We start from the raw sequence: 57,526 nt of genomic DNA on the forward strand, positions 1-57,526 counted from the left end.
CGTCAGCCTCCTTTCTATTCGTATTTGATTCGAGGATCTACATACGTGTAAACAATGTCAACAATCAAGTTCACCACAACAAAAAGTGTGGCGACGAGTAATACCGAACCTTGAACAAGCGGAAAATCTCGCATAGCGATGGCATCAATCATTAATCGACCTACACCATTAATCGCAAATACTTTTTCTGTAATAATCGTCCCACCTAGTAAGAATCCAAAATTCAATCCAATGACTGTGATGACAGGAATCATGGCATTTTTCAGTGTATGGACCCAAATGACCTTAGTCTCTTTTACACCCTTCGCGCGGGCCGTTCGAACATAATCTGCACGAACTACTTCTAACATAGAGGACCTGGTCATTCGAGCAATCATGGCCGCTGAACCCGTTCCTAAGGTGATGGCTGGTAAAATCAGTTGTTTAAACCCTTCAGCTGTATAGAATGGTTCACTTAACCCTCCGACCGGCAACCATTGTAAATTTACCGCAAACACTAAAATTAATAGAGCGCCTAACCAAAAGTTCGGAATTGATATACCGGCTAGTGCAAATGTAGTCGATGTGAAGTCTAGCCATGAGTTGTGCCGCAGGGCCGATATAAGTCCTGCAACGAGACCAATCACAACAGCAACCACCATACTAGCAATGGCTAACTTTAATGTGTTCGGAAAGCGAACGGCTATGGCATCCGCTACCGACTGTTTGGTTTGATAGGAGTATCCAAAGTCTCCTTGTACGGCATTTCCTAAATACCGGCCATATTGGACCAAGAAAGGATCATTCAACCCCAAATTTTCTCGTATGTTTTCTAAATCAGCTTCTGTGGCCGTCGGACCTCCAATCATGCTAGCCGGGTCCCCTGGAGCAATATACATGGAACCAAATACTAGAAACGAAATCCCGAGTAGTAGAAGAAGCAATTCTCCTACACGACGAACGATTAATGTGATCATTCCGTACCCCCTTATACATTTGTTAATCAATAATTATGTTTAAATTAACAAAAGTTAATTATTTATTGTTTTTGAGTATAAAACAGATAATTCTAAAAATCTACACTATTTTTCAAATAAATTTGAATTTACACATTTATTTAAATTAACATCGTATGATTTGTTCATTTAGTTACGTTTTGTTATTAATTCTAAATTTTTCAGATACAAACGTAAGTAACAAACTATTCATTATAAAAACTTAATCTATACAACTTGTTTTTATAAAAATCTAAAAAATGGTAAATAAAAAACCCCTGACAATTAGTCGGGAGCCATGTAAATCAAAATTATTAAAGTTTTAGACCGGAGCGACTTTTGAATCTTCGAAGTAAAATATGGCTTTCTACACGTGTAATCCCTTCAAAAGCATATAACTCTTCATTAATGAATTTTTCCAAACTTTGAAAGTCATCAACGAGGACGTGCATATGTAGAGTGGAAGGCCCTGTCATTTGATAACAACTAGCCACACTTGCGTTTTCTGCTAAATTTTCGGCAACCTCGACAAGTGATTTTGGTTCACAATCTACTTCAAAGAAAGCAGACACACTCTTTCCTACTTTTTCTGAATTGACAACTACCGTAAAGCGCTCAATAACGCCACGTTCCTGTAAATCATGTACACGTTCACGAACCGCTACACGTGATAAGTTTAATTCTTTTCCAATATCCACATATGACATACGCCCGTTTTGAATGAGTAGTTCAAGTATGCGCTTATCTGTCTGATCAATTTGTACAGTCATTCTATCTTCCCTCTTTAAAGAATACATTTTGTTTAAAATATACCCTATTTTAAAACATATTGAAACCACAAAAATATCATTTCGTTCATTTCGAAGGAGATGTTTGTCGATATTTCCCGGGAAATAGTGAACCTTGTCAGTTTTTGCAAATGAAGCGAACCACATTTATTTCTTTATCGATGCCTTTAATTTCCGCTGTAACATGCTCAATCCTAATGCCATCGAGAAGAGGCGAGTTGCTTGAGATTTCTTCGAACACATCTTTTGTCATCACGATATCATGCCCGTCACTCAACTGCTGCATGCGGGCTGCGATATTGATTGTCCGGCCAAAGTAATCGAGTAAGTCATTGGCATTGACGGCAATTGCCGGTCCGTAATCTCTTCATCTGACCAAGCCTTCTTATAAATACGGTTGCTGCCAGGGGCGTCAAAGACATCCGCTATGGCTATAATCCGTCCAAAGATATGAATTTCTTCACCTTTTAACCCTTGTGGGTAGCCCCTGCCATTCCATCGTTCGTGCTGCTGATGGGCAATGAATGCCGCCGCTTTTAACAGGTCCCGATTGGAATGTTTAAATACGTCATAACCAATCGTCGAATGCTCTTTCATCACATGATATTCTTCATCTTCCTTGTCTCTTGGTGGGGCGGATTTGCTTTGTCACCTCTTGCTATAGGAATTGTGTTCATTTCCCACATCCTGTTAGACCGACGCGATTTTATCCAGTGGTGGAACCGAGTCATCATGCGCAATAACGAACTATCTTGGTTATCGATTGTCTCGGACCAAATTTTCCATATTCTTATCCTCGCAGTCATTTTACATTACGAGCTTTAACCTAGTGAAACTTTCCCACACTCCTCACGTAGGTAACGTAAGGAGTGATTTTTATGTGGAAACAAAATCAACCACACGTTGAACTTGAGGCTACGTTCGTAGAGCGGGTATTCGTTTTTTTGAGTATAGGAATTTATAGTGTTTGGGTAGGTTGGCTTGCCTTAATATGGGGAGATATCCCCGCTGAGGTTCCGGGTCACTTTGGAATCAATGGAGAAGTGACGCGATGGGGATCCAAATTTGAAGTACTCACGCTGCCTATCATTGCAGGAGCACTTGGGGCCTTCATGCTTTGGCTTCGGAAACACCCGGAGTGGCATAACTTTCCCGTCAACATCACAGAAGAAAACGCCCCTTTCTATTACCGACTCTCACGGATGATGCTAACAATGACGTCATTCGTCATTGTTGCAGCATTTGCTTCGATCAATTGGAACATCATTCAGGTCGCGAATGGAGTAAAATCATTTTTGGATGCATGGTTTTTCCCTGTCTTTTTAGTAGCGGTGTTTGCACCCATCCTTTATTTCTTCTATCAAATGTTCCGCTATCAATCGAAAAATAAAGCGTAAAGGAGCTCATCTCGTTGGAAAAAGTAGCTAAGAAATCATCAAAGAAAAAAATAAACTGGTTGAGTCAGATTGCGCAATTTCTTATAGGTGGGGTACTGGGCATCCTGATTGTGAGCTATTTCTTTCGCCATGACGTTCAAATCACGCTTTGGAGTGTTTTGCTTGTCATGGGAGTAGCAGCACTAAGTTTTATTGTGGGAATCATTCTTCACGAAACAGGTCATGCAATTGCAGGAAAACTGAGTGGGATGGAAATCATGAATTTATCGTACGGACCCTTTATTTTTGCTAAAACCAATGGGCAGAACCGCTTCTTTGTAAAGCTTCCGGCAATGGGCTACATCGGACGGGCTATGCTCCGGTTTCCGCGTGCTATACCGGAAGAAGACATGCGAAAAAAGATGATTCGTTTTATTTACGGGGGGCCGGTTAGTAACTTGGTCGTTGCTATTCCGTTGCTTGCCCTTAGCTTTATCTATGGCTGGAGCGGCTGGTTTGTCTTTGCGCTTGTTAATATCTTCTTGGGCTTATCCAATCTCGGGAACGTGGAAAGCAAAGGTGCACAAACGGATGGCCGTGTTCTTTCCATGATAAAGGGGAAACAACCGGGTGCTGACCTTATTCTGGTCAGTTATCAGATATTGCAGGAAGACCCTCAAGGTAGAGGAAATTGGTCAAAGGCGACTGCGGAAAAAGCGAAAGCTGTCATTGAGCGGTATGAAGGATGGCCTCTTGCCGCTTCTCTTCTTTCAACAGTCGGTCCTTATTATTATCACACAAATCCGGAAGCCTATCTTGCGCTGGCGGAGGGGCGGTCGTTCTTACCTCGTGACAAACAGGCAGGGATTTTGCAAGACTTAACGGACATTTCTGTTGCTACTGGCTATTTTTATGCCGGCCGCCTTTTGACCGAGCCAGATATGAAAAACAAACTCCAACTGATCGACGACCAAGAACCTGTCACGCGTCACATGCGTGACACGTACATGGCCATGATCAATTGCGATAAAAACACCGCCCTCACTTCTATCTACGCAGCTGAGCAAGCTCTCGGTGAGTGGCATCCTCTTTATTTAGAAGGGACATCGCTTAAAGCAGTGTTGCAGGACTTACTTGATGGGGTAAAGAGTAGGTGACCTGTTAAAGATGGCGTGTTGGAATGAACTCTAATACTTAAACCCCTGGGGTCACACAAATACTAATCCATCCTAAAAATCTAGCATAAAGAATAAGATAAACTGCACTGAACAAGCAGAAAAGCCAGGCGCCCCAATAAGTGGGCGTCTGGCATTTCAATATGAAGTATACTTGGATTGTGGAACAACCCCTGGGGTTGAACTTGAACTCAATGAGCCGCCGAAGCAGCAGCCGCTTCGTCAGCTTTCACGCAGTCGATGGCGACGACAAGCGCAATCATGATTTCTTCCATTGCTTCTCTATGAACGGTGACTTGATAACTGTCTCCCCAAGTAAACCATTCTTTCGTGACACTGCCGATGACCTCCCCGTGCTGAAGAACATCAAAGTTCATGTCCCACCAGTTGCCTTGCACTTCAATGCCAGCCGCATCAATCGTATACTTGGCTTTGAAGAACGAGAATTCTTTGCGAATCGTCAAGACCTGTTGGCCATTCACATCTACAAAGAATTGCGGCAAGAAGCTGAACGTTTTCTTGGTGATCAACGCCACTTCATTTCTTTTCGTATCAAAAACGCTAAATGTCTTCGGTATCTTTAGAAAGCTTCCTTCGATGTAGTAGGCATCTTGCTGTGTCTCATCTTTTACTGTGAATTGGCCATTCAAACTAAATACCTTTTGCTTAATATATAGTTGCCTCATATCTCTTACCCCTCCCGATGTAACTCTTACTCACTTCTACGAATCAAATAGTCAAAAGATTCAATGCATGGCATACTAAATTGGAAAGGACGGGATGAAATGAATCCACAAGCAAAAGCATACTGGGATACATATTGGGCAAGCCAAAAACAAGAAGCACCAACTAAAGTGACAGCCTGGAAATTTGGTGGTCAGCCTGATTATTTAGCAGAACGGGTAGTAAAAGGCTTGAAAACGGCTACATGTTCCGGACGTATCGTTTATGACCTGGAGAACGAGCCACTTCCGGAAGTGAACGACTATAGTGTGGTACTCAACAGCAAAGACGAGCCTGTTGCCATCATTAGGACGTCTGATGTGACAATTCAACCTATGAATGAAGTTCCCGAATCACACGCTCGTGCGGAAGGCGAAGGAGATCTATCTTACGAGTATTGGTACCGTGTACACGTAGAATTCTTCACGAATGAACTTGAGAAGTATGGAATGACGTTCAAAGACGACATGCTCCTTGTTTGTGAACGATTTGAGCTCGTAGATGTGAACTAAAACGTGTCGGAAGTTGGTACGCCGAACGCCGAGCATAACTTTCGGACAGGCGTTGCCTCCTTCACGGATTCGATTGGTAACCTTTCGATTTCCGACTTGGTCGTTTTGGTCAATTGTGGAGATAGTTCCACATAAAAGCGTCCGAGCAAAAAGAGGACTTCTTGATAGATGACCGGAAACTCCTCCCTAAACGCTTCGTGCCTACTGACAAAGCGGGTGGTAAATTCTTCTAAACGTTTTTCTTCGAACGGGACGGTCGAATGTACCCACCCACCTCCAAGGTAAAGGCAAAACGCGATGAACGCGTATTTCCTTGTCGCCCTATCTTCATGGAGGAGATATTCTTCATAGGGAAAGGGCCGAAATCCTTGAAACAGATGATAATATCGGAAACCAAAATCATTTAGGCCATCTTTTACATACTGAATCATTTGAGTAGCTGACATTTTCTCACCTCTCTAACCCCCTCGACTTGACCTCTTACCAATTTAACCGTTTTGTTTAACACTAAACAAGGATTGTATGGATTTATTTTAAGTTCTTCAAACGTTAATGTCATCACTCTTTCATTGGGCCTCTCTATTTTCTCTATAGGTACTTCGACAAAACTAGTTGTCTACCTTCAAAATGCTAAATGAAGAAGGCAACGTCCTCTGTATAAATTCTTGTTATACTAAACCAAATAAGGACCGAGGTGATTTTCATGTGCGGACGTTTCACACTCTTTGCGACCTATGCGGATTTGCTGGACTATCTGGAAGCGGAACAGGCGATTCCTGAAAATGAATACGCGCCACATTATAATATTGCACCGACTCAATCCATCCTTGCAGTGATCAACGATGGGTCTAAGAATCGTTTGGGCTATTTGAAATGGGGGCTTATTCCGGAATGGGCGAGAGATGATCAAATGGCAGCGAAGCTCATGAATGCACGTGCGGAAACGATTCACGAAAAACCGAGCTTCAAAGATTCCTTTCGCACGAAACGCTGCCTCATTCCGATGAACGGCTATTATGAATGGACACAAGCCTATGGTGAAAAAGCGCCTGTTTATGTTCTATCTGAGCAGCACCAGATTTTGCTCGCAGCGGGTATCTGGGCAAGCTGGACTTCTCCAGAAGGTAAGAAAGTCTTCACATGCAGTATTCTTACACAACAAGCATCTGCCGAGGTATCTTCCATCCATCACCGGATGCCTGTGTTTGTATCTAAACAGCATATGCAAGACTGGCTCAATCCAACAGTGACTTCGGTTTCTCACCTCCGCGAAATACTCAATCAATCCTTGACAAGCGGTCTACATTTTCACCGTGTCGGTACCGATGTCAATTCACCAAAACATGATCATCCTCACCTCATCAAACAGATAGAAGCGTCTTGAATCCACTAGACGCTTTTTTAATCTTTGGCAAAACACTACCAATCACCTTCTATTTTTGATATACTAGACGGCATGTCCGGAGGCACCCCAGGTTAACCCCTGCAGAAATGCATAGATTATCTAAATAAAATCCATAATAAGGTAAGTAGAAAGTCTTATAGCATTTCTAAGCAAAAAGGTTTACGCAAGATGCACGCACGGGTATTAAAACTATGGATTTACTTCAGCATTCCCTCTGTTTTTTCTCTACATAGTCTCCACTTGGAAATGATAATGCTTGTTCATGGAAGTAAGCCCCACTGCGAAAAAATCAAAGATGGGAGAACGTAAATGAAAAATGCAACAGGTGTATTCTACATTTCAGTGGCCGTACTCATCGGCCTTGTTTTATTAGGAGTCTTTATTCCAGAAAGATTAGAAGAAATGACCGGAAAAGGACAAGGATTTATGACCGATTCATTCGGTTGGTACTACCTCTCGATTGTCACGCTCTTCCTCGTAACATGTATTTACTTACTCTTTAGTCCTGTCGGCCGAATCAAACTCGGAAAAGTAACCGACAAACCAGAATTCACTCGTCCTACTTGGATTGCCATGCTTTTCAGTGCAGGTCTTGGAATTGGTCTATTATTCTACGGCGTACACGAACCGCTAAGTCACTACATTATTTCTTCACCAACTGGACAGGAAGGTACAGATCAAGGCGTAAAAGATGCCATGCGGTATACATTCTTCCATTATGGCTTATCTGCTTGGGCAATTTATGGAATTATCGGTATGATTCTTGCTTACTTCACATTCCGCAAAGGTGAACTGAGCCTCGTGAGCAAGACACTTCGCCCCCTCATCGGGAAACACGCAGATGGAACAACTGGGAAAGTAATCGATATTATTTCGGTTATCGCAACGGTCATGGGTGTTGCCACGTCTCTTGGATTTGGCGCCATGCAAATTAACGGCGGACTCACCTATCTATTTGATATCCCTTCCAACATTCTTGTTCAAGGAATAATCATCTTAGTCATCACCATCTTATTCTTAATTTCAGCAACCACAGGAATTTCTAAAGGGATTAAGATTTTAAGTAATTTAAACATGGGTATGGCCTGCGTTTTGTTCTTATTTGTCTTTATCTTTGGTCCTACGCTCTTCATTTTGAATCTATTTGTGGATACAATCGGACTGTATTTACAGAACATAGTTCAAATGAGTTTGCGTATTTCCCCTTTGAATGAAGACACGCGTAGCTGGATCAACGGCTGGACGATTTTCTACTGGGCATGGTGGATTGCTTGGTCTCCATTTGTCGGGGTATTTATTGCCCGCATCTCACGTGGACGTTCCATTCGTGAGTTTGTCGTAGCCGTATTATTTATTCCATCTCTCATCGGATTCCTATGGTTCACAACATTTGGTAGTGCAGGAATCATGACGGAAATGGCAGGAAATATTTCTATCTCTGCACTTGCTCCAGAAACCGCATTGTTTGGTGTACTTGGTGAACTGCCACTTCCACTCATTACGTCGTTGTTTACAATTGCCCTCATCGCAACGTTCTTTATTACATCAGCTGACTCGGGAACATTTGTACTTGGAATGCTCACATCAAATGGCTCCCAAAACCCCACTGCACAAATCAAACTGGTATGGGGAGTTATGATGTCAGCTATCGCTATTGTTCTTATCTACTCGGGCGGTCTACAAGGCCTGCAAAACACGATGATTTTAGCTGCATTCCCATTCTCCATCATTCTGTTGATGATGCTGCTCAGTTTTATCAAAGCTTTACGTAAGGAAGCCAAAGAACTGGGTATCGGTAAACTCCCTGTTGTTAAGAAAAAGCTTCCGAAATCTTAGTAAGAGAGCCTCTATTCGCTGAGAATAGAGGCCTTTTTTCATTTTAGAAATTCATCTAGCAAACTTAAATTTTGTTCTAAGAAGGCACGATTTTTTTCCACACCTCGGCGTTCACACCACCCGATGCTGTTGAATGCATCCGTAAAGCGGTAGAACGGTAAGACAGCTTGTAAATCTATAAGTGGTCGAATACTCTTGTAACCTTGTTGATAGGCCTTGAAAAGCGCTGAGTCTTTTTGCAGATAATCACGGTAGAGCTTTGTAAAATCCATTTCCGTCACACCAAAACGCACACTTTCAAAATCGATGGATCCCGTAACGGTTTCATTGTGAACAAGGATATTCGCCGGCCTGAAGTCCATATGTAAAAAGGCGGGACCGTCCAAAGGTGGCATCTCATTTTTCATGGTCTCATATTTCATTAAGGCAGCATCTAATTTTTTCGCAGAAATCTGTTTCTTCGTATCTTCGGCAAAACTATAAAACATGCGGTCCACAAATTCTCGCCAATTCGGAAATTCATTGTCGATACTCGTCTCCATTCCTTCTTCCGGTCGAATCTCATGTAGCTGCGCATGATAGACGCCCACGTGAAAGGCTTCTTTTTCAGTGCTTAGCTTCCCGAGCGTCTCTCCTTTTAATTCCGATAACAATAAGGCACCAACCGTTTGTTCGTCTCCTTCCCATACATCAAGCAGGTCCGGAACGGCTACCTTTCCTTTCAATTGTGCGTAAGCATCCACTTCTCTTTGAAACTTGAGTTTTGTATAAGGCACTTTTATGTAGATGTGTTCTCCACTTACTAGTTCACATCGATACACTGTTGAACTGAACGACTCCGGAACGTCAGTCACACTTCGGATATGTAAGTTAAAATGCTTTGCTAACTGTTGAATATGCATGGTGTCCCACCTACTAATTTGATATTTGGTAGTGTAACTTATTTCCAACCCTTTCCGTCTTATGCGCAAAGGAGTTGGGATTTGTGAAAAAATATATGTGGCTTATTATCATACTACTATTTGGAAATTTCTTCATCCTTAAAGTTGTACCGCCTGCTAATTAACTAACATGAAAACACCTCTTACTCATCTTGAGCAGGAGGTGTTTGTGTTAGCGTCTCACCAACACTTGGTACGATGCATAGTAGACCAAAAGTCCGACAACCGGAATGGAGGCAGTGACTGCCATTGGATACCACATATAGTCGAGGAAATATTCGGGGATATAGATGTACGACGACAGCGCCAAAAATGAATAAACTAAAATAGCGACGAATGCAAATTTCACAGACCGTCCTGTAATGTCGCGAGCTCGTTCATCGGATACATCATATTCCGGTAGCAAATAGTCTTCGATACGAATGGCTTTCTTTTTTCTTATTTTCCAGATTTGCACGAGATTTAAGGCAATCAAAGTAAAGACAGTTATCAAAAAGAGCGTCCCATAAATCAGCGGACCGATTGCGACATCAAACCCATCTTCATAGCCTCTTTCCATTAACATTACTTTTTGTCGAAGCGTCACCATATAGGAAACCATAGTTGCCATGACCACAAATAACAGTACGCGTAAAATCGTTGTTAGTGTTACTTTCATTCCTCTTCCCCTTCTTTCTTAAAAATCTGCTCAATCGGTTCTTGAAACACTTCCGCAATATTCATTGCGAGCAATAGAGACGGCGTGTAGCTCCCTTTTTCCATCGAGACGATGGTTTGGCGCGTGACACCAATTCGTTTGGCGAGATCTCCTTGCGTCATGCTGTGCTTCGCTCGCAGTTCTTTGACACGGTTTGTGATCACATGCATCTCTCCTCTTTCACCTTAATGTAAAGTGAACTATACATTAATAGTAAAGTAAACCATACAAATTGTAAAGTTTATTTTACAATTTATTTGGTAAACATGTGATTGTGAGTCAGTGATTAGCAAATGTCTCGAATCTGTCTTCCTTTGTCTCGTATACCACTACAAATGCCTCGCAACGCACCCGAAAATGCCTCGCAATCCCCAAAACTCTCTAACCACATAAAAAATGCCATGAGCTCAAGACTCATGACATTCCCATTTAACTATCTCCCACCACTGAGAGACACTATTCCTATAATATTCGCGTCCCATTGGGAACCGATTGATCCGGTTGCAACAAGACGACGTCTCCCTCTTCAGGGACACCACCAAGTACAAACACTTCTGACTTAAATCCTGCGATTCGCCTAGGTGGAAAATTTACCACAGCTGTGACTTGGCGACCTATCAACTGTTCACATGTATACCTCTTAGTAATTTGAGCAGAAGAGGGCTTAATGCCAAGCTCTTTTCCAAAATCAATGCGCAATTTAATAGCTGGTATCCGTGCTACCGGAAAAGGAACAGCTTCTACAATCGTCCCGATCCGAATATCGAGCTTTGTAAAATCACTATATTCCGCCATGATCTTCACTCCTTAAAAGATAAACTGTATAAGTCCCATGTAAAACAGCGTCCCACCGGCAATCGACAACAACATATTGCGTTTCCACGTATGTAATAGAACAATCAATAGAATGCCGAGGAGTTCTGGAATCCCATAAAGTCCACCGGTCCATTCCACATCTTTCACACTATAAATCACAAGTAGTCCGAGAACGGCTGGCGGTAACAATCTTCCAAGGAACAGCACATAGCCCGGAGTTGGTTTGTCCGCTGGAAAAATCCAAAATGGCAAGAATCTGGTGAGCATCGTTCCCACAACCACGACGGCAATCGTAATGATTTGCTGCGTCAGTGTCATAATGGCTTCACTTCCCTTCGTTCAAGCGGTCTGCGGAAAGCGATCAAAATTAGAAGGATACCGACCATTGCCGGGATGACGAATTGATTTGCACCGAACACCATCAAGGCGAGTACGGATACCACAAGACCAATAAGGGCACTCGTATGGCGCTTTTCCTGCAACCAGTTTTCCAAGAAGATCACCACAAACAGGGCCGTCATTACAAACAATAGCCCATCAGTATTAAACGTAATGAACTGTCCGAGTAAAGCACCAAGTGTAGAGCCGCCCACCCAGTAGATATGGTTATAGAGGGTGACGAAAAACATAAACCAGCCTTTATCGATGGTTGGGTCCGGTTTCGCTGTGTAATTGATCGAAAACGACTCGTCGCACATACCAAAAATCAAATACAATTTCTTTTTCCCGACAGAATGATACTTATCTAGCATCGACAGGCCATAAAACAAATGCCGTGCATTCACCATGATGGCGAGCAGAAATGCTTGGAAAGGAGCAAATGCCATCAATAGAAGATTGGCCGTAATAAATTCAATCGATCCTGCAAAAATAAAAAGGCTCATCAAGATCGGAAAGATTGGATGAAATCCAAGAGACGTCATATAAATTCCATAGGCGGCTCCTAAAAATGTAAATCCGGCGAGGATTGGAATAGTTGCCGGAAATGCGGCGCGCGCGGCGTCTTTCACCATGCCACATCAGCCTCCTTTTCTCTACCTCAGTTTTACCACACTTTACTTGCTTGAAGTAAGACCATTTTCACAACTTTGGAATATTTACATTTCTCCTTTGACTTTCTTGTCCACTTCCTGTAAATTACTCAATGTACGAACATTAATTATATTTTTAACTAAATTATTCGCTTTTAGGGGATGAATGAAATGGAAAACGTATTTGATTATGAAGATATTCAGCTAATACCTAATAAATGTATCGTAGAAAGTCGCTCAGAATGTGACACGTCTGTGCAATTTGGAAAGCATACCTTCCGACTTCCGGTCGTGCCTGCGAACATGCAGACGATCATTGACGAGAACATCGCGACGTACCTTGCGGAAAACAATTATTTCTACATCATGCACCGTTTCCAGCCGGAAGCACGCAAAGCGTTTATTCAGAAGATGCAGGAAAAAGGACTTGTGGCATCCATCAGTGTGGGGGTTAAGGCAGAAGAATACACGTTTGTCGAAGAGTTGAAAGAAGAGAATTTAGTGCCGGACTACATCACAATCGATATTGCACACGGGCACTCCAACGCGGTCATTCGTATGATTCAGCATATCAAAACGCACTTACCAGAAACATTCGTCATTGCCGGAAATGTCGGGACACCGGAAGCTGTGCGCGAACTGGAGAACGCAGGAGCTGACGCGACGAAAGTGGGCATCGGGCCTGGGAAAGTATGTATCACGAAAATCAAAACTGGTTTTGGAACAGGTGGCTGGCAGCTCGCGGCGCTTCGTCTCTGCGGAAAAGCAGCGACCAAGCCAATCATCGCAGATGGCGGCATTCGCACACATGGCGACATTGCAAAATCTGTCCGCTTCGGCGCCTCCATGGTAATGATCGGTTCTCTGTTCGCTGGGCATGAAGAATCTCCTGGGGATACAAAAGAAGTAGAAGGCAAACTTGTGAAAGAATACTTTGGTTCCGCTTCCGAGTTCCAAAAAGGCGAACGCAAGAACGTCGAAGGCAAGAAGATGTTTGTTGAGCATAAAGGAAAACTTCAAGATACGCTTACGGAAATGGAGCAGGACTTACAGTCTTCCATTTCGTACGCAGGTGGCGACTCTCTTGAAGCCTTAAAGCATGTAGACTATGTCATTGTGAAAAATTCCATCTTTAATGGTGATAAGGTGTACTAATAGTAAGACCACCCGAGCCCAGTGGCTCGGGTGGTCTTTTTTTGACTAGGAAGATCAAATGGATCCTTATGTAAAATTTGGCTTGATGATTCTTACATCAACGGTCGTTATGTACGCTCTTATGTATTTCAATACGTATGAACTCGGGCACGTGATATTTAGCGAAACCCGCGTCTATATGGCCATCATGTTGGGTGGAATTATGTTACTTTTTCATGCTCAATATGTATAAGAAAAAAGCCCTAAACCTTGCTATTCTTGGTGGAAGCGTCGTAGTCATTGCGCTCTCCCTCTACTTAGTACGTAGCCAAACAACAGTGGTAGAAACGAGTTGGATGAAAGCCGTGATTCCTCACCACTCCATTGCAATTCTCACAAGTGAGCGAGCCAATGAAATTATCGAAGCCCAAAGAAAAGAGATTGATGAGATGAAGAGGTTGATCGAAGAATTGCAGTCACAAGAATAAACATTCCGAAAAGAGCAGGTCTGCAAAAAGCGGAGCTGCTCTTATTTCCATTTATACCCGATTCCCCATACCGTCAGTATGTATTGATCCACTGGAAAATGAGCTTTTCTCAGTTTGTCACGCAGGTTCCGGATGTGTGAATCAACCGTGCGCGGGTCAGTGTACGTATTGTACTCCCAAGCAAGGGACAATAACTGCTCTCGTTCATAGGTACGTTTCGGGTGCTTCATCAAGGCTTCCACGATACAAAACTCTTTCATTGTCAAACTTACTTCATGCCCTGGCCACTTTAAGGAATACGCTTCGGTATCTAATGTGAAGCCATCGACATGTATGCCTCCACCTTCCGGTTCAGGAGCCCGGCGAAGAAGAGCTTCGACACGGGCCACCAGTTCATTCTCATCAAAAGGTTTGGTGACGTAATCATCGGCACCGAGCTGTAACCCTTTCACCACTTCCTGCTTGCCTTCTCGGGCGGTCAACATCAAGATAGGTACGTCCGAAAACGTACGAATCTCTTGACATGTTTCCCATCCGTTCATTCCTGGCATCATGATGTCTAAAATCACTAAATGAACGACTTCCGTTTTTAGCAACTTCAGTGCTTCTTCGCCGGTGTATGCCGATCTGACATTGAAACCATGCGGCTTTAAGAAGAGCGCTATCAGTTCCACCATACGCTCCTCGTCATCGACCACTAAAATCTTCTTCATCGTTTTCACCTCATTTACTCAGGGTTACTGTAAATGTACTGCCTTTTCCAGGCTCACTTTGCACATGAATCGTTCCTCCGTGCGCTTCGACAAGTTCTTTGACAATCGAGAGGCCAAGTCCAGAACCGCCATGTTTGCGTGAACGCGACTTCTCTGTGCGATACAAGCGGTCAAAAATCGCTTCCTGTTCTTCTTTGCTAACGCCCACTCCTTCGTCTACAATCTGAATCACGACCGTGTGTTTCTTAGCGTACGCCCGGATCTGTGTCGTTGTGCCAGTCGGCGAATAGTGCATCGCATTATCTAATAGGTTAACGACCACCTGTTCTAAGCGGACCGGATCTGCTTCCACGACGAGAGGACTTTCACACGTCAGGTCTAACTGTTGCCCTTTTTCTTTAAAGGATGGCGAAACGCGCTCATGAATATGCTGAAGCAATTCTGCCACATCTACGTGTTCTTTTACGATTCGGAATCCCGGATCGTCGAGCTGCGCGAGCTCAAACAAGTCCTCGACAAGCAACGTCAGACGATCTGCTTCTTCTTCGATGATCTGCAGATAGCGGACTCGTTCTTCCTCACTGGTTTCAACCCTCTGCACGACACGAGAGTATCCTCTTACATACGTCAGAGGTGTTCGAAGTTCATGGGACACGGACGAGAGAAAATCGGTTCGAGTTTTCTTGATGACCTGCAAATCTTTCGAGAGTTTTTGAATCGATGTGGACAGTTGCCCAATCTCATCGTCACGCCCAGCAGGTAGGGTCACATCAAATTGGCCAACACTCAATTTTTCTGTTGCCTGTTTCATTCGTTGAAGCGGCAGCGTTAAATACCGTGTTAAAAATACATAGATCAACGCTAAGATGAGCACACTTCCGATTCCCGCCAACAAGAAATGAAAATTAAGCCGGTCCATAAGAGCGTGAATTCCCGCGGTACTCTGTAACTGGACAATGGCACCTTCCCCTTCTTGAAAAGGATGTACACTGATGAGATAGGGTTCTCGCTTCCAGTCCCCTTGCACAAGGGTATCTTGCGAATACGCGGATACATCTAAGCGTTCAGTCAAGCTGTCCCACTGAATGGACTGCTGTTCGGAATGCGCCACCAGTTGGTTTTCTGCATTCACAATCGCCACACCCTGACCTTCGCCTGATTCCATTAGTAAAATATGGCGGATGGTTTCTTCTGTAGTGTGGTCGACTAAGACATCCCGGTGCTTCGCCCCAGCTTCCATCAGACGGGTATACTCCTCTTGCACGCGTGCATTGCCTATACTAGGGTGCAAATACATCATTAATAACCCTTCTAGCACGACAATGGCCAGAAGAAATACTGCTGCCAATTTGGTTGACAACTTTTTCATGTGCTTCCCCCTTTGCACCTGTTCAAAAAAGAGCCTTCCCTTCGGAAGACTCTTCACGCTTATTCGACAGTTGAAAGTTCGCTCTCCGTCACCCATTTGTGATTGGTGACCTCGTCCCCTGTCACTTTATCTGTATAGTTTACCATATACACGGTTGTTTCTTCTGCGGAATCAATAGTTGCTGTTGCTCCGTCCATACCTTCCATATGATCGGCATCGAGAATCACTTCCGTTCCGGGCTCAAGAGGTGCTTGTCCTACATCTTCCACTTCCTCGTGAACGACCCACTTATGGTCCTCTACTGGATCGCCACCTGTCGTCGGTGTATACGATACGGTATAGACGGTTGTTGCGAAAGCGCCAACTACCTCTGCTTCCACACCTTCCATGCCTTCCATATGCGCATTCGTGATCATGGCTGTATCGCCTACAGCAAACGTTGGATCCTGTGCTTCCTCAAGACCTTCTGGTATCGAACCGTCCGTAGAGTGGTCCATGTTCCCGTGGTCCATATCTCCATGATCCATCTCACCGTGATCACCCATGTTTTCTCCATCCATCATAATGTCGTCATCTGTATCGCCACAAGCAGCTAACAATAGGGTAGCCGTTAACGTCATTGCTGCTAATTTTTTCATATTCATTCCTCCTGAACTCTAGCTTACTTCTTTCACAGAGTACCCAATAAATATGAAAAAATTATGCAGATGTCTACGTAGGATTTAAATTGCAACTAATTTCCTACTGTGGTGCATGGCAAGCCTGCTGATAAAGAAGGACCATTTCGTCATCGGTTGTCGTGCCATGACGATAGATTTCTTTGTAAGGCTCCACCCCTCGACCGGTGATAATGATCCAGTCGCCAGAAGAGGCATGATGGAGCGCCGCGTGAATGGCTTCCGTTCGATCAGGGATGACCGTGCCGCTATAATCAAGCTCGTCATACTCCGCTAAAAGCTCCTCAACAGATAGGCCATTTAAATCATCCACGGTCAAAATCACTACATCACTCAAGCGCGTCGACACATCCAACATCTTTTGACGTTTCGTCCGGTCCCTATTCCCCCGGAAACCAAAGACGTGGAAAATACGACGCGCACCCTCTTCTTTCGCAGTCTGCAACAGAAATTCGAATGCTTCCGCCGTATGCGCATAATCAATGACAACTGTAGCACCTGTCGTAAGCGGATAGAGCTGAAATCTTCCAGGTACCCCTTTAAACGAATGAAGGCCTTGAATAAGGAGCTGTCGCGTACACATCATGTCTTCCGCAACGACCCATGCCATAGCGGCATTGAAGCGGTTATGCATGCCTTTTATTGTTGGGAAAGTGGTTTTTGCTCTCTCTTCTAAAAGGTTGGCATGTGGAACGTTTACTATCTCAATTCCCTGTGCCTCCAGTCGCTCAGCAAGCTGGGCTCCCCATGAGTTCTGCGTATTAATGACCGCTTTCCCACTTGGCTTTAATTGGGTGAACAGACGAGCCTTCACTTCAAAATACGCTTCCATCGTCTCATGATAATCCAGATGGTCGTGATCAAGATTCGTGAAGAGCGCATAGTCAAATTCAAGTCCTTCAATCCGCCGTTGGTCGATGCCGTGAGAGGACACTTCCATAATCACTACGTCATCTTGACTTTTATGGATGTACTGTTGAAGCTGAAGGCTGTCAGGCGTCGTGTTCAGTGATGCAAACTCTTCCCCATTGATTTCGTATTTGACGGTACCAAATAATGAACAACGTAGACCGGAAGCTTCCAGCATCTCTTTCAGCATAAAGGACGTAGTGGTCTTGCCATTTGTCCCTGTAATGCCAATCATGCACTTACTTGCGGACGGATTCTGATAAAAGCGTTTCGCTACATGGGCAAGTACATAGCGAATATCCTCGACGACAAGGTAGGGAACAGTTGTCTCGACCTCCGTACGGGTGCCAATAACTGCGACTGCTCCAGCCTCAACGGCTTGTGCGATGTAAGCATGCCCATCCGCATGATGCCCTTCTATGGCAAAGAACAGAAACCCATCTTTGATGCGGGATGAAGTGGTCTCAAGTCCTGTGATTTCGCAATTTGGAATCGATTGGGTGGTGAAATCTCTTAACAGTTCTTGCAGATTCATGGCGGGAACTCCTCATTTATGTGATTCTGGTTGTGTCGTGACCCACTTGGTTTGTAAGAAGTGGGCGGCAAACAAGATTAGGCCTGTGTAAATCACCAATAGACTTATACTTTGCCACGTGTAAGCCGATACTTGATGACCAGCATATGTATAGATGAAAATAAGGGGCAACTTGCCCAAACAAGTAGCCCATACAAACGTGAAGGATGTGACATTTGCAAGGCTACTGACGATGTTAACACCTACCGATGGCACGACAGGAATTAATCGCCCCAGTAGAATAAAGAAAAATCCTCGCTTTTCTACGAGCTTCAAGAATCGCTTCGCCTTTGGGTGACGATGCAAATAATTCATTCCTTGTACCGTAAAGACTTTGCGAACAAGCCAAAAGACGACAAACGCCCCTGTGACGGAAGCGATTAGGTTCAAAGGGAAAGCGACCCAAAAGCCAAATGTATAGCCCATCGCAGCAAATATCACGGGCATCGGAACAAACGGGACAAAGGACAAGATAATCAAAAGGAAAAATCCAATGACCGCGGTGGATAGGCTAGGTTGCTCTATCCAGTTGAGAAATACATCTTCGATCATCACACATGGCATCCTTCCTTTATTGATTTTGTCTTCAAAGTATATAGGGTATACATTCTATCTGAAAGAAATGTCCGGTATCTTCACAAAAAATGAATCAATAGACACGTCTTTACATACCCCCTATCAGTATAATACCATAGATTATAGTCGGATATAAAAGAAAGTGGGACGGGTATGAAGAAAAAATTTGCAATCAATGGCGGAATTTCGTTCGGTTCTAAATTGAACGCACGGCAATTATTGACCATTGCGGAGTATTTAGAGGAGAACCAAGAACTTGAACTTACTACGTTTCAACAACTCTATGTTGAACTACGTGAAGATCAGGAAGAGAAAGCATTACAAGCCTTCAAAGAAGCAGGGCTCTCTGTCTATCCCGTCGGAAATTTTGTGAAAAGCTTGCGGACATGCAATTTCTGCAAAGGGTCGGAAGAAGAAGGAATGCCTGTTGCCAAAGAAATCAATGCCCGGATTGCGGGACGACCGGTACCCTTCACTGTACGCGCAGCCTATACAGGATGTGCTGTGGGGTGCGGGGAGCCACTTGCGAACGATATAGGTATTATGAAAATCAAAGATACGTACAATCTTTATGTAGGCGGAAAAGCGAAAGGCATTGACGCACAGCTCGGCACGCTGGTCCTTGAAAAAGCGCAGCCAGATCAACTTTACCAAGCCATTGACCGTGTCATTGACCTATATGCCGAAGAAGGTAAAAAACGTGAACCTCTCGCCAAATTTGTGCACCGATATGGAATTGAGGAGTTGCAGGGGTTGTTTAGGTAAGACCTGTTCTGAGAATGGATTTTTAGAACTGTCCTGCCAAGGAATTTCGAGAATTATTCTGCTTGCACACGCTTACAAAACAGTGTACGATTATGTTCCTGCCTACAATTAGGCATATAGGGAACTCCAACCAGTTCATTTTTCTTGAGAGGAATGATTGTATGAATAGAGAACAACTTGTTGAACGCGCTCGCGAGATCAAAGTACGTTCGTACTCACCATACTCCAAGTTTCCAGTAGGTGCGGCGATACTTATGAAAGACGGCCGTGTGTTTACAGGCGTCAATGTGGAAAATGTATCGTTTGGTGCAACGAACTGTGCCGAGCGTACAGCGATTTTCACTGCGATCACAGAAGGCTACAAAAAAGGGGACTTCGTTGAAATCGCCGTGAACGGAAACACGGAAGACTTCTTGCCGCCCTGCAGCATCTGTCGCCAAGTCATGGCTGAATTTTTCGAACCAGACCTACCGGTTCACTTAACAAACGATAAAAACGAGATTCACACACTGGCTTTAAAGGAATTATTGCCGTTTGCGTTTACTGATTTAGAGATGTAATGGAACATGCCGCCTCGCAATTTTGCGAAGCGGCATTTTTAATGAACTTACCAGTATCGTCAGTCTTCTATATATACAGACTCTGGACGGAAGATCATATTTTCCTTTAACTGTTCCACCATATGCGCCGTCCATCCTACAGTCCGTGCCACGCTGAATGTTGGTGTAAAGAGCTCTGGTGACATATCGATTGATTTCATGATGGCTGCCGCGTAGTACTCGACGTTCGTATATAAACGACGACCCGGTTTGTACTGATCTAGTAAGCGGATAATTTCTGCTTCTGCCTTTACGGCCAACGCAAGCCATGCTTCTTCAGCACCCAGACGTTCACACGCATACCGCAACACCAGTGAGCGCGGGTCTTCAGTTTTGTAAACACGATGACCAAATCCCATGATACGTTCTCCTGTTTCTAGCTTCTTTTGAATCACTGCTTCTACTGATCCCACCTCTTGAATCTCGTCTAGCAGTGCCAACACGCCGGAAGGGGCTCCTCCATGAAGCGGTCCTTTCATCGTCCCTAAAGCTGATACCAGTCCTGACGGAAGATCAGATTCACTGGAAACCGTGACACGCGCCGCAAACGTTGATGCGTTCATTCCGTGTTCCATCGTTGTGATCAAGTAAGTCTCTAGAGCTTTCGCCGATGTTTCCGTAGGTTTCTTGCCAGTAATCATGTAAAGGTAGTTCGCTACGTACGGAAGCTCAGGGTCAGGAGCTACCGGCGCTCTCCCTTTTGTCATGCGGTAGGCTGCTGCTGTTATGACCGGTATAGCACCTGTGAGCAACATGGCCTGTTCAGCAAGTGACTTTTGCAAAAACGTAGGCGTCCCCAGTGTAGACATGACCGTCCGCACTTGGTCCATAAGGGATACCTCTCTCGGTACCTGACGGAGAAAATCGATTCGTGCCGTACCAAGCTGTCGTCCTTCCCTTAATGAGAATTCTACGTCTTCCTTCTCGACACCCCACAAGAAAGCAGCGACCGACTCAAAAGTTCCTCCGTGAACTACCTCTTCAATCGTCTTTCCGCGGTAGCGAAGAACGCCGTTCTCTCCGTCTACAGATGAAATCCGTGTCTCGACTGCGACCACACCTTTTAGTCCTCTTGTATACATCTAAACACCCTCCTTTACTTACTTGTACTATACCTCTTTCCTATGATTACAAAAATTAAATGATTATAATTAAGTCAATTACATTTATTAATTGAAAGGAGGGCATTCCGTGGAGATTCCGTGGATGAAAACGTTTTGTATATGTGCCGAGACATTGAATTTCCGCAAGGCATCCGAGATTTTGCATATGTCTCAGCCGAATGTGACGGTACACATTCACCGCTTAGAACAGTCGCTTGGTGTAGCTCTCTTTGTTCGCCAACAGAACCGAGTTCACCTGACACCAGAAGGGCAATTGTTTTACGCGCGAAGCAAACATCTGCTAGAAGAGCTCACGCAGTCTGTCCAGGACGTGCGCGCCTTAGCTCAGGGATATACGCGTAAATGGATACTGGCTATCTCACCCTTACTCGCGGAAACCATTTTACCAAGCGTCATTCGCCGGTTCACTCAAGCCCATCCGACCATTGAGCTGCAAATCCGCATCGAGGAATCTCTTGTGATTCAAGATCTGGTTTCTCACCAGGAAGTCGATTTCGGCATTTCCGCCTTGGCCCCTACCGATAATAAATTGATTCAGCACACCTTATTTACAGAAGCGATTCATCTTGTGAAAGCGCCGGACCCGTACGACGATGAATCCGGCCCTGCGCTTGACGCTCTAGAAATCTTGCAGTCAGCTCCTCTGTTCACCCATCATCATCCCGTGATTTGGGATGAACTATTGACGAGGCTCACACATCAAGTGTCCGGCGTTCGGTCCATGAAGGTGTCGCAGGCTTCTGTGACCAAACGGCTCATTCAAGAAGGACTCGGCGTGTCCTTCCTCCCTCATTCCATCGTACGGAGGGAATTGTTGGAGGGACGGCTGACAAGTGTGCCTTTTCCGTTGTTTGACCTGCCGCAAGTCAGCACGTATGGTGTAATGAAGCATGAAGGGGAACTAGAACTGGCCTTCTTAGAGGCAATCAAAGGCAGTTATTTCGGGTAAAGAAGAGACATAGAGGAGGAAATGACATGACACAAACCATTGTACTGACAGGAGCAAGTGACGGCATCGGCGCAGCGGCCGCAAGACAGCTGACCAAAAAAGGATATCAGGTCGTTCTTGTCGGACGCTCCAAAGAGAAGACTCAAAAACTCGCGGCTGAATTAAAGGCGCCTTATCATTTAGTGGATTTTACACGACTTAACGATGTTCGCAGACTTGCTGAAGAGCTGGAGCAGTACCCGCGAATCGACGTTCTCGCCAACAATGCGGGCGGCATTATGGGCAATCGGGAAGTGACGGCGGACGGTTTTGAGAAAACGTTCCAGGTGAATCATTTAGGTCCTTTTCTGCTCACGAAACTACTATTGCCTAAACTCCTAGCGAACCGGGCGAAAGTCATTCAGACGTCAAGTGAAGCATCCAATTTATTTGGAAAGACATTTGATATAACCGACCTGAACAATGAGAAAAATTATTCCGCAACGAATGCCTACGGGAACGGCAAACTTGCGAACATCTACTTCACGCGCGAACTGCAAGCTCGTTACGGGGACCAAGGAATCTCTGCAGTTGCGTTTCATCCAGGCGTGGTACGCACGAGCTTTGCTTCTGAAACCAACCACTTCATGAAGTTCATGTACCATACACCACTCAAATACTTGATCACGATTTCTCCGGAGAAAAGTGCAGAGGCTTTCGTGAAGTTAGTTGAAGGCACACCGGGCGTGGACTGGGAACCAGGTGGCGTGTACTCGAAAGGCAAGCCGATGTGTGTGAATGCGTTCGATGACGGGACGATTGCGAAGCTATTATGGGAGAAGAGCGAGGATATGGTGGCTTCATTTTCATAAATAAAAGACGTAGGGATAATTCCTACGTCTTTTCTATGGGGTTGATCAGGCATTCACTGTATTGATCAACTTCTCATTCCGCACGTCAACAAAGTAGGTGTCATGCACGAACGCCTTTCCTCCCTGTTTCGTGTACCAGTCATTCACGCGTGCGACATGCGCCTCATCTGCACGAGCCGCTTCTTCAATTTCTATGTACGCTTCGTAACTCTCATATTCCCAAATCGCAAAAACTTCGGTGACATCTTCATTTACTGGCACCATCCAACGGCCCACAAGACGTGCCCCATGTTTGAGTTGATTCGGTAAATTAATGGTGTTGAACAGCTCGTTGAATGCTTCCACGATCTCATTTCGTACATGATAAAACTTCCGACGATAAAACATCGACTACCCCCTTTGTCTGCCTTATACGAGTATACTCCACATGCTATACTTACGGAAAAGGAGACGTGAAAAAATGGAAAATGTTGCAGGACTAGAAATCAGTCTTCGCCCTCTTACGATGAATGACTTTCCGGAAGTGGCGAAGTGGAGCCAAGACCATCTCTTTTGTCAGGCAAATGAGTGGACAACCAACCGGGATGCAAACGAGCTACTTGCTTGGTGGGAGCGATGTGTGGAAAATGATTCTCCTACATTTTTACGATTAGGTATCGAATATAGTGGGCGTCTCATTGGTTATATCGACCTCGCTGATCAAACAGACACCTCGACTGAACTCGGAATTGCCATCGGAGAATCCTCTTTATGGCAGCAAGGAATAGGTACAAAAGCAGCTCAGCTTGCGATAACGTATGCATCTAAACGTTTTAGGATTCACCACGTGACAGCGGAGACGAACTTAGAAAATCTTCGTGCCCAAAAGATGCTTGAAAAGTTAGGGTTTGAAATCGTAAGTCAAAATGGTTCTACTTTATTTTTTAGGAAGACTATTGTTTGAAATTATTTGAGAGGAGAAACTACCTTGAGTACTTTCACTTTAGAAGAACTCGAAGAATCAAAAAAGCAAATCAAATCACTCGTACATAAGCTCAGAGAAACAGTCACCACTCTCCAGCAAAAAGAGAATCCACAGCGTTACAAATCTCAAATCACATTAGCTGAACGACGGATACGAGCGTTTGAGATTTCGTTGGAGTTGATCGAGCGGGAAATCATAAAAGAAAGAGATGCCCAAAACTGAGCATCTCTGAAAGCTTTATTTGGTTGGAATTGGTTGAAAATACGAGTCCATCAATTCTTGAAACAACTCATACCTGGGCAGCATATTCTTCGTCAGAAGACCTGCTCTCCCCATTTCGAAGAACTCTTCTTTTGTCACCAGCTTGGCGTCAACGACTTCACCTTCCTGGAAAGAGAGCTCTTCAATAAAAATCATTTGAGGAAACCGCGTAACATAGACGTCAAGTAAGTAATCATTGCGGATGATTTCCCCCGCCAATACCAAGTCATCAGGGTTCAGTTGTAAACCAATCTCTTCTTCTACTTCTCGAACGGCTCCCATCAAACTGGTTTCTCCAGTAAGGATAGAACCACCTGTGCCTTCCCATAACAAGCCACTTGGTTTTAGAGGATCTCGCTGGCTCAAGAGTAGTCGTCCGTCAGGTAGGAAGGTCCATACGTCAATGACAATGTGATAATCACCTTCTATCATTCGGTCTACACTTCCACGCACATGTGTGCGCCCCGTCTTCTCTCGCGTTTTCGTATACACATCCCATAATTCCATATCTGTACCCTCCATCCGGTCATTCATAGGAGTTTTACTATAGGCGAAAATGAAAGAGATGTCTAATTTAAAACAACGCAACCCCAGGGGTTATTCCATAAGCCAAGTTAACTTGGTTGCGGTACAACCCCTGGGGTTACTGGGGTTAAATATTTGCCCTATGCCACATCACGCTTCTGGAACGTGCCAAATGCGACGGCAATAAAGATGACGAGGTAAACGATGAGTACGGTGACCGAGAAGACAAGTGTCATGCCTTCAATCATCGGCGTATTGCCGTTAAAGTACTGGGCCAAGTTCGTATTCGCAAATAAAATGAATTTTGCCCACTCGTAGCGAGACAAGAACCCCACGATCGCACCACCAGCCATGAGTAAGAAAATCGACAAGCCGATAGCCATAGCACTACTCCGGAAGAGTGTAGAGACCATGAACGCAAATGTCGTCATGACGATGAGGGACACAAGTCCAAAGCCGTAATCACGCAAGATCGCTTGCGGAATGTTTTGTTCCGCAAAACCGTTCATCGTCTGCATGACCATGTTTGGAGACAGACCGTTCAGGCCGAATAAAATTCCTCCAACGAGCATGGACGAGATTAACAGGACGACGACAAGTAATGCGACAAACACAAATACGGAAACATATTTTGAAAGCAAGATCTTCCAGCGGGAAATCGGACGAATCAATAATAGCTTAATTGTTCCCCATTTAAACTCATTCGAGACAATGCTCGCTGCCGTGATGATCGCAAACAAACTGATCAGTGTCATGAAGAGCGTGTTGTCAAATGTAAATTGCCATGCGTCATAAGACAGCGGGCGGATGTTTTCTTCTAAATGATAGGTATTGCGCTCGACGTCGAGTTGGTAATACATGCCACCGAACTCTTCTTCCGACATCTCCGCCTGATATTTCTCATTCTCTGCGGTCAACTCTTCTCGCCAATTATCTCCGTATTCTTTATTGACAACATCTCCGCTAAAGAAATACGTCAGGAGACCCGCCCCAATCACGAGTACCACAAGCATTCCCACCATTACCCACGTCGACTTCTTCGCGAATAACTTGATCTGCTCGTTCCAGACGAGCTTCAAAAAATTAGCCAATGGTATTCTCTCCAATCAAATCGAAGAACTTGTCTTCGAGGGATGTGTGCTGTTGATGGATGCTATAGATTGCCACATCTTTCATCGCCAGTGCTTTGACAACGGCCGGAATGGTTTCTCGTGTCATCGAGAACGTCAGAACATTCTCTTCCACGACCACATCGTCCATGACGTGCCCTTTGACAATCTGCAGGGCCCCTTCAATTGGCTCCGCTTCGAGACGGACAATCACAACAGACGTATCTTCCGATTTTGCCTGTACGGGTTCAATCGCCACCATCTTGCCGTTTTTGATGATTCCGATGCGGTCACACATCAGCTCGATTTCACTTAACATATGACTCGATACTATGACCGCGACATTTTCTTCTGCCGCCAGTTTCCGTAAGTACATTCGAATCTCTCGGATGCCGGAAGGGTCCAGACCATTTGTCGGTTCGTCTAAAATCAAAATAGACGGGTTATGTAAAAGGGCTTGCGCGATACCTAACCGTTGACGCATCCCGAGCGAGTAACGTCCGGCCTTCTCATGAATCGCCTTCTCTAGCCCCACAAGTGCCACTACTTCTCGAATTCGTTCATCCGTCACGCCGTCTACCATGCGCGCAAACTGCTGCAAATTCTTCCAGCCACTGAGGAACGGATACATTTCCGGATTCTCTACAATTGCCCCTACGTGCTGAACAGCTGCCTGATAATCGGACTTAATGCTCTTACCTTCAATGCGGACGTCTCCTGCTGTGATCCCCATGAGACCGACCATCATTCGGATGGTGGTGGTCTTTCCTGCCCCGTTCGGCCCTAGAAAACCAAACACTTCTCCTCGCTGAATCTGAAAGCTGATGCCTTTGATGATTTCTTTCTTGCCTATCGTCTTCTTCAAATCGATGATGTCCATCACTACGTGATTTTCCTCCACATCCTCACTCCTTCATTCTATCTTCTTCCTCTAGTACGCTTATTTTGGAAAAAAGTTTCAAACATATATCCAACCCCAGGGGTTATTCTAAAAGCCAAGTTAACTTGACAACGAAATAACCCCTGGGGTTAAAAAATACAAGCAACCATTTATTACGGCATGCGAAATTGTCAGAAAAGCGTGTATTCTTTTGAAATAGGCATATTCACTGGCTTTTTTTTGACTTATACTAGGTAAAACAAGTATCATCAAAAAATATGAATATTAGCATATTTTTACAAGTTTATAGTAAGAAGGTGACCTATGAAAATATACAACTTAGTGGACGACCATCTCGCCTCCATGTATGACGTGGAAGATTTTACGCGCATCCTTGAAAACTTTCCAGAACCTGTCTGTCTCTTTGCTATGCCCAACCATACGCGCCCGGAGCAACTCCTATACGTCAATCAAAAAACGACGGAACTTCTTCATATGACAAAAGAGCAATTAATGAGCTATTCTTGGAAGGAATTATTTGAAATCCCACTCGACAAAGACATTGAAGAATTAAGAAGTGAGACGCAGAAGATTGCGTTTGATTTGAAAGAAAGTCCTCTGAAGAAAAACTTATCGGGAGCTACCCTTAAAGTGGAACCTCATCCTGTTCGACTGGGATCAGGCGAAACTGTGATGGTGGTCACCATCATCAATATCACGGAACACTACGAAACCCGGCAGCAACTGAAACAGTCTGAACAAGAGTTCAGTTCTCTCTTTACCTATAACCCCGATATCGCATTTACAATTCATATGAACGGACAAATTGCGAGTATAAACAACAACGGACTTCTCGCTTTGGGCTACGGACCAGACGAAATTCTCCAAAAGAATGCATTAGAACTTCTTGTGAGCGAGGATTTAAACTGGTTGAGAGAGCATTTTCATGAAGTCCTCCGCGGAAACACCGCTCGCTTTTCTGCAAAAGTGAAAAGACAAGATGGCGTGGTGCTCGATGTGGATATTACTGCCATCCCGATTATCATTGAAGAGAAAATCTCAGGTCTCATCGGGATTGCACAGGACATCACAGAGAAGCGCGTCCTGGAAAACCTATTAAAAGAAAATGAACAATATTACCGGGCACTTTTTGATTACAACATCAATCCAGTCCTAACATTTGATTTAGAGGGTCGCTTCCTCCGAATTAACGACGCAGCCACTCGGATGATTAATTTTGCACAAGAAGACTTACTAGGCAAGTCATTTTTAAAAGTAATCCCACCCGACCGAAGAATAGAGGCGTATCAAAATTTTCAAATGGTACTGGATGGTCAACCACGTCAGTATGAAACGATAATCATCGGACACGACCAAAAACAGCATCAACTCCATGTTATGTTGATCCCTGTAAAAATCGAGGGAAAGCTGACGGCGATTCACTGCCTCTGCAAAGATATTACGGAGAGCCGGAAAAACGAAGACTTAGCCAATTACATGGCTTACCATGACGTCCTGACTTCTCTTGGTAATCAACGTCTATTCCAAGATGAGCTGACGCTTCTGACTGGAGAACCACATGCGGAAGAGGAAGTATCTGCCGTCCTTCTCGTTGACCTGGACCGCTTCAAATTTATCAATGACCATTTAGGTCATGCAGCAGGGGACACGGTTCTTCAGGAAGCAGCAGACCGTCTACTAAGTGTCGTGGGTGAAAAGGGTGCTGTCTTCCGGTATGCGGGGGATGAATTTACGGTCATCTTGCGAAAAGTTTCAGAAGCTACTGTCAAACACGTGGCTGAACTCATCGTGGCTGAACTGCGAAGACCTCTTTATTTGAACGGGTTGGAAACCGTTTTGACAGCGAGCATCGGGATCGGCTTATACCCAAAAGATGCACAAGATGTGAAAGGGATCATGAACTCTTCGGATCTTGCGATGTATCACGCGAAGCGCATCGGCCGAAACAACTATCAGTTTTATAGTCACCAAATCGGGGAGACGACGAAGAACACCTTACAAATTAATTCATACCTCCATAAAGCGCTGGAGTTCAATGAATTTTCACTGCACTATCAGCCGCAGTACTGTGCACGAAAAGAAAACCTATGCGGATTCGAAGCCTTGCTCAGGTGGGAATGCCCTCAACTTGGCAACGTGTCACCCGCAGACTTCATTCCGCTTGCCGAAGAAAATGGATTGATCCTTCCAATCGGAGAGTGGGTGTTGCGGGAAGCCTGCCGGACGAATAAATACTGGCAAGAGAAGTTTGGCATGTTCGTGCCCGTGTCCGTGAATCTTTCCCTTCGACAGTTCTATCAACAGGACCTAGTCGAGCAAGTCCGGCAGATACTGGAGGAGACCGAGCTTGCGCCTGAGTATCTGACGCTTGAAATCACGGAATCGATTGCGATGCAAGAGGAAATGGCTGCACACATTTTATATGCCCTTCGCGACCTTGGTGTTCAAATTGCCATGGATGACTTTGGAACAGGGTACAGTTCTTTTAAGCAACTGCGTTACTTCCCGATTCATCATTTAAAAATCGATCAGGCTTTCATTGCCGACTTACATGAAGAGAACGGGGAAGCGATTGTGGGCGCCATCATTTCACTTGGTCACAACCTCCGGACAAAGATTGTCGCAGAGGGTGTGGAGACTTCTGAACAGGCTCACATATTGAAGGAACTGGGATGTGATACGATGCAAGGTTATTACTATGCACGCCCACAACCTGACAAACAAATCGAAGAGATGTTGGCAGATTACCAACCAAATACTTAGTAGAGGCCGACATCGCGTCGGCTTTTTTCTTTATTCCACATAAAAAAGGAGGAAATTAGGGTTTTTATACGTCAAATAGTCTAGAAAAAAAGAAAAGTATCCACTTTTTTCTTCTGAAATTTGGTATAGTTGTAAAACAAAGACCGATGAAACGAGCTGGTAATGATGAACACGTTAACCCATTTCTATGATTGGCCCCTCATTCTACTTTCTATTAGTGTGGCAATTTTCTCATCATTCATTGCGCTGGATATAAGTAGTCGATTAGCGCTCTCAACAGCAAAGTCACGCCATCGATGGATTGGAGCTGGGGCCATCGTTTTAGGCCTCGGAATTTGGTCAATGCACTTTATGGCCATGCTCGCTTTCCACTTACCAACCGAAGTCTCTTACGAAGTCCCACTCGTGATAATTTCCATCTTACCTGCTCTTATCGCCTCGGGGATTGCCTTTTCGATCATTCATCGCCCGAGCTATTCTCTTGTTCGTTTCCTGGTTGGGGCATTGTTCATCGCCGCTGGAATTGTTTCCATGCACTATATCGGCATGGAAGCGATGAACATGTCTCTACGGATTGTCTACGATCCTTTTCTAGTGGCCCTATCCGTTTTAGTCGCCTATACAGCTTCACTCGCAGCCCTCTTTCTTTTGTTCCGCTCGCAGCATCAAGCCGGATTTCACTGGCGGAAACTGGGAAGTGCAGTCATTCTAGGGGCCGCCATTTCTGGGATGCACTATACGGGAATGGCAGCTGCCACATATGTCTCTGACTCTCATGCGATGCATCCTCATGTACCTTCCGTTACTAACTCTTTACTCGGTTATGCGGTAGCCTTTGGAATGCTTGTCATCTTAGGTTTTACATATCTCAATTTACGCTATGAACGAAGAATCTTTGCTCAAAAAAGAGCGTCGAACGATAAATTTGAATCCGTTATCGAGTCTGCCAAAGAGGCGATTATCGTGACAACGGATGAAGGACTCATCACGCATTGGAACCGGGGGGCAGAAACCATCTTCGGGTATGCCAAGAAAGAAATGATCGGCAAGCACTCGTCCCTCTTGATCCCTGCTGAGTCAGGTGAGCAATTTGACCAAATTAGGAGGCAGTATCTACCGCATGCTCCAGGAAGTCTTTATGGGAAGACACATGAACTGACGGGTCTTCGAAAGGATGGAAGTGTCTTCCCTATGGAGATGAGCCTTGGTTCATGGCAAGAAGGTGAGACTTTCTATTTCAGCAAATTCATCCGGGATATTACGACTCGAAAACAATCAGAAGATCAGATTCGCCACTTGAGCCTCACGGACTCATTAACCGATTTACCTAATCGACGATACTTTACCGAACGATTGTTGCCCACTCTCCAAAATGCAAAAGCAAACCAAGAGAGCCTTGCCCTTCTTTACATGGATATTGATCATTTTAAACATATCAATGATCGATTCGGGCACCCCGTGGGGGACCAACTGTTAGTAGAAGTGACCGAACGCCTACGCCTGAAAATAGGCAAAGTCGCCACCCTGGCCCGTTTAGGTGGTGATGAGTTTGTCTTTCTTCTGCCTGGTGCAGATAGTGATAAGGCCATAAAGTTTGCAGCGAATATTTTAAAATGCTTCCACACACCTTTTCTTCTTGAAAAAGAAAACTTGTATGTGACACCGTCTATTGGAATCAGTGTGTATCCTGACCATGGAGACGATGTAGACACCTTAATCAAGCATGCAGATATCGCACTCTATCAGGTAAAGGAGTTCGGCAAAAACCATTTTCGCTTGTTTACAAACGATATGAGAGAAGTCGTCTCCAGACAATCCAGAATTGCGAATGACCTTCATCGAGCTTTAGAAAATCAAGAGTTCTCGATTTATTATCAACCTCAGGTTAGCCTTGCGTCAGGCAGAATCGTTGGAGTTGAAGCCTTATTACGATGGAACCACCCTCAACTTGGCATGATTTCTCCTGGAGAGTTTATCCCAATCGCTGAAACAACGGGGTCTATTCTTCAAATTGGAAAATATGTTTTACAAGCCGCCTGTGAACAAAATAAAGCTTGGCAAGAGACGGGACTACCTGAACTTCGGGTAGCCGTAAATATCTCAGCACTCCAATTCTCTCAACCTAATTTTTATGAGGAAGTCGAGAAGGTCCTGCATTCTACACGCTTGGCACCCCATCTACTTGAATTTGTGTTGACGGAAAGGCTGCTTCAGGAATCTAAAGGTGCGATTGAAACGATGAATGACCTTAAAAGACTGGGAGTGCATCTGTCTATTGATGATTTTGGAACCGGATTTTCATCCTTACGCTATCTAAGGCTGCTTCCTGTTTGCACGCTCAAGATTGATCAGCATTTCACTGGCGCGATTGGTTCAGATCCAAAAGATGCTTCCCTTGTAAAAACCATAATTCAGCTGGCACATGATTTAGGAATGAGCGTCACAGCAGAAGGTGTAGAAACTCAGCAGCAAGAAGAATTCTTAAGACATCATCTTTGTGATTATGCGCAAGGGTACTACTTCAGTAAACCGGTACCGCCGAAAGAAATTACTCAGCTATTTTCGAAGCAACTCGAGTACTGACTTGCGCCTAAACCTGTGAAAAGCCGTACCTCCAATTTTTATGGAAGTACGGCTTTCGTTCGTTATTTTTCCCCTGAAGTGTGCAGAGGCCGATGTCTATTCCCCTGCCTTTTGTTTATTAAACAGTAACCCGAGTGTAATCTTTCTTTCTTTACTCATAATCTTTCCCCCTTGTCTCTCTCATCAAAGCACACCATTCATTTACGACTTATCCACAATAAGCAATCCCCCTACCGAAGTCATCTTATCCACATGTGGATAGAAATTTCACTAGAAAGGTATCCACATCTTTTCGTTTGGGGAAGGATGCAGCGGGGGGTTGTTTTTTCGTGTAAGATCTATTTTCAACAGGTAGTACACCTTCACATATTTTTATCTTTCCGCGAGGACTTTACTTTCTATTACAAGATAACTAAGTCGAAACTTGCAATTTTATTTCGACTTCCGCAGAATATAAAACAAAGTCGAGCTTAGCGGAGGAAGAATATGTGTAGTGAAGTGATACCAGCAATACGTAATATGAAAGATTTTGACAAAGTCTTAAACACAGATCATCAAAAAATCATCTTATTAGAAACTCGCCTCTCCCAATTGGAAAGTGTCGTGAAACACGCAAAACTAAAAGGAAAAGAAGTCTTCATACATGCTGATTTAGTACAAGGGTTAAAGGTAGATGAGTATGGACTGGAGTATCTCATTCATAATGTAAAAGTAGATGGCATCATTTCGACGCGATCTAGTGTCATTACCTTTGCAAAGAAAAGAAAAATCGTGGGTATACAGCGTCTATTTGCTTTAGACAGTGTCGCACTCGACCACAATCTAAAGGCTTGCCAAAAGATACAACCCGATTATATTGAAGTTCTGCCTGGGGTCATTCCAGAAATTCTTCAAGAAGTAAAACAAAAGACGGGCATTCCCGTCATTGCTGGTGGTTTGATTCGGACAAGGGAAGATGTAGACCGAGCTTTAGCTTTCGGTGCATCGGTTGTAACGACGTCCAACACAAATTTATGGTAGGCATCGTGTAAATTTTCAATCAATTATTGACACCGCTTTCATCTGCCTATATACTTGGTTCTAAGTTAATCAAATGTGATGAGATCTTGAGACACACAGAGTACTTTGGAACTATCCAAAGTGGTTTTGTGTGTCTTTTTTTGTTCTCATCAAGAAAGGAATTCAGAAATTTATTATCGCATACATTTACATAAGGGGGATTTATCGTGAGGAATAATAAAAAATCATTTATTTTACTAGGTATCGCACTGGCTTTAATTCTTATTGGAAGTTTAGTAGCTTCCATGTTCAACAATGCAGGGGGCGATGTAGACGTATCACGCATTTATTTTGAGACCGAGCGCGGTGAGCTTTCTGGCTTACTGTATAAACCAGATGGTGCAGATGAGCAAGCAAGACCCACGCTCATCGCTACACATGGGTATTTAAATTCAGGTGAAATGCAAGACGCCCAAGCCATTGAAATGGCAAAGCGAGGTTATGTCGTTCTCGCACTCGATCAGTATGACCATGGCCACTCAACAAACACACAAGAGAAACCGATTCCATTTTTTTCTTTCTGGCCACAAGCCATTTATGACGCAGTTCAGTATATGTATGAGCAAGACTATGTGTTGAAAGACGAAGCTGGAAACGGAATCATTGCAGTTTCCGGTCACTCTATGGGAGGGTTCTCTTCCACTCATGCCGTCATGCTCGATGAAGTGGATTTCCAAACTTCAGGAATACGCAAGATACACAGTTCCCTTACGATGGGTTCCGATTATCAATGGGTCAAAACACTTGGGTACACAGATGAGCAAATCAATGATTCATATGGTCCGCGTCCATCAGGGAAGATTGCAGGAATATATGACGAATTCTTCTTTAATGCGGAAGCCGCAGCGGCCGGTCAATCTGTCGTAAAGAAAGATTACGTCTCTACTCCGGAAGGTCTTGGCTTTTTAGGAGGACTTGAGAGCGCACAAGCGGGCGAAGTCTATGAAGTAGATGGTGGAATGCGTGTCATTTACCAGCCGAACGAGACGCACCCTTGGAATCACTTCTCTCAGACCTCGACCGCCTATGCCATTGATTTTTATGACATGGCCTTTGAAGAGTACGGGGACGTCGTGACAATTGGAGAAGACGGACAGAGTTGGATGTGGAAAGAGTGGTTTTCTTTCGTCGCACTCATTGGATTCTTCCTATTGTTTATCCCGGTCATTCGTCTTCTTACACAACTCCCATTCTTTAATTGGGTGATGACGAAACGTCCGTCCGATCTAGCTGGACCTCAAACACCTGGAGAGAAAGTAACTGGATGGGTATTGCTAATAGTAGGCGCATTGTATCCGGCACTATTCTTTACAGCTCTTTATAGTGGGGACGATACGTTGATGCGGTTACTTCGTCAGATCAGCATGATTACGATTGCTTTATCTGCCATCATTCTTATCGCTGGCTTCGTCAAAGGCGCTGCGAAAAATGTAAAGCTCGGAGCAGGCCTAGTGTTACTTGTGAGCATCGTGCAGTACATCTATTTACGCGAACAAGATCGCTTCCTTGCCACAACCGAATGGTTTGGCGCGCCGACAGTCAATCCGATAGCATACTGGGCAATCAATGTTGCGATTGTCACGTTACTTATTTTAATTGGGTATCACTTTGTTTCAAGACAGCAAAGAGGCGCAAGGTTTGCTGATTATGGTCTAAAAGCTGGAATAAAAACTATCGTTGCGGCATTTGCTACTGCCGTCGTTGCTATACTGATCGGCTACGGAATTCTTTATTTAGTGGATGCCGTCTTTAAGGTGGACTTCCGTCTCTGGACACTTGCTGTAAAAACATTTGAAGACCAACACGTTTGGGCACTGTTCCGTTATGCCCCACTCTTCTTCATCTATTACTTTATTGTGGGTCTGTCCGTGAACATCAATACCGCGTCTGAACGTTACAACGGGTGGAAAGGGTATGGCATCTCCATTCTTCACTTTATTGGCGGGTTACTTCTGTACCTAGCGTACCATTATGGTCTCTTGTTCATCACAGGAACTGCAGGGTATCCAGCAGAGTCTCTATCATCCATCATTGTCATCGGATTGGTTCCAGCTCTTACAATAGCTGCGATTTTCAACCGCTATTTCTACCGCAGAACAGGAAATGTGTATGTAGGAGCATTCTTGAATACAATCTTACTGACACTCATTACTTTAGCAAACACAGCTCTTTACACCGTAATTTAACGTGAATGGAGAGTGAGGAGCATATAGCCCCTCACTCTTTCGCTTTTCAACATCAGGAGGGACAGATATGGAACGTTTTATGTTAGCACTCGATCAGGGAACGACAAGCTCTCGGGCAGTCCTCGTCAATCAAAACGGGGAGATGGTGGAATCTGCCCAACAGGAATTCAAACAACATTTCCCCCAGCCAGGGTGGGTTGAACATGACGCGCTCGAAATTTGGAATTCGGTCGTGGCATGCTTGGCGGAAGTCTTACGAAAGGCGAATATCCAGCCTCATCAAATTGCTGGCATCGGCATTACAAACCAACGAGAGACGACGGTGGTATGGGACAAACATACTGGACAACCCATCCACCGTGCGATCGTCTGGCAATCGAGACAAACGGAGGAAATCTGTCAGCAACTACGGAATGCAGGTCACGAAGAACTCGTTCGGACAAAAACAGGACTGCTCATCGACCCCTATTTTTCAGCAACCAAAATTAAATGGCTGTTAGACCATGTACCCGGAGCACGAAAAAAAGCAGAAGACGGAGACCTTTTGTTCGGAACCATCGATACATGGCTTGTCTACAAATTGTCTGGAGGAAAAGCACATGTGACGGATTACTCCAATGCGTCTCGTACGATGCTCTTTCACATTTCAGACTTGACGTGGGATGACGAGCTATTAGCGATTCTAGACATTCCCAAACAGATGCTCCCGGACGTTCGGTCGTCTTCTGAAATCTATGCCTATACAAAAGACTATCACTTCTTCGGCCACGAAATTCCCATTGCCGGAATGGCAGGAGACCAGCAAGCGGCACTTTTCGGGCAAGCTTGCTTTGAAAAAGGCATGGCCAAAACCACATATGGGACGGGAAGCTTCATGCTGATGAATACAGGCGAGGAACGCGTACGGTCTACTCATGGACTTCTTACAACCATTGCGTGGGCAGTGGACGGGAAGGTGGAGTACGCTTTAGAAGGCAGTGTCTTCGTAGCAGGTTCTGCCGTCCAGTGGTTACGAGACGGGCTTCGAATGATTGATCACGCGAAGGATAGTGAAAGTTATGCCACTCGCGTGGAGTCAACAGAAGGTATGTATCTTGTTCCGGCATTTGTTGGGCTGGGAACACCTTACTGGGACAGCGATGCGAGAGGTGCCATTTTTGGATTGACGCGCGGGTCGACGAAAGAACATTTTATTCGGGCCACGTTAGAGTCACTTGCCTATCAAACGCGGGACGTATTAGAAGCGATGATCACAGATTCTACAATTGACCTAAAGACGCTTCGCGTAGACGGGGGAGCTGTGAAAAATGACTTTCTCTTGCAATTCCAAAGTGACATCTTAGGCGTGTCTGTTGAACGTCCGCAAGGAAACGAGACAACGGCACTTGGTGCAGCCTTTTTAGCGGGACTGGCTGTCGGCTTCTGGAAAGATAAAGCCGAAATCGCGGAACAGTGGAGATTAGATCAGACATTTAATCAAACATGGGATGAGACAAAGCGAGAGGAGCTTTACTCAGGGTGGAAGCAAGCGGTGGCCGCCACTCGTTCGTATAAACATCACGTGGGGTAAAGCCACCATCTTAGGTGTTCCCCCCAATTCATGCTATACTAGAAACAAGTTAATACAACGGACTGAGAATCGGAGAGACCACTTCCCTTTCATCTAGCAATAGATGCAAGGTGATTTGTGGTCTCTTTTTTCGTTGTCCAAAAAGGAGTGAAATCCATGGGATTTTCAAATGTAGACAGAGAGAAACACATACAACAATTGCAATCCGAATCCTTTGATTTACTTGTCATTGGCGGAGGCATTACAGGTGCCGGCATTGCACTGGACGCCATCAGTCGAGGATTGAAAGTTGCGTTAGTTGAAATGCAGGATTTTGCGGCAGGAACATCCAGTCGCTCTACAAAACTTGTGCATGGCGGGTTACGTTACCTCAAGCAATTTGAAATCGGAATCGTGGCTGAAGTGGGAAAAGAACGCGAAATTGTCTATGAAAATGGACCGCACATAACTACACCTGAATGGATGATGCTGCCGTTCTATAAAGGAGGAACTTTCGGCCCTCTAAGCACGAACGTAGGACTGCGAGTCTACGACTTTTTAGCAGGCGTGAAAAAAGCGGAACGCCGAAAAATGCTCTCCGTAGAGGAAGCACTCACAAAAGAACCTCTCCTTAAAAAAGAAAATCTAAAAGGTGCCGGCTATTATGTGGAATACAAAACAGATGATGCGCGCTTGACGATTGAAGTGTTAAAAAAAGCCGTCGAACTAGGCGCTCTCGCCTTGAACTATATGAAAGTGACTTCGTTCGTGTATGAGGAAGGAAAGATTGTCGGCGTTCAGTTGGAAGACCGGCTGACGCACGAGAAATTCAAATCCTATGCCACGACTGTCGTCAATGCAGCCGGTCCTTGGGTAGACATACTGCGCGAAGAGGACGGGTCACGAACTGAAAAGTCGCTGCTACTAACTAAGGGCGTTCACTTAGTGTTCGACCACGCGACGTTTCCTTTGCAACAAGCCATTTATTTTGATACACAAGACGGCCGTATGATTTTTGCTATTCCACGAGATGGCAAAACGTACGTCGGGACAACCGATACAGTTTACGAAGGAGACGTGGTCCATCCGACACTGACGACAGACGACGTTAACTACGTGCTCTCAGCCATCAACTATCAATTTCCCGAATTACACATTTCACTCGAAGACATGGAATCGAGCTGGTCAGGCCTCCGCCCCCTCATTCACGAAGACGGAAAGTCGCCATCTGAGATTTCTCGAAAAGATGAAGTATTTGAATCTGAGAGTGGTCTGCTTTCGATTGCAGGAGGTAAATTGACAGGGTACCGGAAGATGGCCGAACAAATTGTTGACCGTGTCCTTTCGATTCAACAGAAAGAGGCCGTGCGCACGCAAACCAAGCACCTCCCCCTCTCAGGCGGAGACGTAGGCGGATCGAAAGGATTTCCGTATTTCAAAAAACAAAAGATGGAACAAGCCCGTGAACTAGGAATCCCTGAAAAAGAGGCCGAACTTCTTATCCGTCGCTACGGTTCGAATGTACAAAACGTTTTTAAATACTATCAAGAAGCGCCTACTCATTCGTTGGACCCGTTCACTTCTGCGGTGCTATCATATGCCATTCATGAAGAAATGATTGTCACGCCCGCAGACTTCTTCGTCCGCCGAACCGGAGCGCTGTTCTTCCACATCGATTGGGTACGAGCGAAGAAAGAAGCTGTTCTGCACTATTTGAGCGACACGTTCTCATGGTCTCCAGAACAGCTGGCATTCTACAAAGATGAATTAGAGTTACTACTCGAGCAGGCGGTTGAGCCGGTGGAGTAAGGGCGTAGTGTAAAGAGTATAATGCCTATAATTAAAATACCAATGTTAAAAAGCTGCATTTTCTCGCTGAGAGTATCATCGGGGAAGTGCAGCTTTCTATTTTTATTCAACTTTGTCCTGTTCACTATACTCGGTTCCCTATGGTTAAGGCGGGCGCTAGCCCGCCGCAGACCCCACCCCCATCCCGGGACAGATAGCGACACCATTCTGGTTTTTTGCCAGACTCAATTGGAGGCCATGCCGAACAATTGTGGCTGGGAAAAAGCCGCTCTAGAATTGTGGCGATGCCTGTCCCGTGGAATCGATGTTTTCTCGAGATACACAGACCCTTCCTCAAAACCCAAAAGCCTCACTCCCTTTGGAAGTGAAGCTTTCTACTCTAATTCGACTTATAGTGTTATTTCCTTTCTCTCTAATTTGTATTTTCACTTCAATTTTAGTTATAAATAAAATTATTGACCCGTTTTGATGTATATGTTAAATTTAGTTTGCGTAAATATTTACAGTGCAAAGAAAAGTCGCGAGTGTATACTCCTTGCCACTTTTCGGCATTAAAAGAACCTCTGGAGTAAGTCGTAAGTGTCTATCCCTTACCACTATTCTAGAGGTTTTGTTATTTATGTTTTAACCAATCCATAATTTTTACTATACGTCTAAACTTAGTTGCCATTCTTTTATCACTCAGTATTTCAGGATTATCGTCCCATAGGCTTCTCAAATAGCTATTTAATAAATTTACCTCTATTTGTTCTTCTTCTAAATAACACAAGTATTCTAATGCTTTTTCAGATGGGAAAGTTTCTACGATGTATTTGACACTACTATCAGCTAGATTAAATTTACTCTTGCTTTGAAGCAGTGTTCTGTTTAAAAATTCATCTATTTTGTGTTTTACTTCTTTTTCAATTTCAATTGGCAAATTACCCTCATAAGTTTTAATGTATTTATAAAATGGAATGCTGTTACTATGTCTTTTAAGTAGCATAGGTAGTGCTTTATTTATTATTTGATCAGGATCAAAAGCTTTATTATCATATAATATATCTTCATAAATTTCTTTAACAGCAATTCCTTCATATCCCTTTTCAGCGAAGCTTTTAATCACTCCTATTCCCATAACTACTTCAATATCTTCAAACTTATCATCATCATTTATGTTAATTACTCTTAAACTATTGCTAGGCTCTGATGTTAAAACTAATTCATAGATTTCTTCTTTCAGTTTTCTAAGTAATGGAGCACTATAAGAAGCCTTTACACTCTTCATCCCTCTATACAAAATTGAAAAATCTTTCAAAAGTACATGAGTCATCTCAAGATATTTCCCATTAGAAAAACTCTTTTGATAGGTCGTAATCGCATCCTCCTTATCCGTATCATTCCATTCGATAAATATTAATCTTTCTTTTAAAACCTCTAAATGATCAGGGTTTAAACATTCAACGATAGACCTTAGTATTGCTTCAATATTGGAATCATTAATTGAATAGCCAAGAAAAACGACAGGATGTTCTAAAAAGACCGTTAAAATTTTGGCTGCTAAATATGCGTTTTTCTCCAAGTAACCTATATAGTCCTCTTCATTGATAACAATTGATGCTGGTGAACTAACACAACCATGAATTTTATAAATTTCTGAGATACCGTATAACGTGGAAAAAATTAGTTCATTCTGACCAATGTAAACATTATAATCATCAAAGATATTTTCGATGAAAGTATCGTAGTTTGTAGTAATAATACCCCCAACATGATTGTTCTTTAACTCTCTCAATAACGCGATTTCATCTTGAATTTCTGCTGAATCCAATGACTCTTTGTTTTTAAGACTATTAGCTATTGAAAGCTTAAAAGGAGACACACCGCTTTTCACTAAACTTCCATAATCTGCTCGCTCTTTTTTGAATTTTTCATCTGTTAACCATAATTTATTAAAATCTGACTCAATCATTGTTGCTAATTTTGGATTGAGGCCAACTTTAAGATCCATATCTTTTAAATCCTCTACATATAATTCGAATCCAAATTCATTCATTTTTGTTATTGCTGCATATTCTTTCAGCAACCCAATCCAACTATTGGAATCTAAATATCTTCGTGATAATCCAGCACCCACAAATAAAAATGGCAATGTAGTATATTCATTGAACCGTTGAGTAAAGAAGTTCTCCACATCCTTAATCATTTCCCACACCCCCCGAACTTACGTTCTTTCATATTCTCATTTTATTTTATACAGAGTGAATTTCCAACTAATAAATTATTATAATTTTCTAATTAAATCATTTTAGACTATTCTTAAAATGTTGTACTAGTTTGTTATGTGTACATAATATAGTTTATACAATGGCGAGATTGATAGATTGTAGAACCTAAAAATCCACATTAAAAAGTAGACTAACCTAATTTAATGAGACAGTATAAAACACCTTCGAGATGGTACATTTATGTGGCTGGGACATAGCCACTCTAAAATTGTCGCGATGCCTGTCCCGCACTATCGATGATTGGACTTAATCAGTTATACTTCAAAAAATCCATTGCCACTTTTTCTTCATCCTTATTTGTAAACTGAAGTACAAATTCTTTTCGGCCATCGAGTGTCGGGAGCTCTCTAAAGTGCTCTTGCACATTCTTCGATAAGAAGTCACTCTCATACGTTGCGTCTTCATTGATTCGCATCAACTCTGTATAGAACCTCACATCTCGGTGACTCTCTAACTGCGCCTTCACCTTCTGCCATTTGGCAATACGCGGCATCAGCTTTGGTCTCTTAATCACCGTCATCTCATCCGACAGCCGGATTATAAAACTCTCCACTTCAGAGATACACTCATCCAATTTCATATAGGTATATGCATCCAAGTTAGGAAGGATATGATCTTGATACCGCATATAGCGTATGTCCCGGTACTCTACTTTCCCGAGCTCCGTTTTCTTCTTCATCTTGTTTAAGTGCCATTCGTGCTTTTTATCATTTAATTCTTTCAGTCCCTTGAGCATCAAAGGCGCAGCGGCCAACGCTGTCTTTACTGTCTCCGGATTCTTCTTGGCATAGTCGATTCCTTTGGTACCAAGTTCTTTGAGAATTGTTAATGGAATTTTAGGCATTGGGTCACTTCCTATACGATTAGTATTAACATCACACAAAAACTTTTTTTGCTGTTTTACCAATTACATTTGTTCCTATGCTATCCACCGTGCCTCCTATTACGCCACCAACCAATGGGACTGCCTTTCCTAAATTAACGATACCTTTTTCGCCGAACTTCGTTACTAGTCTAAATCCTACTCTTTTATTGATTACTTTTAGAGCTTCACCCGGAATTTTCTTGATAGCCTGCCTAGCAGCTAACTGGCCAGCCTTCATTCCTGCTTGCTTCAAAATGTCTGTTGCGGATTTGCCGGTTAAACAAACAAAAACGAAGGTTTTGACTTGATCGTCTTTCAGATCATAACCTTTCATATGCGCAATAGCCGCAATCATCCTCATTTGTACGTACATAACCGACGCGATATTTGCTGGTATAGTGACTGGCAATGTGAGTAATCCACCTAGACCTGTTAGAAACCCACTTGTCCCAGACTTTGTATTTTGCCATCTAATTAAACTATCAATAGCTTTATCAGTTGTATCATGCTTCGCAAGAAAATTCTCAGCTAATTCATATGCTGAATCAGTACCAGGCAAACCATTAATCGATTTTTCATATGTCCAGTTTAATAAGTCTGTGATTTTTGCTTCTGTTAACGTTTCTTTTATTTTCATAAGGTTCTCCTCAAGAACAATTTTTTTATAATGTACAATGACTTTTATAAATGTGTGGAGTGAAACGCATATTTCCCTTTCCCCACTCTCACATAGTCCTCAAAAGTAACAGTGTGATGTGTAGGAGCCCCTACCCTACATTTACTAGTTAGATGCGTTCGGATAGTAGATTCTTTATAGATGCTCTCTCTTTTATGCATCTCATCTAGCACTTCTAGAACAGTAAACTCATTTCTTCCTGTTCGTTTCACAAATTCCTTCATCGTTGTTAACAATTCTTCTCTACACGTAGTTTTATAATTCATCTCGCTACACCCCTAGTTCGGATAAATTTACATATATGATTTAGCGACGCGCTATGCCTATCATATCCACTCTTAACGTTTTCTTAGATGATCAATAAGGAAAACAGCGTAATAGACTCTTTTATAAAAAGTCTACAACGCCATTTATTTTTTCAATACATGGTAATTAAATTGCTTCTCCGATGAGCTTGTCTTAACGCTTGAATTCAGCTTTACTATTCTTCACTGCTTCGATTACTTGATCAGGTACTTTGCCTAAAAAATACTCCTCAATCACATCCCAAAATTCTTCAGTTGGCATTTGAGATTCAAAAATATGCGATAGCATAGCCACACTTAATTTATGTCGGTAGTGAACAGAGTTTAAAATTTTGTTTTGATATCGCTCAGGATGTTTGATCATACTTTCTAGTTGAAGGGTGGAGTTGATCCGAATGTATATCTCAGGGTTATTACCACCTTGAATCTGATAACTTAATCCTCCCAGTGATTCAAGAAGTCCGAATATGATAGACATCTTTTCAGTTGTATCTCTACTAGACTTAGATAAATAGATATAATATTGTTTATCCAAATCTTGGTGCAGAGAACTTCCACCAAAATAAAAGTTAACCTGTTTATTTACAAACGAGAAGAAATCATCAAACGACGGTCTAATCTGATAACCTTTTGTATCCTCTTTGTAGAGAATATTGCGCGCATTAGAATTCTGCCCTAAACGATCGTAACGCGACATTGCCTGCAAAATGGTATGCGCCACATTTTGTGATTCGTACGAGTTGATTTTCATTTCTCTCGTCAAAAATTCAGCAAAGTGTTCTAATTGGAAAAACTTTTGAGTCAAGATCTGACCCGAAAAGAACTTCGCAATCTTATTTAGTCTCGTTACAGTCTGATTGATACTAAAGTCAAGAGACTGATTTTTAGGTGTGAATTGTACAAGCAATACAGGGTCTATTTCTTGCAAGTAATCCAGTTTAATGCGATTGTCTTTCTTATGAAAATGATATTTAAATTCAGGGAAAGACAACTTGCGATAATCTTTTTCCCATATCTCTTTTAAGTTCAACTCATAAATAGCCGTGTATTTATTTCCATGGGGCATTTCTTTTACTTTCTTAGCTATTCTCGAGTTCTTTACTAAATCAAGCTTCTTTTCAGCTGTTTCTGTCACTTGAAAATATTCTCTCGAGAATATTCCTCTGGGTCTAGCAACAAATGGTGAGTACCCAATGCGATTCACAAAATCTTTTTCGATTAGCAGAAGACCCGTTTTTAATTTTCCTTCTACATCCCCATCCATGTCGTTCACATTGTTTTCAGCGAAGATATATGCAAAGTCATCAACACTTACAAGTAAGTTACGCGAATACTTCTTCTCTTTGTATACACTAAATATTTTTTGTGCTACCATCTGGAGTTGATTTTTTCGAATGATGGACATACCATGCAATTTTTTAATATGAGAAAAATCATTTTTCAAGTAATCAAAGTGAGCTTTCCCGTCAATTCGAGGATCTCGAGCTGCACGTCCTATCTCTTGAACATAATCACAGACATTACCTGTCGGAGCATAATGATAAACGTGATGTATGTCAGAGATATCGATTCCCATACCAAATGCTTTTGTTGCGAGCATCACTTTTAGTTCACCATTTTTAAATAGCTCGGTATTTTTCTCTTTCTCTTCTTTACTGAGCCTGCCGTAATAAACGCCGACCTTTCCTGCTAGTCGCGGATGATTTTCTTCGAGATAAATTTTAAAGTTATGAATCAGCGGTATAGTCGGGAAATACACTAATACTTTTTCCTCGTTTTTAACTAAACTCTTCAATCTTTCAGCTGTAATCAAAAACTTGGTACGTTGATACTGCCCATCTTTCATTTCTTTATCAGTCGCTTGAATTCTTACAGCTAAATCTTCTCGACGAACTTTACCCAGATAAACTTTAGGTTTGATTAACCCCAGGCTGTCCCGAGTTTCTTTATACATATCTTCTTCTCCACCGTATATAGCTGTGGCAGTAAAAGTAGCAATCGGAAATTTCATTTCTTTACGCATTTTTTGTAAGTAGGTGCCTAAATACCAATAATCTGAACGGAATGCTTTCCCCCATGTTGTGACGATGTGGGCTTCATCCACAATGAATAATCCCACTTTCGTTGTATCCCCAATTAACATTTTGATGTCGGAGCGGCTAAGTAGCGTTTCGGGAGAAATATATAGGATTGCCAATTCATTGTTTTGAATCTTTTGTTGTATCTCCATCTTTTCCATCGGAGTTATATTTGAGTTGATAGTTGCCGTATTGTTTATTCCTCGTTCCTGAAGATTATCTACCTGATCTTTCATCAGCCCTATTAGAGGCGATATAACAATTGTCAAAAGCTTATATTTTTCAAAAAGCATAAGTGAAGGTAATTGGAACATAACCGATTTACCCGCTCCTGTTGGCGAGGTCACAAACACATCTCGGAAGGGTTGATTGTTTCTAGCTTTCTCTACTTCTTCTACAATATCGTCAATAATTTGAGCCTGACTCACCTTGATAACTTCATTAGAATTATCCGGATCTTTATAAATCTCTAATTCTCTGAATCGATTATATCCCCAATACTTCATTAAATATTGTGTATAAAGTGATTCATCTACATTTTTTAGATTAATGCTCTTCTTAGACACCTTAAAATTCTTTTGAGGAAATAAGAATCTTAATAGTTCAATTCTCTCCGCATAATTGTTTAGGAGTAAATCCATGTTATTCGAGTGAATAAGTTCAATATTATGTCCTTTGGTACCTTCCAAAACAAAATTTATCAATTCAAGAAAAGGCTGTTCATCTTCAGAAATCTCAATTGATGAATCATAGGATGCTTCTCCCACTTCTTTAACAATGCTTTGTTGTTCGGAAACGGTTAAAAACGGAATCCACTCTTCTAAAAATTCTTCTTCTAAACTATATGATACGTAAACTTTGTCGAGCTGAACAATCGAGCTATATATAGCCGATATACCAGTAAAGTTTCCACTTCTTACATCTTGATCGTCATTGGAATAATCTTGAATCAACTCTTCCAAATTTGAAATTGTATAGTGAAGAGGAAACGTACGGAAATACAAGTTGTTATAAATAAACTTCACATCTAAAAAGCTGTTCAACGAATTATGTATTTGTGACAAATATTCTTCAATAGTAACCCAACAAAATCTTTGCTTGGGGTCAGCTATAAAGCTGACTACTTTTTGTAGACTTTCAGGGTTTTTGGGCATGATTTTTTCAAGCTTAATTGGGTACGCATAATCTAATAATTTGTAATCATCTAAGCCAGCTACATCTTCCGGAGTAAAACCAGTTAATACAAACAGTGTGTTAGTTGAATTCGAGTCGTCAATTAGATTTAATAGATTTTCTTCAGTAACTAGTAAATTTGGATGCATAATTGAACCTCCCCTTGAATTCCATTATACTTACTCTAAGGAAAAATTTCACATATAGATGAGGTGAGTTTATGGAATTAATCAATAAGATAATTAAATTATTGGACTCTGACTATCCAAATAAATCTCAAATGGTTAATATTCCAGAGATTTCACTAAAATTGATGCAAATTTTAGAGGTAACTGAGCCCATTGATAAAAATTATTTAGAGACTTATTTGATTAGTAAAGGGTACTCCTTTTTTTCCTATGAATTTTCTGATAAATCAAATAATATTGAAAAAATTGGTGAAATTTATACTAGTTACAAACCTCTGAAAGAAATAGCTGTGACAATTGTTGAAGATGTTGAGGAGAAGCAGGAGAGTGATTTTGATCTCAATCAATTTTTAGAGTCAGAAGAATTTTTAAAGAAAGTTGAAGATGTAAGTTTATTTACTTCATACCACCAAAATGGTGAACTATTTGAATATTTAATTGAATCTCCTGAAAGACACGAGGAGATTGTAGAAAAGTTAGTGGAGAATAATCAAAATCTTGTGAACAAAATTGCCATCAGATATCAAGGGATTGCTGGAAAATCCCTAACTCACGATGACTTAGTGAATGAAGGTAATTTAGGATTGTTGAAAGCCATAGATCGGTTCGATATTTCAAGAGGTTTTCACTTTTCAACTTATGCCACCCATTGGATTAGACAATCAATTACTCGAGCAATCGCTGATAAATCAAATATTATCCGTATTCCCGTTCATATGTTTGAAAAAATTAATAAAATGCGCAGGATTGAACGTGAATTTCTAATGACCCCCGAAACAGAAGATTTATATGAACAACTTGAATCTCAAGAAATATCTAGAGAGCAATATTATAAACTTAAAACAATCGAGAATAACTTTTTACATGATGTTTCTCTAAATCAAGTAATTGGTGAATCAGAGGACTCCGAATTAATGGACTTTATCAACCTGGACTCAGCTGACAATATCCTTCTTAGTCACGCTATCATACAATATTTTGATGTTGAACGTACAATCGACCACAATGCATTATCAGAAGAGTTAGCGAAAGTGATGAGCGATTTAAAAGGTCGTGAACGTGAGGTCATCATTAGTCGTTTTGGACTCGATGGCGGAGAATCCAAAACTCTTGAAGAAGTAGGCAAAATATTTGGAGTCACTCGTGAGCGCATTCGTCAAATTGAAGCGAAAGCTCTGAGAAAGTTGCAACACCCTTCAAGAAGTAAACTATTAATTGATTTTATAGATTCATAAAATGTATCACAATCCAAATATTTAGGAGAAATTCATGGAAAAATACTTTGAGAATTTAAATCCTCCGCAAATTGATGCGGTTAGTTCAACTGAAGGATATATTCGTGTTTTGGCTGGTGCTGGTTCAGGAAAAACAAAAGTTTTAACTAATCGTTATGCTTACCTCGTTGAAGGACTAGGCATCTCAACACAAAATATTCTTTGCGTTACTTTTACCAATAAAGCTGCCAATGAAATGAGAAAACGTATCAAGCGATTATTACATGAGCAATCTGAAGGTATTTATATAAGTACTTTCCACGGATTCGGAGTGAAAATACTTAAAGAAGATATTCACCACATCAATTATCCCAAAAACTTCTCAATTATTGACACTGAAGACCAAAAGACTATCCTTCGTGAAATATATGAAGAATTAAATTTAACTATCAAATTTATGAAGTTTAAAGAGTTACTTAGAAAGATAAGTTTATTTAAGCTGAATCCAAAATACATATCTTGGTTAGTTGATCCGACAAAGGGGATTACATTCGATGATTCAATGACCACCTTGGACATTGTAATCAGGAAATATTTATATAAACAAAGAAAATATTTTGCTCTCGATTTCCAAGACATCTTAAATTTTGTTATGTATTTATTCGATAATCATTTAGATACTCTTAAAAAGTGGCAAAGTCGTCTTCATTATATACAAGTCGATGAATTTCAAGACTGTAGTGATCAACAATACGCTTTTGTATCCCGCTTAGCACAAAAAAATAATAACTTGTTTGTTGTTGGTGACCCCGATCAGACAATCTACACCTGGAGAGGCGCTAAACCTCAATATTTGATTAATTTTGATAAAAATCATCAGAATGTCAAAACTATAATACTTAATCAAAATTACCGCTCTACTCCTGAAATACTGGATCTAAGTAACAAGATAATTAAAAATAATAAATTACGCATAGACAAGGATCTATTTACTGAAAATCCAAATGGTATTCAAACAGTCCATTTCCATGGAAAGAATGAGTTTGAAGAAACGAAGTATGTGATTTCTACCATAAACTCTTATATAACCACTAAAAGTGCAAACTTTAAGGATTTTTGTATACTATATCGTGCAAATAATGTTTCTAGATTTATAGAGCAAGGCCTTCTACAAGAAGATGTTCCGTATGTTGTGTTAAGCGGAGTTAGTTTTTTTGAAAGAAGAGAAATTAAAGATGCTTTAGCATATTTGAAAATGGTTATTTACTCTGATGACTTATCATTTTTGAGGACTGTAAATATGCCCAAAAGAAAATTTGGAAAAGTAAAATTGAAAAAACTGAAAGAAATTGCTGATGGGAATGATAATACGTTATACAATACGTTATTAATAAGTGATCGAAATGCATTTTCGGGAACTGATATCGAGTCTTACATTGCTGTCATTGAAAAGTTTAAAAAAGAGTATTCCAAAATGAAGGTTTCAGAAATCCTAAGGGATATATTAGATCAAAGCGGATATGATATTTTATTAAGGACTGAAGGAGACCAAGACAGAATAGACAATATTGCCGAACTATTATTCTCGATTCAAAATCTAGAACATGAATATGGGGAGCCACTCACATTAGAGGATTATCTTGAACAAGTCAGCTTATATACAGATACTGAGCGTCAAGAAAAAGACGCTGTCAAATTAATGACTATTCATTCAGCAAAAGGCTTGGAATTTCCTTACGTATTTTTAGTAGGATTTAATGATGGGCTTCTTCCAAACTTTAGGGCTTTAAAGGACCTAAATAAGCTGGAAGAAGAACGGCGTTTGACGTATGTGGCTGTAACGCGAGCTGAAAAAGAATTTCATATGACAGAATCAGAAGGCTATACTTTTCAAGGAGCAAGAAAGATACCATCTAGATTTATATTTGAAATCAAGCAAAATATTTTTACTCGTATAGGAGAAATTGATAAAGATTTACTTGAAGAATCAATCAAAACTTACACGAATAATTCACCTCAGCCAGAAACTATTATGGTTAAGAATTCAGAATCTAACCTATATGAAATAAATTCTTTTGTTAAACATCCGATATTCGGTAAAGGTGAAATTAAAGAAATTGATGATAGCTCAGGAACTTATAAAATTTATTTCGAGAGTATTGATTCAATAAGAGAAATAAATCAAAATTTTAAAGGCCTTAAGATTTATTCAAATTAAAAATGAGGTCCTCCTATGCCCATCTACAACAAACTCATCCGAGACCGAATTCTAGAAATCATCGAAAAAGACGGAAAAACGTACGATATGGAAATACTGTCCAAGATACGTCATGAGGAAGAAATCAAAGCAAAGTTGACGAAGGAAGTTCAAGAGTACCAAGCAACTCAGAACAATCAAAATGCGCTTGAAGAGCTTGCTGACATTCTTGAACTGATTCACGCAGCATTACCACTACATAACGTCACCTATGCACAGTTAGAGGAAGTACCTGTGAAGAAGAAAGAAAAACGTGGTGGGTTTGATAAAGGGATTTACTTGATTGAGGTTCATGATTAGCAAACATTTATCCAAGGTATATGAAAAAGCGAGGTGAAAGTATGGCTGCCGGATGGCAATTAAGTGAAGGAAGGATGAGCTATAAGAGCGCATCAGACGATGAGTATTTTGCGGCAGTGACAAAGGCTTTATCTAATCAATCATCTAAAACGACGAGTTATAAATTCGGATTCCTCCGGGCGATTTTAGAAAACCTTTATCAGAATGATGCTGAACTAAAATTGAACTACTCACAATTAGCACACTCAATGGCAAAGTTATACTGGAATCTCGTTATCGAGTATGAATACCAACAAGGACATAGATCGCAAATTGTCTCTATCTTAACGAATTTCAAGAATACATATGGCATTCCTTCTAAAGTGAGCTACGATGTAATCAATCCATTAACTCAAGCAGCTCTTGAAAAAGAAATTACGAACAAAATTCTTAAAAAGTATGTGGTCGGTGCCTTATTCGAGGATACCAATAAGATACTCTATTCGTTTTCAAAAAAAGAAGGCCTTATTCGATTTTCAGATGCAAGCCTGCACTTTTTAAGAAAATACCAGACAACTATTTTCAAACTTACGACCTATGAATTAACAAAATATATTCAAATTCAAAACCCGCTCGTTGATCATCAGATTCTGATAGAAAGTATCGAAAATATCACGAAACGGTCCTCCCTGTTGCAGTTTCAAAAAGAGCTGATTCAGCTAACCGGAGCAAAGTGCTTCTACACAGAGACTCATTTGCATTCGTCAAAACGCAGTATTGCTGTTGATCATTTTATTCCATGGTCATTTATTCATTCAGACGATTTATGGAATCTTGTATTAACATCTCAGAGCTTAAATTCAAAAAAGGGCAGCAAATTACCGGATAAGAACTTTCTTAATAAATTGCACTCAAGAAACGTGTTGCTAAAACAATCTGAGGATATCCATGTTCGATTAGCTTTTGAAGGATATCACTTTCAGATTGTAAGAGACTTGTATCAATATGCGGATGTGAATGGATTTGAAATCGGGTGGAAAGCATAGTGTACATCTAAATCGTAAAATATCTCTCGATTATATACGAATCAATGAAATTAACATTATTAAGATTAGAGAGCTGAACTTCCGCCATGAAGTTTGGCTTTTTGGTCTTTAAGGGTGGTTTTCATTCTTTCTTGAAACCCATCCCCACCCCAAAACGTAACCCACCTATAGACATAAGAGAACAGGCTGAGCAGAATGCTACAGACAAAGCAGGAAATTTTGGATACCATCAAAACGGATGCCGAGATGATGGCAGTGATTCGGACGGCTATGAAACTGGAGTTGCCGGACAGTTGGGGGTGTGCGGGATTTGTGCGGTCCAAGGTGTGGGATGTCCAGCAAGGGTTCGGGCAGCGGTGCGCGCTTCCGGATGTGGATGTGATTTACTATGATCCAACAGATACCCGGGAAGAAACGGAAAAAGTTCATGAGACAACGCTGCGTGAGTGGATGCCTTGGGTGCCCTGATCGGTAAAGAATCAGGCGCGCATGCATATGGTGAATGGGCTTGAATCGTTCACTTCGTCTGCGGACGGCATGGCGCATTTTCCAGAGACGGTGACGGCACTTGGGGTGAAATTGTCGGAGTCGGGTGAGCTTGTGTTATGTGCGCCTTGGGGTGTGACGGACGTGCTCGAGATGGTGGTGCGACCGTCGCCTTATTATACAGGGAGTGCTCGACTTCGTGAGGTGTTTCGGGAGCGGATGCGAAAGAAGGACTGGCCGTCGGTGTGGTCGAATGTACGGATTGAGGAGGGGTTTGAATGACAGGTGCTGCGATTAATTTATTACTTGTGATTCCATTTCTAGTGCTGGCGTTTTTCTTGTCGCGCGGAAAAGGGGCGTTTTTGATTGCAGGGTACAATACGATGCCGAAGGAAGAGAAGGCGAAGTATGACGAGGTGGCGCTATGTAAATTCATGGGGAAGATCTTGTACGGGATCAGTTTGAGTATGGTGCTGCTGTCGCTGAGTGAGTGGCTCGCGATACCGGCGTTGTTGTGGGTCGGGATTGCACTGATGACGGGATTGATTATTTTTACACTGGTGTATTTGAATACGGGGAATCGCTTTAAGAAGTAAGAGATGAAATAGGGATGTGAGTAAATGACGACACTTACGAATGAATGGGTGCTGGAACTCGTGACCACTTATTATGGGGTTACAGTAGATGAAGTGACGTTTCTTGGGACCAGTGATAGCACGGCGTACCAGATCGTTTCAGGGAGTTTTAATTATTTGTTAAAGATGCATAATGTCCAGTCTCAGGCCCGAGAGGTACAGAGTGAGCTGGAATGGTTACGTGCTTTAGATCTAGAGACAGACCTTCGTGTGCAGCGCCCTGTTCAGAACCTAGCGGGTAAACTCTTTACGGAGCAAGATGGCGTCATTTATACGCTGCAGCACTGGGTAGCGGGTCAACACGTGGAGACGCTTACGGAGTGGCATCTTGAGCGATTGTCCAATTTGCTTCTGTCCCTTCATATGCATGCGATGCGTTGGGAGCCACCGGGGGGATTCACTCGTCCGGTGTATTCCGTTGATCAAGTTCAGAGTTTGATGGCTGACCTTGCCTCTTCTTCTCTAATGAGTGCAGAGGAAGAAAAATTGATGACGGCTGCTTCCGAATGTATCACAAAAATTGTAGGGAAACATCCGGTTTCTCGAGAGAACTGGGGGTTGATTCATTCTGACATGCATGACGGGAATTATTTACTCCATGAGGACCGGTTGCACGCGATCGACTTCTCGTGCTGTGGGTTTGGCTACTATCTGTTTGATTTGGCAGAGCCCCTTCTCCATATGATGCCCGACGATCGCAAACACTTTGTGTGCTCTTATGCTGAGAAGCGCGACGTTCAAATAGATGTGGAACTTCTGGAAGCGTTCTACTTGTGGCAAGTACTGCGGAACTTTACCTTCTTAACAAAGAATCCAGAAGAACATGACGGGTTGCGCCAGTCGATTCCGCGTGTGTGCGAACGGTTTGTTGCCCCTTTTCTAGCGGGTGAACGATTTTTGGGGATATAAGTGAAGGCACTCTCTGGTGATGTAGACCAACAAGTGCCTTTTATTGTAGGCGTGCTGCTTCGTTAAGGCTTCGAATCAAACATCCCTTTCCCCGTCTCCGGGTCGATTGGCAACGAGGAATGTTCATGGGTGATGAGCCAAGACCCGTCTTTTTTCGTTAAACCAAATGTGAACCGGTTGGTCATATGACGCAGTGCTTTTTCGCTCTCTTTCTCGTATCCTGTAAAGGTGACGGCGCAGTAAATATACGCCAGGTGGTCATTTTCTTCCGTTGTCACGCTATGGAAATGGACTTTGACCACATGTTGGTCGTCACGGAGTTGTGTGAACCATGCGGTGACACTGTCTCTCCATCCAGCGAGCCCTTTGATTTCCCAGTTCCCCCAGCAGTCATAAATGTGCACGTCGTCATGGTAGGCGGAAAGAAATTGCTCCACGTCTTGTTCGTACACGGCTGCCGCATAATTAGTGAGTACCTGGTCTACTTCCTGATATAGAGTGGTCATCTACTCATCTCCTTGGGTCTTTTTAAAATAATGCACCGGACGTATTTTAATCATTTATTATTTAATTATTCAGACAAAATAAGTGTATCATAGATTCTTCTTGCCATATTTTACTATTGGGTGACATAGATGACAGTCTTCTAACAAATCAGTAGACGCAGTTTTTTTCTGTAGTAGAGAGGGAATTGATAAGGTGTGACAACAGGTTTCACAAAAGGAGGCTGGAATGATGGCATATCGGACGCACGATACCCACGAGGTAAGAAAAGCAGGCGAAACCACTTCTTACAATGTCGCTCAAGTGTTTTATGAAGAGATGGGCGAAAAAGAAGAGCGCATGCCTTCCTCAAGCCAGAACGACCACTCCCGCAGCGATGATTCAGACGATAGGAAAAGGAATAAAGAGGACGTAGGCCATAGAGGCCACTCTTCCTCTTAAATAGATACAGGAAGAGAAGGCCCAACGTGAGCCTTCTCTTTTTGATTTGTATAAGAAACTATACAATGTATATTTTTGGTATAATCGGGGATGAAGATAATTGACGTTCAAGGGGAGATTGAATACATATGAAGGCTTTACTTGTCATTGACGTTCAAAATGGAATTGTGAAGATGGGCGATTTTGCACAGGAATTATCAATCATTGATAAATTGATTGAGGAATTTAAGCAAGCAAAACTACCCGTAATTTTTATGAAACACGTGGTAGATGAACCGGAAAATTCTTTGTTCCAAGCGTCCAAAGGAGCAGAGTTGCATGAGTCTGTTCGTGCATATGCGGACGTGGTAATTGAAAAACAGACTCCGAGTTCGTTTTACCAAACCAATTTACCTGTCGTCCTTGAAGAAGCAAACGTGGATCATGTGTTCATCACAGGCTTCAATGCAGAGTTTTGCCCTCAGTTCACGGCAATTGCTGCATTTGACCGAGGTTATCAGGTAACGTATATCGAAGATGCCGTCGGTACCGTCAATACGGACGATACATATGAAATGCCTGGACTCGATGTAAAGGAGTTCGTGAGTACAGCTTTGCATTGGTCCAGCGTGATTGAGGTTCTTGATTATGAGGAGTATCAGGAAGTTTATGAGGAATTAGTCTAAAAGTGTAATAGCCGGGTTGATGTAAATTATGAGCAGGGTACACTTTTCATTCTTAGGGGACAGGCATCGCCACAATTCTCCCGTGGCTTTGAACCAGCCACAATTGTTCGGCTTCGCCTCCAATTGAGTCTGATCCCAATCCAGAATGGTGTCGCTGTCTGTCCCCTGGTGGGGGCGGGACCTGCGGCCGGCTGTCGCCCGCCTTGGTCCAGTGTAGAAATGGTAGGCTTCTCTCATTTAGGAACAGAAAAGCCAAACTTCCGCTAGAGAAGTTTGGCGTTTTGGTCTATGATGTTACAGTTTTCGCCACCTTGCACTTCTTCCACGAGTGACCGCTTCTATCTGACCTTCTGCTCTCAGTTCTTTCAAGACACGGTTGATTGTGGCCTCACTAATGTCAGGGCAGGCTTCTTTGATGTCACTCTTGGTGAAATAGCCAATTTTCGATTCAATGTAGGAATGAATACGGTGACTCTTCCCACCTGTTTGCGTTTCGAGGATGCCCACGCGGTCTTCCAATTGTTTATAAGCGGCTACAAATGTACTGAGCAAGTAGTTGATCCACGGGATGATGTCATTCTGGTCCGAATGCCAACCGATAGACGACTGACGTAAGGATTCATAATAGCCTTCTTTTGTATCTTCAATGACTTTTTCTAAACTGATAAAACGCCCCACTTCATAACCGAATGTATAAAGCAGCAGCAGTGTCAGTAACCTTGCCATTCGGCCGTTCCCATCATGAAATGGATGAATCGATAGGAAATCGAGAATGAAAACGCTCGTCAAAATAAGAGGATCGACATCTTGTTTTGATTTACGCACTTGAAATTCCTCACATACCTTTTCCATCGCATGGGGTGTTTCAAATGAGGATAATGGCTCAAACCGAATGCGAGAGGTTCCGTCCGGTAGTGTTTCACTAATGACATTGTCACTTTGTTTCCATCTTCCACCTTCTGCCGCAATGTATTTATACATTTCTTTATGCAACTGTAAGATGACGGATGAACGGGCTGGAATAGCTTCATAGGAGGAGTGAATGAGTTCGAGAACATCTTTATACCCTGCGATTTCTCCTTCAGAGCGGTCAAGCAAAACTGTTTTGTCTTTCATAATGGTCTGAAATCGGCGATCTGTGATGACAATTCCCTCAATAGCATTAGACGCCTTGGTGGATTGAATGATGGCTACATCTTTTAAGGCATTTAAGAGCTGCGGCGCTTGTTTTTTGTATAAGTCCTGTTTTCCTTTGTACTCATTTAACTTGGATAGCAGTTGGACTGTCTCCATGGGCAATAGAAGCTTCGTCAACTTTTTATAATTAAATCCCCTCATCTAAACACCACCTTTAATAAGGTCATTTTATAATAAATGATATCGTTTATCTAGTTATGACCCTATTTAAATAGAATAAACATAGTCATTTAATCAAAAATGACTATATTTACTTATTTGATGATTGCATTTGTACAAAGAAGTGAGTTCAACTATCAATCTCCGGGATAAGATATCCATAAATGAGTGGAGTTTAAATTGTATAAATATCTCCTTTATAGTTGCTTCTCCTCAATCTCCGCAACCACCTTGTCCATAAATCCTTCCAGCTCAATCGATACAGAGTTCTTTTCGCCGTGTCGGCGAACATGGACTGTTCCGGCATTCGCTTCCTCATCCCCGACCACTACAATGTACGGAATCTTTTTCAGTTGAGCTTCACGCATCTTGTACCCGAGTTTTTCTTCCCGAAGGTCGACCTCTGCCCGAATTCCTGCATCTCTGAGTCGCTGCTGAACAGACTGTGCGTAGCTACCGTGAATGCTAGAAGAGACCGCAATCACCTGTACTTGTACGGGTGCGAGCCAGACCGGAAACACACCCGCAAAGTGCTCGATCAAAATGCCGAAGAAACGGTCAATCGAACCAAAGACAGCACGGTGGATGACGACGGGACGCGCTTTGTCATTGTCTTCGTTGATATACGTCAGATCAAACTTCTGTGGCAACTGGAAGTCGAGCTGGATTGTGGCGCACTGGTGGCTCCGCTTTATCGCATCATTGATATGGATATCAATTTTCGGTCCGTAAAACGCTCCGTCTCCTTCGTTTACCCGGTACGGGAAGTTCATCCGTTTCAGTACGTTCTCGAGAGCCGCTTCCGCCTGATCCCAAAGTGCCCGTTCACCCATATACGATTCCGGACGTGTCGACAGCTCAATCTCATACGTAAAGCCAAAGATTCGGTAGACGTGATCGATGATCTGTAAGGCGAGTGTGATCTCGTCCTCGATCTGATTTGGCGTCACAAAAATATGGGCATCGTCCTGACAGAATGAGCGGACGCGCAGCATGCCGTTCAGTGCCCCACTAAACTCATGACGATGGACCTGCCCAAATTCCGCCATGCGAATGGGTAAGTCGCGATACGAGTGTAGCCCGTTCTTGTAAATCAGCATATGCCCCGGACAGTTCATCGGCTTCAACGCAAACGTCTGCTCATCAACCTGAGAGAAGTACATGTTCTCCTTGTAATGGTCCCAGTGGCCGGACTGTTCCCACAGACGTTGATTCATCATTGTCGGCGTACGCACTTCTTTGTAATCATAGCTTGTCTGTAAGTCGCGCAGGAAGGCTTCCAGTTCATTACGGATAATTTGGCCGTTCGGTAAATAGAACGGCATACCTGGCGCCTCTTCAGAGAACATAAATAACTCAAGTTCCTTGCCGATCTTGCGGTGGTTCCGTCTGTGCGCCTCTTCCACAAACTGCTCGTACTCTTTCAGCTGCCGCTTCGACGCAAACGCCACCCCGTAGATTCGCTGCAACA

At 42.7% G+C, this 57,526-nt stretch carries 59 protein-coding genes and 1 pseudogene (1 of these 60 cut by a window edge); 30 read left to right on the forward strand and 30 right to left on the reverse strand.

All coding sequences use genetic code 11. The features are described 5' to 3' along the window. Positions 1-14: 14 nt before the first annotated feature. The 4 genes from nikB to ACFO0S_RS10855 form a co-directional block, all read right to left on the reverse strand. The gene (nikB, locus tag ACFO0S_RS10840) at positions 15-956 is read right to left on the reverse strand and encodes a nickel ABC transporter permease (RefSeq protein WP_204590066.1); all 942 of its coding nucleotides are present in this window, start codon (positions 954-956) and stop codon (positions 15-17) included. Between the two features lie 332 nt (positions 957-1,288). Then, entirely contained in the window at positions 1,289-1,744 is a 456-nt protein-coding gene (locus tag ACFO0S_RS10845; RefSeq protein WP_378142050.1) for an Lrp/AsnC family transcriptional regulator, read from the reverse strand. 136 nt (positions 1,745-1,880) lie between these two features. Next, positions 1,881-2,018, reverse strand: coding sequence for a hypothetical protein (locus tag ACFO0S_RS10850; RefSeq protein ID WP_378142051.1), 138 nt, complete (start codon positions 2,016-2,018; stop codon positions 1,881-1,883). A 17-nt stretch (positions 2,019-2,035) separates the two neighbouring features. After that, a complete protein-coding gene (locus tag ACFO0S_RS10855; protein ID WP_378142216.1) occupies positions 2,036-2,359 on the reverse strand; it encodes an HD-GYP domain-containing protein in 324 nt (107 codons plus the stop codon). 48 nt (positions 2,360-2,407) lie between these two features. On the opposite strand from ACFO0S_RS10855, the gene ACFO0S_RS10860 reads away from it, so the two are divergent. From ACFO0S_RS10860 to ACFO0S_RS10870, 3 genes are read left to right on the forward strand one after another with little or no spacing between them, the layout of a single operon-like run. Beyond that, positions 2,408-2,587, forward strand: coding sequence for a hypothetical protein (locus ACFO0S_RS10860; protein ID WP_378142052.1), 180 nt, complete (start codon positions 2,408-2,410; stop codon positions 2,585-2,587). Positions 2,588-2,640: 53 nt separating this feature from the next. Next, positions 2,641-3,159 carry a DUF1648 domain-containing protein gene (locus tag ACFO0S_RS10865; protein ID WP_378142053.1) on the forward strand — a complete coding sequence of 173 codons (519 nt, stop codon included), beginning with the start codon at positions 2,641-2,643 and terminating at the stop codon, positions 3,157-3,159. 14 nt (positions 3,160-3,173) lie between these two features. Then, positions 3,174-4,295 carry a M50 family metallopeptidase gene (locus ACFO0S_RS10870; RefSeq protein WP_378142054.1) on the forward strand — a complete coding sequence of 374 codons (1,122 nt, stop codon included), beginning with the start codon at positions 3,174-3,176 and terminating at the stop codon, positions 4,293-4,295. Between the two features lie 209 nt (positions 4,296-4,504). On the opposite strand, the gene ACFO0S_RS10875 is transcribed toward ACFO0S_RS10870, so the two are convergent. Beyond that, a complete protein-coding gene (locus ACFO0S_RS10875; protein ID WP_378142055.1) occupies positions 4,505-4,999 on the reverse strand; it encodes an LURP-one-related/scramblase family protein in 495 nt (164 codons plus the stop codon). A gap of 99 nt (positions 5,000-5,098) precedes the next feature. Between ACFO0S_RS10875 and ACFO0S_RS10880 the strand changes: the two genes are divergently transcribed. After that, entirely contained in the window at positions 5,099-5,548 is a 450-nt protein-coding gene (locus tag ACFO0S_RS10880; RefSeq protein ID WP_378142057.1) for an ASCH domain-containing protein, read from the forward strand. On the opposite strand, the gene ACFO0S_RS10885 is transcribed toward ACFO0S_RS10880, so the two are convergent. Further along, positions 5,545-5,994 carry a hypothetical protein gene (locus tag ACFO0S_RS10885; protein WP_378142058.1) on the reverse strand — a complete coding sequence of 150 codons (450 nt, stop codon included), beginning with the start codon at positions 5,992-5,994 and terminating at the stop codon, positions 5,545-5,547. The genes ACFO0S_RS10880 and ACFO0S_RS10885 overlap by 4 nt on opposite strands. Positions 5,995-6,251: 257 nt before the next feature. Here ACFO0S_RS10885 and ACFO0S_RS10890 point away from each other — a divergent pair, with 257 nt between their 5' ends. Further along, positions 6,252-6,932 carry an SOS response-associated peptidase gene (locus ACFO0S_RS10890; RefSeq protein ID WP_378142059.1) on the forward strand — a complete coding sequence of 227 codons (681 nt, stop codon included), beginning with the start codon at positions 6,252-6,254 and terminating at the stop codon, positions 6,930-6,932. A 330-nt stretch (positions 6,933-7,262) separates the two neighbouring features. Beyond that, positions 7,263-8,789: a BCCT family transporter gene (locus tag ACFO0S_RS10895; protein WP_378142061.1), complete on the forward strand. Its 1,527-nt coding sequence runs from the start codon at positions 7,263-7,265 to the stop codon at positions 8,787-8,789. Between the two features lie 38 nt (positions 8,790-8,827). Here the strand turns inward: ACFO0S_RS10895 and ACFO0S_RS10900 are convergent, their stop codons facing one another. From ACFO0S_RS10900 to ACFO0S_RS10925, 6 genes are all read right to left on the reverse strand, one after another. Beyond that, a complete protein-coding gene (locus ACFO0S_RS10900) occupies positions 8,828-9,691 on the reverse strand; it encodes a phosphotransferase family protein (RefSeq protein WP_378142063.1) in 864 nt (287 codons plus the stop codon). A gap of 211 nt (positions 9,692-9,902) precedes the next feature. Then, a complete protein-coding gene (locus tag ACFO0S_RS10905; RefSeq protein ID WP_378142064.1) occupies positions 9,903-10,388 on the reverse strand; it encodes a hypothetical protein in 486 nt (161 codons plus the stop codon). Next, positions 10,385-10,597 (reverse strand): helix-turn-helix transcriptional regulator, encoded by a 213-nt coding sequence (locus ACFO0S_RS10910; RefSeq protein ID WP_378142065.1) that lies wholly within the window; start codon positions 10,595-10,597, stop codon positions 10,385-10,387. Before ACFO0S_RS10910 ends, ACFO0S_RS10905 begins: the two co-directional genes overlap by 4 nt. A gap of 292 nt (positions 10,598-10,889) precedes the next feature. After that, positions 10,890-11,222, reverse strand: coding sequence for a chaperone CsaA (gene csaA / locus ACFO0S_RS10915; protein ID WP_378142066.1), 333 nt, complete (start codon positions 11,220-11,222; stop codon positions 10,890-10,892). A 12-nt stretch (positions 11,223-11,234) separates the two neighbouring features. Further along, on the reverse strand, positions 11,235-11,561 hold the full coding sequence (locus tag ACFO0S_RS10920; protein WP_378142068.1) for a branched-chain amino acid transporter permease: 327 nt from the start codon (positions 11,559-11,561) through the stop codon (positions 11,235-11,237). Continuing rightward, the gene (locus ACFO0S_RS10925; protein WP_378142069.1) at positions 11,558-12,256 is read right to left on the reverse strand and encodes an AzlC family ABC transporter permease; all 699 of its coding nucleotides are present in this window, start codon (positions 12,254-12,256) and stop codon (positions 11,558-11,560) included. The genes ACFO0S_RS10920 and ACFO0S_RS10925 overlap by 4 nt, the downstream gene beginning before the upstream one ends. 189 nt (positions 12,257-12,445) lie before the next feature. On the opposite strand from ACFO0S_RS10925, the gene guaC reads away from it, so the two are divergent. From guaC to ACFO0S_RS10940, 3 genes are read left to right on the forward strand one after another with little or no spacing between them, the layout of a single operon-like run. After that, positions 12,446-13,429, forward strand: a complete 984-nt coding sequence (gene guaC / locus ACFO0S_RS10930) for a GMP reductase (RefSeq protein WP_378142071.1) — start codon at positions 12,446-12,448, stop codon at positions 13,427-13,429. Positions 13,430-13,487: 58 nt separating this feature from the next. Next, complete coding sequence (locus ACFO0S_RS10935; RefSeq protein WP_378142072.1) at positions 13,488-13,661, forward strand: hypothetical protein; 174 nt, start codon at positions 13,488-13,490, stop codon at positions 13,659-13,661. Beyond that, entirely contained in the window at positions 13,645-13,896 is a 252-nt protein-coding gene (locus tag ACFO0S_RS10940) for a hypothetical protein (RefSeq protein WP_378142073.1), read from the forward strand. The genes ACFO0S_RS10935 and ACFO0S_RS10940 overlap by 17 nt, the downstream gene beginning before the upstream one ends. A 41-nt stretch (positions 13,897-13,937) precedes the next feature. On the opposite strand, the gene ACFO0S_RS10945 is transcribed toward ACFO0S_RS10940, so the two are convergent. From ACFO0S_RS10945 to ACFO0S_RS10965, 5 genes are all read right to left on the reverse strand, one after another. Beyond that, positions 13,938-14,609 carry a response regulator transcription factor gene (locus ACFO0S_RS10945; protein ID WP_378142074.1) on the reverse strand — a complete coding sequence of 224 codons (672 nt, stop codon included), beginning with the start codon at positions 14,607-14,609 and terminating at the stop codon, positions 13,938-13,940. A 10-nt stretch (positions 14,610-14,619) separates the two neighbouring features. After that, entirely contained in the window at positions 14,620-15,978 is a 1,359-nt protein-coding gene (locus ACFO0S_RS10950) for a sensor histidine kinase (RefSeq protein ID WP_378142076.1), read from the reverse strand. Positions 15,979-16,037: 59 nt separating this feature from the next. Then, positions 16,038-16,622 (reverse strand): YdhK family protein, encoded by a 585-nt coding sequence (locus ACFO0S_RS10955; protein WP_378142077.1) that lies wholly within the window; start codon positions 16,620-16,622, stop codon positions 16,038-16,040. A gap of 97 nt (positions 16,623-16,719) precedes the next feature. Further along, the gene (locus tag ACFO0S_RS10960) at positions 16,720-18,099 is read right to left on the reverse strand and encodes a UDP-N-acetylmuramoyl-L-alanyl-D-glutamate--2,6-diaminopimelate ligase (protein WP_378142079.1); all 1,380 of its coding nucleotides are present in this window, start codon (positions 18,097-18,099) and stop codon (positions 16,720-16,722) included. 12 nt (positions 18,100-18,111) lie between these two features. Next, positions 18,112-18,690 carry a TVP38/TMEM64 family protein gene (locus ACFO0S_RS10965; protein WP_378142217.1) on the reverse strand — a complete coding sequence of 193 codons (579 nt, stop codon included), beginning with the start codon at positions 18,688-18,690 and terminating at the stop codon, positions 18,112-18,114. 177 nt (positions 18,691-18,867) lie between these two features. Here ACFO0S_RS10965 and ACFO0S_RS10970 point away from each other — a divergent pair, with 177 nt between their 5' ends. Next, positions 18,868-19,479, forward strand: coding sequence for a nitrite reductase (locus tag ACFO0S_RS10970; RefSeq protein ID WP_378142081.1), 612 nt, complete (start codon positions 18,868-18,870; stop codon positions 19,477-19,479). A gap of 92 nt (positions 19,480-19,571) precedes the next feature. Beyond that, positions 19,572-20,039, forward strand: coding sequence for a cytidine deaminase (locus ACFO0S_RS10975; protein WP_378142219.1), 468 nt, complete (start codon positions 19,572-19,574; stop codon positions 20,037-20,039). A 59-nt stretch (positions 20,040-20,098) separates the two neighbouring features. On the opposite strand, the gene ACFO0S_RS10980 is transcribed toward ACFO0S_RS10975, so the two are convergent. After that, the gene (locus ACFO0S_RS10980) at positions 20,099-21,160 is read right to left on the reverse strand and encodes a citrate/2-methylcitrate synthase (RefSeq protein ID WP_378142083.1); all 1,062 of its coding nucleotides are present in this window, start codon (positions 21,158-21,160) and stop codon (positions 20,099-20,101) included. Positions 21,161-21,269: 109 nt separating this feature from the next. On the opposite strand from ACFO0S_RS10980, the gene ACFO0S_RS10985 reads away from it, so the two are divergent. Continuing rightward, a complete protein-coding gene (locus tag ACFO0S_RS10985; protein WP_378142085.1) occupies positions 21,270-22,151 on the forward strand; it encodes a LysR family transcriptional regulator in 882 nt (293 codons plus the stop codon). A 26-nt stretch (positions 22,152-22,177) separates the two neighbouring features. Next, positions 22,178-23,002 carry an SDR family NAD(P)-dependent oxidoreductase gene (locus ACFO0S_RS10990; RefSeq protein ID WP_378142087.1) on the forward strand — a complete coding sequence of 275 codons (825 nt, stop codon included), beginning with the start codon at positions 22,178-22,180 and terminating at the stop codon, positions 23,000-23,002. 45 nt (positions 23,003-23,047) lie between these two features. Here ACFO0S_RS10990 and ACFO0S_RS10995 read toward each other — a convergent pair whose 3' ends face one another. Then, the gene (locus tag ACFO0S_RS10995) at positions 23,048-23,389 is read right to left on the reverse strand and encodes an NIPSNAP family protein (protein ID WP_378142089.1); all 342 of its coding nucleotides are present in this window, start codon (positions 23,387-23,389) and stop codon (positions 23,048-23,050) included. Positions 23,390-23,462: 73 nt separating this feature from the next. Between ACFO0S_RS10995 and ACFO0S_RS11000 the strand changes: the two genes are divergently transcribed. Continuing rightward, a complete protein-coding gene (locus ACFO0S_RS11000; RefSeq protein WP_378142091.1) occupies positions 23,463-23,945 on the forward strand; it encodes a GNAT family N-acetyltransferase in 483 nt (160 codons plus the stop codon). A 24-nt stretch (positions 23,946-23,969) separates the two neighbouring features. Beyond that, entirely contained in the window at positions 23,970-24,188 is a 219-nt protein-coding gene (locus ACFO0S_RS11005; RefSeq protein WP_378142092.1) for a hypothetical protein, read from the forward strand. 15 nt (positions 24,189-24,203) lie between these two features. Here ACFO0S_RS11005 and ACFO0S_RS11010 read toward each other — a convergent pair whose 3' ends face one another. The 3 genes from ACFO0S_RS11010 to ACFO0S_RS11020 all read right to left on the reverse strand — a co-directional run bounded on the left by ACFO0S_RS11010 (position 24,204) and on the right by ACFO0S_RS11020 (position 26,741). Continuing rightward, the gene (locus ACFO0S_RS11010) at positions 24,204-24,734 is read right to left on the reverse strand and encodes an NUDIX hydrolase (protein ID WP_378142093.1); all 531 of its coding nucleotides are present in this window, start codon (positions 24,732-24,734) and stop codon (positions 24,204-24,206) included. Positions 24,735-24,892: 158 nt separating this feature from the next. Then, a complete protein-coding gene (locus ACFO0S_RS11015; protein WP_378142094.1) occupies positions 24,893-25,843 on the reverse strand; it encodes an ABC transporter permease in 951 nt (316 codons plus the stop codon). Continuing rightward, entirely contained in the window at positions 25,836-26,741 is a 906-nt protein-coding gene (locus tag ACFO0S_RS11020; RefSeq protein ID WP_378142221.1) for an ABC transporter ATP-binding protein, read from the reverse strand. Before ACFO0S_RS11020 ends, ACFO0S_RS11015 begins: the two co-directional genes overlap by 8 nt. A gap of 324 nt (positions 26,742-27,065) precedes the next feature. Between ACFO0S_RS11020 and ACFO0S_RS11025 the strand changes: the two genes are divergently transcribed. From ACFO0S_RS11025 to ACFO0S_RS11050, 6 genes are all read left to right on the forward strand, one after another. Then, on the forward strand, positions 27,066-29,525 hold the full coding sequence (locus ACFO0S_RS11025; RefSeq protein ID WP_378142095.1) for a sensor domain-containing protein: 2,460 nt from the start codon (positions 27,066-27,068) through the stop codon (positions 29,523-29,525). Between the two features lie 162 nt (positions 29,526-29,687). Next, positions 29,688-32,108, forward strand: coding sequence for a bifunctional diguanylate cyclase/phosphodiesterase (locus tag ACFO0S_RS11030; protein ID WP_378142097.1), 2,421 nt, complete (start codon positions 29,688-29,690; stop codon positions 32,106-32,108). 486 nt (positions 32,109-32,594) lie between these two features. Next, the gene (locus ACFO0S_RS11035) at positions 32,595-33,128 is read left to right on the forward strand and encodes a glycerol-3-phosphate responsive antiterminator (RefSeq protein ID WP_378142098.1); all 534 of its coding nucleotides are present in this window, start codon (positions 32,595-32,597) and stop codon (positions 33,126-33,128) included. 206 nt (positions 33,129-33,334) lie between these two features. After that, positions 33,335-35,353 (forward strand): alpha/beta fold hydrolase, encoded by a 2,019-nt coding sequence (locus ACFO0S_RS11040; protein ID WP_378142100.1) that lies wholly within the window; start codon positions 33,335-33,337, stop codon positions 35,351-35,353. A gap of 67 nt (positions 35,354-35,420) precedes the next feature. Then, positions 35,421-36,923 carry a glycerol kinase GlpK gene (gene glpK / locus ACFO0S_RS11045; RefSeq protein ID WP_378142102.1) on the forward strand — a complete coding sequence of 501 codons (1,503 nt, stop codon included), beginning with the start codon at positions 35,421-35,423 and terminating at the stop codon, positions 36,921-36,923. A 156-nt stretch (positions 36,924-37,079) separates the two neighbouring features. Next, positions 37,080-38,711 carry a glycerol-3-phosphate dehydrogenase/oxidase gene (locus ACFO0S_RS11050; RefSeq protein ID WP_378142104.1) on the forward strand — a complete coding sequence of 544 codons (1,632 nt, stop codon included), beginning with the start codon at positions 37,080-37,082 and terminating at the stop codon, positions 38,709-38,711. A 613-nt stretch (positions 38,712-39,324) separates the two neighbouring features. Here the strand turns inward: ACFO0S_RS11050 and ACFO0S_RS11055 are convergent. From ACFO0S_RS11055 to ACFO0S_RS11075, 5 genes are all read right to left on the reverse strand, one after another. Continuing rightward, on the reverse strand, positions 39,325-40,896 hold the full coding sequence (locus ACFO0S_RS11055; RefSeq protein ID WP_378142106.1) for an SIR2 family protein: 1,572 nt from the start codon (positions 40,894-40,896) through the stop codon (positions 39,325-39,327). Positions 40,897-41,228: 332 nt separating this feature from the next. Beyond that, positions 41,229-41,822, reverse strand: a complete 594-nt coding sequence (locus ACFO0S_RS11060; RefSeq protein ID WP_378142108.1) for a hypothetical protein — start codon at positions 41,820-41,822, stop codon at positions 41,229-41,231. Positions 41,823-41,853: 31 nt separating this feature from the next. Then, on the reverse strand, positions 41,854-42,480 hold the full coding sequence (locus tag ACFO0S_RS11065) for an EcsC family protein (protein ID WP_378142109.1): 627 nt from the start codon (positions 42,478-42,480) through the stop codon (positions 41,854-41,856). Between the two features lie 44 nt (positions 42,481-42,524). After that, positions 42,525-42,785, reverse strand: a complete 261-nt coding sequence (locus tag ACFO0S_RS11070) for a DUF7669 domain-containing protein (RefSeq protein ID WP_378142110.1) — start codon at positions 42,783-42,785, stop codon at positions 42,525-42,527. 193 nt (positions 42,786-42,978) lie between these two features. Beyond that, entirely contained in the window at positions 42,979-46,224 is a 3,246-nt protein-coding gene (locus ACFO0S_RS11075; protein WP_378142112.1) for a DEAD/DEAH box helicase, read from the reverse strand. Positions 46,225-46,295: 71 nt separating this feature from the next. On the opposite strand from ACFO0S_RS11075, the gene ACFO0S_RS11080 reads away from it, so the two are divergent. The 7 genes and pseudogenes from ACFO0S_RS11080 (at position 46,296) to ACFO0S_RS11110 (ending at position 53,089) form a co-directional block, all read left to right on the forward strand. Continuing rightward, positions 46,296-47,498, forward strand: a complete 1,203-nt coding sequence (locus ACFO0S_RS11080) for a sigma-70 family RNA polymerase sigma factor (protein WP_378142114.1) — start codon at positions 46,296-46,298, stop codon at positions 47,496-47,498. A gap of 34 nt (positions 47,499-47,532) precedes the next feature. Continuing rightward, a complete protein-coding gene (locus tag ACFO0S_RS11085; RefSeq protein ID WP_378142116.1) occupies positions 47,533-49,695 on the forward strand; it encodes an ATP-dependent helicase in 2,163 nt (720 codons plus the stop codon). Between the two features lie 15 nt (positions 49,696-49,710). Beyond that, positions 49,711-50,034 (forward strand): phosphoribosyl-ATP pyrophosphohydrolase, encoded by a 324-nt coding sequence (locus ACFO0S_RS11090; RefSeq protein ID WP_378142118.1) that lies wholly within the window; start codon positions 49,711-49,713, stop codon positions 50,032-50,034. A gap of 41 nt (positions 50,035-50,075) precedes the next feature. Continuing rightward, complete coding sequence (locus tag ACFO0S_RS11095; RefSeq protein WP_378142120.1) at positions 50,076-51,059, forward strand: HNH endonuclease domain-containing protein; 984 nt, start codon at positions 50,076-50,078, stop codon at positions 51,057-51,059. Positions 51,060-51,329: 270 nt separating this feature from the next. Then, positions 51,330-51,827 (forward strand): annotated as a pseudogene (locus tag ACFO0S_RS11100) (nucleotidyltransferase family protein). Then, positions 51,824-52,141, forward strand: coding sequence for a DUF3784 domain-containing protein (locus ACFO0S_RS11105; protein WP_378142123.1), 318 nt, complete (start codon positions 51,824-51,826; stop codon positions 52,139-52,141). Before ACFO0S_RS11100 ends, ACFO0S_RS11105 begins: the two are co-directional and overlap by 4 nt. Positions 52,142-52,165: 24 nt before the next feature. Beyond that, on the forward strand, positions 52,166-53,089 hold the full coding sequence (locus tag ACFO0S_RS11110) for a phosphotransferase enzyme family protein (RefSeq protein WP_378142125.1): 924 nt from the start codon (positions 52,166-52,168) through the stop codon (positions 53,087-53,089). Positions 53,090-53,151: 62 nt separating this feature from the next. On the opposite strand, the gene ACFO0S_RS11115 is transcribed toward ACFO0S_RS11110, so the two are convergent. Beyond that, on the reverse strand, positions 53,152-53,595 hold the full coding sequence (locus ACFO0S_RS11115; protein ID WP_378142127.1) for a YybH family protein: 444 nt from the start codon (positions 53,593-53,595) through the stop codon (positions 53,152-53,154). Between the two features lie 229 nt (positions 53,596-53,824). Here ACFO0S_RS11115 and ACFO0S_RS11120 point away from each other — a divergent pair, with 229 nt between their 5' ends. Both ACFO0S_RS11120 and ACFO0S_RS11125 read left to right on the forward strand, forming a co-directional pair. After that, the gene (locus ACFO0S_RS11120) at positions 53,825-54,034 is read left to right on the forward strand and encodes a hypothetical protein (protein ID WP_378142130.1); all 210 of its coding nucleotides are present in this window, start codon (positions 53,825-53,827) and stop codon (positions 54,032-54,034) included. Positions 54,035-54,162: 128 nt separating this feature from the next. Then, a complete protein-coding gene (locus tag ACFO0S_RS11125; RefSeq protein ID WP_378142132.1) occupies positions 54,163-54,699 on the forward strand; it encodes an isochorismatase family protein in 537 nt (178 codons plus the stop codon). Positions 54,700-54,993: 294 nt separating this feature from the next. Here ACFO0S_RS11125 and ACFO0S_RS11130 read toward each other — a convergent pair whose 3' ends face one another. Together ACFO0S_RS11130 and thrS are read right to left on the reverse strand one after the other, a co-directional pair. Beyond that, positions 54,994-56,037 carry a Fic family protein gene (locus ACFO0S_RS11130; protein WP_378142134.1) on the reverse strand — a complete coding sequence of 348 codons (1,044 nt, stop codon included), beginning with the start codon at positions 56,035-56,037 and terminating at the stop codon, positions 54,994-54,996. 215 nt (positions 56,038-56,252) lie between these two features. Continuing rightward, positions 56,253-57,526, reverse strand: partial view of a threonine--tRNA ligase gene (thrS, locus tag ACFO0S_RS11135; protein ID WP_378142222.1) — the 3' portion only. It continues 643 nt past the right edge of the window; 1,274 of the gene's 1,917 nt are visible here — the last part of the coding sequence; the start codon falls outside the window, past its right edge — the gene reads right to left on this strand; it ends in the stop codon at positions 56,253-56,255.

The organism is Chryseomicrobium palamuruense, assembly GCF_042649045.1.
Classification (GTDB): Bacteria; Bacillota; Bacilli; order Bacillales_A; family Planococcaceae; genus Chryseomicrobium; species Chryseomicrobium palamuruense.

Bases quoted from the DNA above. Each gene is read 5' to 3' on its own strand.
- ACFO0S_RS11010 (WP_378142093.1), bottom strand. From the start codon at position 24,734: ATGGAATTATGGGATGTGTATACGAAAACGCGAGAGAAGACGGGGCGC.
- ACFO0S_RS10975 (WP_378142219.1), top strand. From the start codon at position 19,572: ATGTTCCTGCCTACAATTAGGCATATAGGGAACTCCAACCAGTTCATT.
- ACFO0S_RS11090 (WP_378142118.1), top strand. From the start codon at position 49,711: ATGCCCATCTACAACAAACTCATCCGAGACCGAATTCTAGAAATCATC.
- ACFO0S_RS10925 (WP_378142069.1), bottom strand. From the start codon at position 12,256: ATGGTGAAAGACGCCGCGCGCGCCGCATTTCCGGCAACTATTCCAATC.
- ACFO0S_RS10990 (WP_378142087.1), top strand. From the start codon at position 22,178: ATGACACAAACCATTGTACTGACAGGAGCAAGTGACGGCATCGGCGCA.
- ACFO0S_RS11085 (WP_378142116.1), top strand. From the start codon at position 47,533: ATGGAAAAATACTTTGAGAATTTAAATCCTCCGCAAATTGATGCGGTT.
- ACFO0S_RS10875 (WP_378142055.1), bottom strand. From the start codon at position 4,999: ATGAGGCAACTATATATTAAGCAAAAGGTATTTAGTTTGAATGGCCAA.
- ACFO0S_RS11025 (WP_378142095.1), top strand. From the start codon at position 27,066: ATGAAAATATACAACTTAGTGGACGACCATCTCGCCTCCATGTATGAC.
- ACFO0S_RS10960 (WP_378142079.1), bottom strand. From the start codon at position 18,099: ATGAATCTGCAAGAACTGTTAAGAGATTTCACCACCCAATCGATTCCA.
- ACFO0S_RS11080 (WP_378142114.1), top strand. From the start codon at position 46,296: ATGGAATTAATCAATAAGATAATTAAATTATTGGACTCTGACTATCCA.
- ACFO0S_RS10955 (WP_378142077.1), bottom strand. From the start codon at position 16,622: ATGAATATGAAAAAATTAGCAGCAATGACGTTAACGGCTACCCTATTG.
- ACFO0S_RS11115 (WP_378142127.1), bottom strand. From the start codon at position 53,595: ATGACCACTCTATATCAGGAAGTAGACCAGGTACTCACTAATTATGCG.
- ACFO0S_RS10910 (WP_378142065.1), bottom strand. From the start codon at position 10,597: ATGCATGTGATCACAAACCGTGTCAAAGAACTGCGAGCGAAGCACAGC.
- ACFO0S_RS11105 (WP_378142123.1), top strand. From the start codon at position 51,824: ATGACAGGTGCTGCGATTAATTTATTACTTGTGATTCCATTTCTAGTG.
- ACFO0S_RS10995 (WP_378142089.1), bottom strand. From the start codon at position 23,389: ATGTTTTATCGTCGGAAGTTTTATCATGTACGAAATGAGATCGTGGAA.
- ACFO0S_RS10935 (WP_378142072.1), top strand. From the start codon at position 13,488: ATGGATCCTTATGTAAAATTTGGCTTGATGATTCTTACATCAACGGTC.
- ACFO0S_RS11060 (WP_378142108.1), bottom strand. From the start codon at position 41,822: ATGCCTAAAATTCCATTAACAATTCTCAAAGAACTTGGTACCAAAGGA.
- guaC (WP_378142071.1), top strand. From the start codon at position 12,446: ATGGAAAACGTATTTGATTATGAAGATATTCAGCTAATACCTAATAAA.
- ACFO0S_RS11125 (WP_378142132.1), top strand. From the start codon at position 54,163: ATGAAGGCTTTACTTGTCATTGACGTTCAAAATGGAATTGTGAAGATG.
- ACFO0S_RS10890 (WP_378142059.1), top strand. From the start codon at position 6,252: ATGTGCGGACGTTTCACACTCTTTGCGACCTATGCGGATTTGCTGGAC.
- csaA (WP_378142066.1), bottom strand. From the start codon at position 11,222: ATGGCGGAATATAGTGATTTTACAAAGCTCGATATTCGGATCGGGACG.
- ACFO0S_RS11095 (WP_378142120.1), top strand. From the start codon at position 50,076: ATGGCTGCCGGATGGCAATTAAGTGAAGGAAGGATGAGCTATAAGAGC.
- ACFO0S_RS10980 (WP_378142083.1), bottom strand. From the start codon at position 21,160: ATGTATACAAGAGGACTAAAAGGTGTGGTCGCAGTCGAGACACGGATT.
- ACFO0S_RS10920 (WP_378142068.1), bottom strand. From the start codon at position 11,561: ATGACACTGACGCAGCAAATCATTACGATTGCCGTCGTGGTTGTGGGA.
- ACFO0S_RS10855 (WP_378142216.1), bottom strand. From the start codon at position 2,359: ATGAAAGAGCATTCGACGATTGGTTATGACGTATTTAAACATTCCAAT.
- ACFO0S_RS11075 (WP_378142112.1), bottom strand. From the start codon at position 46,224: ATGCATCCAAATTTACTAGTTACTGAAGAAAATCTATTAAATCTAATT.
- ACFO0S_RS10945 (WP_378142074.1), bottom strand. From the start codon at position 14,609: ATGAAGAAGATTTTAGTGGTCGATGACGAGGAGCGTATGGTGGAACTG.
- ACFO0S_RS10845 (WP_378142050.1), bottom strand. From the start codon at position 1,744: ATGACTGTACAAATTGATCAGACAGATAAGCGCATACTTGAACTACTC.
- ACFO0S_RS11050 (WP_378142104.1), top strand. From the start codon at position 37,080: ATGGGATTTTCAAATGTAGACAGAGAGAAACACATACAACAATTGCAA.
- ACFO0S_RS10950 (WP_378142076.1), bottom strand. From the start codon at position 15,978: ATGAAAAAGTTGTCAACCAAATTGGCAGCAGTATTTCTTCTGGCCATT.
- ACFO0S_RS10905 (WP_378142064.1), bottom strand. From the start codon at position 10,388: ATGAAAGTAACACTAACAACGATTTTACGCGTACTGTTATTTGTGGTC.
- ACFO0S_RS11035 (WP_378142098.1), top strand. From the start codon at position 32,595: ATGTGTAGTGAAGTGATACCAGCAATACGTAATATGAAAGATTTTGAC.
- ACFO0S_RS11110 (WP_378142125.1), top strand. From the start codon at position 52,166: ATGACGACACTTACGAATGAATGGGTGCTGGAACTCGTGACCACTTAT.
- ACFO0S_RS10965 (WP_378142217.1), bottom strand. From the start codon at position 18,690: ATGATCGAAGATGTATTTCTCAACTGGATAGAGCAACCTAGCCTATCC.
- ACFO0S_RS11120 (WP_378142130.1), top strand. From the start codon at position 53,825: ATGGCATATCGGACGCACGATACCCACGAGGTAAGAAAAGCAGGCGAA.
- ACFO0S_RS11130 (WP_378142134.1), bottom strand. From the start codon at position 56,037: ATGAGGGGATTTAATTATAAAAAGTTGACGAAGCTTCTATTGCCCATG.
- ACFO0S_RS10900 (WP_378142063.1), bottom strand. From the start codon at position 9,691: ATGCATATTCAACAGTTAGCAAAGCATTTTAACTTACATATCCGAAGT.
- ACFO0S_RS10885 (WP_378142058.1), bottom strand. From the start codon at position 5,994: ATGTCAGCTACTCAAATGATTCAGTATGTAAAAGATGGCCTAAATGAT.
- ACFO0S_RS11020 (WP_378142221.1), bottom strand. From the start codon at position 26,741: ATGGACATCATCGATTTGAAGAAGACGATAGGCAAGAAAGAAATCATC.
- ACFO0S_RS10880 (WP_378142057.1), top strand. From the start codon at position 5,099: ATGAATCCACAAGCAAAAGCATACTGGGATACATATTGGGCAAGCCAA.
- ACFO0S_RS10940 (WP_378142073.1), top strand. From the start codon at position 13,645: ATGCTCAATATGTATAAGAAAAAAGCCCTAAACCTTGCTATTCTTGGT.
- ACFO0S_RS11000 (WP_378142091.1), top strand. From the start codon at position 23,463: ATGGAAAATGTTGCAGGACTAGAAATCAGTCTTCGCCCTCTTACGATG.
- ACFO0S_RS11055 (WP_378142106.1), bottom strand. From the start codon at position 40,896: ATGATTAAGGATGTGGAGAACTTCTTTACTCAACGGTTCAATGAATAT.
- ACFO0S_RS11070 (WP_378142110.1), bottom strand. From the start codon at position 42,785: ATGAATTATAAAACTACGTGTAGAGAAGAATTGTTAACAACGATGAAG.
- ACFO0S_RS10865 (WP_378142053.1), top strand. From the start codon at position 2,641: ATGTGGAAACAAAATCAACCACACGTTGAACTTGAGGCTACGTTCGTA.
- glpK (WP_378142102.1), top strand. From the start codon at position 35,421: ATGGAACGTTTTATGTTAGCACTCGATCAGGGAACGACAAGCTCTCGG.
- ACFO0S_RS10895 (WP_378142061.1), top strand. From the start codon at position 7,263: ATGAAAAATGCAACAGGTGTATTCTACATTTCAGTGGCCGTACTCATC.
- nikB (WP_204590066.1), bottom strand. From the start codon at position 956: ATGATCACATTAATCGTTCGTCGTGTAGGAGAATTGCTTCTTCTACTA.
- ACFO0S_RS11030 (WP_378142097.1), top strand. From the start codon at position 29,688: ATGATGAACACGTTAACCCATTTCTATGATTGGCCCCTCATTCTACTT.
- ACFO0S_RS11065 (WP_378142109.1), bottom strand. From the start codon at position 42,480: ATGAAAATAAAAGAAACGTTAACAGAAGCAAAAATCACAGACTTATTA.
- ACFO0S_RS10970 (WP_378142081.1), top strand. From the start codon at position 18,868: ATGAAGAAAAAATTTGCAATCAATGGCGGAATTTCGTTCGGTTCTAAA.